Annotated in this window: 43 protein-coding genes; 28 read left to right on the top strand and 15 right to left on the bottom strand. The window is 65.8% G+C overall.

Annotated elements, in window-relative coordinates; all coding sequences use genetic code 11:
• The 6 genes from ACFWP0_RS28955 to ACFWP0_RS28980 all read left to right on the top strand — a co-directional run.
• Positions 1-623: Rhs element Vgr protein (locus ACFWP0_RS28955; protein WP_377848118.1), on the top strand; the 623-nt coding region annotated here is incomplete at its 5' end.
• Positions 620-1,570 carry a DUF4123 domain-containing protein gene (locus ACFWP0_RS28960; RefSeq protein ID WP_377848119.1) on the top strand — a complete coding sequence of 317 codons (951 nt, stop codon included), beginning with the start codon at positions 620-622 and terminating at the stop codon, positions 1,568-1,570. The genes ACFWP0_RS28955 and ACFWP0_RS28960, both read left to right, overlap by 4 nt.
• A complete protein-coding gene (locus ACFWP0_RS28965) occupies positions 1,567-4,392 on the top strand; it encodes a toxin VasX (protein ID WP_377848121.1) in 2,826 nt (941 codons plus the stop codon). Before ACFWP0_RS28960 ends, ACFWP0_RS28965 begins: the two co-directional genes overlap by 4 nt.
• Positions 4,389-5,333, top strand: a complete 945-nt coding sequence (locus ACFWP0_RS28970) for a DUF6708 domain-containing protein (RefSeq protein WP_377848122.1) — start codon at positions 4,389-4,391, stop codon at positions 5,331-5,333. Before ACFWP0_RS28965 ends, ACFWP0_RS28970 begins: the two co-directional genes overlap by 4 nt.
• A gap of 118 nt (positions 5,334-5,451) precedes the next feature.
• Positions 5,452-6,435 carry a DUF6708 domain-containing protein gene (locus ACFWP0_RS28975; protein ID WP_377848124.1) on the top strand — a complete coding sequence of 328 codons (984 nt, stop codon included), beginning with the start codon at positions 5,452-5,454 and terminating at the stop codon, positions 6,433-6,435.
• Between the two features lie 313 nt (positions 6,436-6,748).
• The gene (locus ACFWP0_RS28980; RefSeq protein ID WP_377848125.1) at positions 6,749-7,732 is read left to right on the top strand and encodes a DUF6708 domain-containing protein; all 984 of its coding nucleotides are present in this window, start codon (positions 6,749-6,751) and stop codon (positions 7,730-7,732) included.
• A gap of 157 nt (positions 7,733-7,889) precedes the next feature.
• Here the strand turns inward: ACFWP0_RS28980 and ACFWP0_RS28985 are convergent, their stop codons facing one another.
• The gene (locus tag ACFWP0_RS28985; RefSeq protein ID WP_377848127.1) at positions 7,890-8,345 is read right to left on the bottom strand and encodes a GFA family protein; all 456 of its coding nucleotides are present in this window, start codon (positions 8,343-8,345) and stop codon (positions 7,890-7,892) included.
• 245 nt (positions 8,346-8,590) lie between these two features.
• Here ACFWP0_RS28985 and ACFWP0_RS28990 point away from each other — a divergent pair, with 245 nt between their 5' ends.
• The 6 genes from ACFWP0_RS28990 to ACFWP0_RS29015 all read left to right on the top strand — a co-directional run bounded on the left by ACFWP0_RS28990 (position 8,591) and on the right by ACFWP0_RS29015 (position 13,263).
• Positions 8,591-9,472 (top strand): phosphoribosylaminoimidazolesuccinocarboxamide synthase, encoded by an 882-nt coding sequence (locus ACFWP0_RS28990; RefSeq protein WP_377848128.1) that lies wholly within the window; start codon positions 8,591-8,593, stop codon positions 9,470-9,472.
• Positions 9,473-9,635: 163 nt separating this feature from the next.
• Positions 9,636-9,794 carry a DUF5993 family protein gene (locus tag ACFWP0_RS28995; protein WP_377848130.1) on the top strand — a complete coding sequence of 53 codons (159 nt, stop codon included), beginning with the start codon at positions 9,636-9,638 and terminating at the stop codon, positions 9,792-9,794.
• A 9-nt stretch (positions 9,795-9,803) separates the two neighbouring features.
• Positions 9,804-10,376, top strand: a complete 573-nt coding sequence (locus tag ACFWP0_RS29000; RefSeq protein ID WP_377848131.1) for a disulfide bond formation protein B — start codon at positions 9,804-9,806, stop codon at positions 10,374-10,376.
• 105 nt (positions 10,377-10,481) lie between these two features.
• Positions 10,482-11,003 carry a 5-(carboxyamino)imidazole ribonucleotide mutase gene (gene purE, locus ACFWP0_RS29005; RefSeq protein ID WP_006222798.1) on the top strand — a complete coding sequence of 174 codons (522 nt, stop codon included), beginning with the start codon at positions 10,482-10,484 and terminating at the stop codon, positions 11,001-11,003.
• A gap of 5 nt (positions 11,004-11,008) precedes the next feature.
• Positions 11,009-12,199 (top strand): 5-(carboxyamino)imidazole ribonucleotide synthase, encoded by a 1,191-nt coding sequence (locus ACFWP0_RS29010; protein ID WP_377848133.1) that lies wholly within the window; start codon positions 11,009-11,011, stop codon positions 12,197-12,199.
• 14 nt (positions 12,200-12,213) lie between these two features.
• The gene (locus ACFWP0_RS29015) at positions 12,214-13,263 is read left to right on the top strand and encodes an L-threonylcarbamoyladenylate synthase (RefSeq protein WP_377848134.1); all 1,050 of its coding nucleotides are present in this window, start codon (positions 12,214-12,216) and stop codon (positions 13,261-13,263) included.
• Between the two features lie 9 nt (positions 13,264-13,272).
• Here the strand turns inward: ACFWP0_RS29015 and ACFWP0_RS29020 are convergent, their stop codons facing one another.
• The 4 genes from ACFWP0_RS29020 to ACFWP0_RS29035 are packed head-to-tail and all read right to left on the bottom strand — an operon-like array spanning position 13,273 to position 16,498.
• On the bottom strand, positions 13,273-14,100 hold the full coding sequence (locus tag ACFWP0_RS29020; RefSeq protein WP_377848136.1) for an IclR family transcriptional regulator C-terminal domain-containing protein: 828 nt from the start codon (positions 14,098-14,100) through the stop codon (positions 13,273-13,275).
• Positions 14,100-14,741, bottom strand: coding sequence for a 3-oxoacid CoA-transferase subunit B (locus ACFWP0_RS29025; protein ID WP_377848137.1), 642 nt, complete (start codon positions 14,739-14,741; stop codon positions 14,100-14,102). The genes ACFWP0_RS29020 and ACFWP0_RS29025 overlap by 1 nt, the downstream gene beginning before the upstream one ends.
• 10 nt (positions 14,742-14,751) lie before the next feature.
• Positions 14,752-15,432: a 3-oxoacid CoA-transferase subunit A gene (locus tag ACFWP0_RS29030; protein WP_377848138.1), complete on the bottom strand. Its 681-nt coding sequence runs from the start codon at positions 15,430-15,432 to the stop codon at positions 14,752-14,754.
• Between the two features lie 46 nt (positions 15,433-15,478).
• A complete protein-coding gene (locus ACFWP0_RS29035; protein WP_377848140.1) occupies positions 15,479-16,498 on the bottom strand; it encodes a Bug family tripartite tricarboxylate transporter substrate binding protein in 1,020 nt (339 codons plus the stop codon).
• A gap of 381 nt (positions 16,499-16,879) precedes the next feature.
• Here ACFWP0_RS29035 and ACFWP0_RS29040 point away from each other — a divergent pair, with 381 nt between their 5' ends.
• The 7 genes from ACFWP0_RS29040 to ACFWP0_RS29070 all read left to right on the top strand — a co-directional run bounded on the left by ACFWP0_RS29040 (position 16,880) and on the right by ACFWP0_RS29070 (position 24,142).
• Positions 16,880-17,902: an amino acid ABC transporter substrate-binding protein gene (locus tag ACFWP0_RS29040; protein WP_377848141.1), complete on the top strand. Its 1,023-nt coding sequence runs from the start codon at positions 16,880-16,882 to the stop codon at positions 17,900-17,902.
• Between the two features lie 138 nt (positions 17,903-18,040).
• A complete protein-coding gene (locus ACFWP0_RS29045; protein ID WP_377848142.1) occupies positions 18,041-18,904 on the top strand; it encodes an IclR family transcriptional regulator in 864 nt (287 codons plus the stop codon).
• A gap of 290 nt (positions 18,905-19,194) precedes the next feature.
• Positions 19,195-20,103, top strand: a complete 909-nt coding sequence (locus ACFWP0_RS29050) for an arginase family protein (RefSeq protein ID WP_377848183.1) — start codon at positions 19,195-19,197, stop codon at positions 20,101-20,103.
• A 41-nt stretch (positions 20,104-20,144) separates the two neighbouring features.
• Positions 20,145-20,933: an ABC transporter substrate-binding protein gene (locus ACFWP0_RS29055; RefSeq protein WP_377848144.1), complete on the top strand. Its 789-nt coding sequence runs from the start codon at positions 20,145-20,147 to the stop codon at positions 20,931-20,933.
• Positions 20,934-20,963: 30 nt separating this feature from the next.
• Complete coding sequence (locus ACFWP0_RS29060) at positions 20,964-21,656, top strand: amino acid ABC transporter permease (protein ID WP_377848145.1); 693 nt, start codon at positions 20,964-20,966, stop codon at positions 21,654-21,656.
• A 4-nt stretch (positions 21,657-21,660) separates the two neighbouring features.
• Complete coding sequence (locus ACFWP0_RS29065; RefSeq protein WP_377848147.1) at positions 21,661-22,413, top strand: amino acid ABC transporter ATP-binding protein; 753 nt, start codon at positions 21,661-21,663, stop codon at positions 22,411-22,413.
• Between the two features lie 169 nt (positions 22,414-22,582).
• On the top strand, positions 22,583-24,142 hold the full coding sequence (locus tag ACFWP0_RS29070) for an acetolactate synthase large subunit (protein WP_377848148.1): 1,560 nt from the start codon (positions 22,583-22,585) through the stop codon (positions 24,140-24,142).
• On the opposite strand, the gene ACFWP0_RS29075 is transcribed toward ACFWP0_RS29070, so the two are convergent.
• The 8 genes from ACFWP0_RS29075 to ACFWP0_RS29110 all read right to left on the bottom strand — a co-directional run bounded on the left by ACFWP0_RS29075 (position 24,139) and on the right by ACFWP0_RS29110 (position 31,698).
• The gene (locus ACFWP0_RS29075) at positions 24,139-24,849 is read right to left on the bottom strand and encodes an ABC transporter ATP-binding protein (RefSeq protein ID WP_377848150.1); all 711 of its coding nucleotides are present in this window, start codon (positions 24,847-24,849) and stop codon (positions 24,139-24,141) included. The two genes, ACFWP0_RS29070 and ACFWP0_RS29075, sit on opposite strands and share 4 nt — an antisense overlap.
• Positions 24,849-25,610, bottom strand: coding sequence for an ABC transporter ATP-binding protein (locus ACFWP0_RS29080; protein ID WP_377848151.1), 762 nt, complete (start codon positions 25,608-25,610; stop codon positions 24,849-24,851). Before ACFWP0_RS29080 ends, ACFWP0_RS29075 begins: the two co-directional genes overlap by 1 nt.
• Positions 25,603-26,667 carry a branched-chain amino acid ABC transporter permease gene (locus ACFWP0_RS29085; RefSeq protein WP_377848153.1) on the bottom strand — a complete coding sequence of 355 codons (1,065 nt, stop codon included), beginning with the start codon at positions 26,665-26,667 and terminating at the stop codon, positions 25,603-25,605. Before ACFWP0_RS29085 ends, ACFWP0_RS29080 begins: the two co-directional genes overlap by 8 nt.
• A gap of 2 nt (positions 26,668-26,669) precedes the next feature.
• Positions 26,670-27,551 carry a branched-chain amino acid ABC transporter permease gene (locus tag ACFWP0_RS29090; RefSeq protein ID WP_377848154.1) on the bottom strand — a complete coding sequence of 294 codons (882 nt, stop codon included), beginning with the start codon at positions 27,549-27,551 and terminating at the stop codon, positions 26,670-26,672.
• Between the two features lie 26 nt (positions 27,552-27,577).
• Entirely contained in the window at positions 27,578-28,738 is a 1,161-nt protein-coding gene (locus tag ACFWP0_RS29095; protein ID WP_377848156.1) for an ABC transporter substrate-binding protein, read from the bottom strand.
• 31 nt (positions 28,739-28,769) lie between these two features.
• On the bottom strand, positions 28,770-29,594 hold the full coding sequence (locus ACFWP0_RS29100; RefSeq protein WP_377848157.1) for an alpha/beta fold hydrolase: 825 nt from the start codon (positions 29,592-29,594) through the stop codon (positions 28,770-28,772).
• Complete coding sequence (locus ACFWP0_RS29105; protein ID WP_377848159.1) at positions 29,591-31,150, bottom strand: benzoate-CoA ligase family protein; 1,560 nt, start codon at positions 31,148-31,150, stop codon at positions 29,591-29,593. The genes ACFWP0_RS29100 and ACFWP0_RS29105 overlap by 4 nt, the downstream gene beginning before the upstream one ends.
• Positions 31,151-31,224: 74 nt before the next feature.
• Entirely contained in the window at positions 31,225-31,698 is a 474-nt protein-coding gene (locus tag ACFWP0_RS29110) for a DUF4863 family protein (RefSeq protein ID WP_377848160.1), read from the bottom strand.
• A 178-nt stretch (positions 31,699-31,876) separates the two neighbouring features.
• On the opposite strand from ACFWP0_RS29110, the gene ACFWP0_RS29115 reads away from it, so the two are divergent.
• From ACFWP0_RS29115 to ACFWP0_RS29135, 5 genes are all read left to right on the top strand, one after another.
• Positions 31,877-32,785: a helix-turn-helix transcriptional regulator gene (locus ACFWP0_RS29115; RefSeq protein WP_377848162.1), complete on the top strand. Its 909-nt coding sequence runs from the start codon at positions 31,877-31,879 to the stop codon at positions 32,783-32,785.
• A 191-nt stretch (positions 32,786-32,976) separates the two neighbouring features.
• Complete coding sequence (gene boxC / locus ACFWP0_RS29120) at positions 32,977-34,635, top strand: 2,3-epoxybenzoyl-CoA dihydrolase (protein WP_377848163.1); 1,659 nt, start codon at positions 32,977-32,979, stop codon at positions 34,633-34,635.
• A 37-nt stretch (positions 34,636-34,672) separates the two neighbouring features.
• Entirely contained in the window at positions 34,673-36,100 is a 1,428-nt protein-coding gene (boxB, locus tag ACFWP0_RS29125; RefSeq protein WP_377848165.1) for a benzoyl-CoA 2,3-epoxidase subunit BoxB, read from the top strand.
• A gap of 54 nt (positions 36,101-36,154) precedes the next feature.
• Complete coding sequence (gene boxA / locus ACFWP0_RS29130; RefSeq protein WP_377848167.1) at positions 36,155-37,390, top strand: benzoyl-CoA 2,3-epoxidase subunit BoxA; 1,236 nt, start codon at positions 36,155-36,157, stop codon at positions 37,388-37,390.
• 74 nt (positions 37,391-37,464) lie between these two features.
• Positions 37,465-37,908, top strand: coding sequence for a MaoC family dehydratase (locus ACFWP0_RS29135; protein ID WP_377848169.1), 444 nt, complete (start codon positions 37,465-37,467; stop codon positions 37,906-37,908).
• Positions 37,909-37,974: 66 nt separating this feature from the next.
• Here the strand turns inward: ACFWP0_RS29135 and ACFWP0_RS29140 are convergent, their stop codons facing one another.
• Both ACFWP0_RS29140 and ACFWP0_RS29145 read right to left on the bottom strand, forming a co-directional pair.
• Positions 37,975-39,168: an acyl-CoA dehydrogenase gene (locus ACFWP0_RS29140; RefSeq protein WP_377848171.1), complete on the bottom strand. Its 1,194-nt coding sequence runs from the start codon at positions 39,166-39,168 to the stop codon at positions 37,975-37,977.
• A 130-nt stretch (positions 39,169-39,298) separates the two neighbouring features.
• Positions 39,299-40,981 (bottom strand): thiamine pyrophosphate-binding protein, encoded by a 1,683-nt coding sequence (locus tag ACFWP0_RS29145; protein ID WP_377848173.1) that lies wholly within the window; start codon positions 40,979-40,981, stop codon positions 39,299-39,301.
• A 167-nt stretch (positions 40,982-41,148) separates the two neighbouring features.
• Between ACFWP0_RS29145 and ACFWP0_RS29150 the strand changes: the two genes are divergently transcribed.
• The 4 genes from ACFWP0_RS29150 to ACFWP0_RS29165 all read left to right on the top strand — a co-directional run bounded on the left by ACFWP0_RS29150 (position 41,149) and on the right by ACFWP0_RS29165 (position 44,311).
• Positions 41,149-42,054: a LysR substrate-binding domain-containing protein gene (locus ACFWP0_RS29150; protein WP_377848175.1), complete on the top strand. Its 906-nt coding sequence runs from the start codon at positions 41,149-41,151 to the stop codon at positions 42,052-42,054.
• A gap of 16 nt (positions 42,055-42,070) precedes the next feature.
• Positions 42,071-43,054 (top strand): site-specific tyrosine recombinase XerD, encoded by a 984-nt coding sequence (gene xerD, locus ACFWP0_RS29155; protein ID WP_377848177.1) that lies wholly within the window; start codon positions 42,071-42,073, stop codon positions 43,052-43,054.
• A 50-nt stretch (positions 43,055-43,104) separates the two neighbouring features.
• Positions 43,105-43,593 (top strand): Cys-tRNA(Pro) deacylase, encoded by a 489-nt coding sequence (gene ybaK / locus ACFWP0_RS29160; protein WP_377848179.1) that lies wholly within the window; start codon positions 43,105-43,107, stop codon positions 43,591-43,593.
• Positions 43,594-43,732: 139 nt separating this feature from the next.
• Entirely contained in the window at positions 43,733-44,311 is a 579-nt protein-coding gene (locus ACFWP0_RS29165) for a DJ-1/PfpI family protein (RefSeq protein ID WP_377848181.1), read from the top strand.
• The last annotated feature ends 47 nt before the right edge of the window (positions 44,312-44,358 follow it).

Here is a 44,358-nt window from a genome sequence, read left to right on the forward strand (position 1 = left end):
ATGCGCAGAAAGACCAGAACATCCATGTCAACCACAACGAGACCACGTTTGTGGGCAACGACCGCAGCGAGCAGGTCCAGCACGACGAGACAATTGCCATCGGACACGACCGCAAGGAGACGGTGGGTAACGACGAGCAGGTCAACATTGGCCATGACCGCCGCCACACGATCGCCCAGGACGATTTCCTGACGATAGCGCGCAACCACACCATTCATACGGCCAAGGATCGTACCGAAGACGTCGGCAACAACCGGCGCGACAAGACTACCGCCAATCATTGGATCGAAATTGGCGGCTATGTGGAACAGACGGTGCAGGGCCACCATCGCCTGGAGGCCGGGCAGACGATAGAGCGCAAGACGCAGCGCTATGCGTTGCAGGCCGCGGACATGGTTGCTCTCAAGGGGCCGGGCGGCTCGATCACCATTGACGGTTCAGGTATTACCTTGGAAGGAATAGCCATCAAGATCAAGGGGCCCCTGAGCCAACAAGGCGGCGGGGCGAGCGCAATCTCGATGAATGGCTCCCCCCACCCCGACCAGGCATTGGACCGATTGTGCGCCATGCGCCCCGACGGCATATGCCCGCGCAAGCCATGCCCCTGCGGCAAGGGAGAATGACGATGCTCGCCAGTTCCACATTCCCCTATCCCGATTGTTCCAGGCGCGTGGTGGAGGAGATTGCAGCGCCGGAATGGCCCGCGTTGCAACAAGGTCCTCGTCCATGGCTCTGGTTGAATGGGGCTCACAACGAGAATCTGGAAGCCGAGGTAAGGGCCATTACACGACGCTTTGATCATCAGTGGGTCTGGCGCGGCACGGACCTGGAATACCAGCATCCTGGATACCGTCGAGGGCCGATGCTCGTGCAGCTGGATGACGCATTGCTTGAGCAATTTCTCTTTGGCTGGGGGCCGCAAGCGGGTGTGATTCTGCGGGTCGGGGACCACGGACCTGAATTGCTCGGTCACCTCCAGAGATTGCATCAATTGATCGCCGCCGATGGATTGCCCGTGAGCTTTAGTCTCGGCGCGGCGCGCCACCTCGAAGAGCTTTGCGAAGCGCTGCCGGCCATTCGCCTCGCTGAGTTGCTTGGGCCGATTCAGGCTCTGGTGTGGCGTGGTCCGGAAGATCAGGGCGCGCAATGGCTACAGGCGAGAAACGCTCATGCGCCAGCGCCGTCTTTGGCGCCAGATCGATATTTCACACTGACGGCCAGCGAGGAAAGCGCGCTCGATCACGCGAGCAAGGCTTGGTTCATGCGCGACAGCGTGCGCCATTTTTCGCGCCGCGATCCCAGGTGGGGCGGACCCGCCAATCAGCTGGAACTATCTCGGCAACTGACCACTTTTGCCGAAGAAGCAGAAAGAATCGCGGTCGGCCTGGAACGCGATGTGCGCCATTACATGGCGCTGCGGCTGGCCTATCCGCAAGCGCCCTTCATGATGGACGCCGTGCTGCGCATGCACCTGTCCCAGCATCAGGTCGCGGGACTGCAGCGCATGTACGCGCTTGAGGACCGTCTGCGCCAGACCGTCGATGCCAATGCCCCAGGATCGGCAACATGACCGTTACTGCCGCACAATGCCCCAAAGCCTTGCAACCCCCGCACCCCAGCGCCAAACAGGTGGGAAAGGCCATTTCACCACCACCGTGCGAGCATGGCGTGCCGCTCTACCCGCTGCGCTACGGCATTGCCGATAAACGCTACAAAGACGCGGTCTATCCCACGCTGACGACGAAGGGATATCCCGATCTGATCGGTGGAAAGGCCTATGGCCTGCGTGTGTTGAGACCCGGCACCTATGTCTACCTCTGTTATTTCCAGAGTGGGCGAATGTGGACCAAGCACTACCAGGTCACGCCAGATATTCGCTTCGCCAGTATCTGGTGGACTCAGGAGGATTATGATGATTTGGCGCCTGGCAGGCTGTCGAGGCCGGACACGGTCGGGGCAAGGCCTCATCTCCTGGCGCCTGCGGATGCCAAGGACGGCCCCGTCTATCTGTTCGTGAGCGACACGGTTCTCACGCACGCCACGCTCTGGAGGATCGAGACGAACGCGGACGGGTTGCGCGACAAGCTTGCGACGCAGGTCACGCCGACTGGCGGCATTGCACAGCCACATGCATTCAGTGGCGTTCTGCTGACACACGCGACGCCGGAGCTATTGCTGCCTACGCTCAATGGGGTGCCGACCTATTACGCATGGAGCGAGATATCCCCGGAGAAGACCTACCCGGATGTTACTCGCGTGATCGGTGACCTATATGTCGCCTTGCTCCCGCGCAAGGACATCGTACCGCTGGCGGTCGTGCTGCAAGACCCGCTAGGCGTGGTCAGCGAACTCAACTATCTTTGCTCGGCGGAGGTCAAGAAGCGCGATGACTATCAGGCGCAGAGCAAGCACAAACTGCATAGTGCCGGACTGATTGACGGCTATTTCAAACATGCAGAGGCGTCCAGCAGGACACCTGAAGCGCGCACGGCATTGGCAAGGCAGCAAGCGCTGGTGGATCTCAAGGGGGCTCGCGCATTCAAGCCCGCCTACGAGGAAAAGGTGCAGACCTTCCAGTCGATGATCCAGAAAGCCGGGGCCGATGTGGTGTCCTGGCTTCGATTGGTGAACGCGACGGGATTGTTCGGCCGGGCGCTGAGCCTTTTCGATCTGGACTGCGCGCGAAACGCCGGCGACTACGAGATGGCCGTGCTCCACTGCTTCGGCGCCGCCGTCCACACTGACGACGGGCTCAAGGAACTGGCCAGGCATATCGAGGCGAGTCCCGGTGTCAGCCCGATATGGCGCGCGCTCGGTGGCGGCGGCAAGCCTTTGATGATGCGGCTGGAACGGCCGCTCACGATCGCCAAAGGCATGTTCGATGCGGTGGACAAGGTTCTTGACGAACGCCCCGGGACCATCGTCACCGATCTGCTGTCCAGGCTGCTGTGGCCCCATCTTGCCAGCGCACCCGTGCAGATAGCGGAGGTCCAGGTCAGACGCCTGCGCCATGTCGCCGAGCAGCGCTTTGGGATCGTGATCGGGCGACGCATGGTTACGTCGCAACAATACTTGTCCTATAGCCTGGAGTTGCAGGGATACCTGGCGTTCGGGCCTGAGGTCTACGCGCGCTGGCCTCGCGGGGTTCCGCCATTGCCAGAAAGCTCCCGCGGCTATCCCACGGGCACACCACCGTCTGCAAATGCCGAAATTTGGGAATGGGAAACCATCGGCACGACTACCGTGACTGGTCAACCGAAGCCTATGGACCCCAAAGGCAATCCTCTGTTGCGCAACCTGAAGCGGATGCAGGGGCCCGCCGGGGCGGTGTTTACGGGTATTGGTGCTGGGCTGGCGATATGGGGGATGCGCAATGCCACAGGAGAATTAAGAAAGGATACTTATAGCGTTTCTAATTGGACAGCTTTCCTTGGCGCGGGCGCTGCGCTTGTGGGTGCTTCGATAGAAGCGACAACCCTAGTTGTCTCGACTGTCGTGGCTCGTCGAGGTAAAGAAGCGCTGGCGTATAGCGTTAAGGTCTTCGGAGTGAAATGGGGAGCCACGGTGGCAGGGGCCACCGCCGCTGGGTTGCTGGTAGTTGCTGATCTGGTCCGCGCGGCAAACGCCAGCAGCGACGCCAACCCGGAGCAAGCGCGCATGTATCTGTACTCGGCGCTGTCCGGTGGCTTGCTGGCCGTTGCCACTGGCGCGGGCGGCTCGGCGACGCTTGCCACGCTCGCAGGCGGCGGCGAAGCGGTCGCTGTGCTCGGTTTAACGCCTGCGGGATGGGCGGTAATAGCTGTGCTGGCGACGGGTGCCCTGTTCTATTTCACGGTTCAATCGGACGAGGCGCAGCACAATCCGGTTGAGATTTGGCTCAGACATACAGCCTGGGGTGCGACGGCACCGCGCTATACATTGGCTCAGGAACTGCAGGCTTGGCATAGTCTTCAATACAGCCCACGCATTAGTCCTAAATGGGAGTCAGCGGGCGGCATCGCCGGCACCCTGCGCCTGCGCTGCACGATGCCGGCGATGGCCGCGCAGGATGACTTCCAATCAGATCTGCGCGTCACGCTGCGCGGCAAACCCCTGGATAGGATTGACGCCGCCAGCGCGCTGAGTACACCAGGGACCAGCGTCAACGTTGATACGCAGTATGTCATCGGTCCGTTGACCGATGGGTATGGAATCGAGCGAAGCTGGCGCATCGGCATGCATAAGGATGCACAAGTCGAGTTGAAGTACTTCTATCAACCTGACCCACAACGGCTACCGGAGATTGGACTGGAGCAACCAGGCGCGCCAGCTGCGCTGGTTTTCACTTCATCAAGCTTGTTCTCCGACTCTATTGGCCCTGAAAAACTTGTGCCCGTAAGGTCTCCAAAATGAAGAACGTTTCTGATCTGGCCCAGCGATTGCCACGCAGCTTTTTGATCGGCGCAACTCGATTTTCTCATGACCAGCCCGATCTCAAGTCCATACAGCCAGACAACGTCTTGGTGGATTTAGGGGTGCGTCGTCTGAGCGACCATTGTCTCGAGCTTGAATCGTACGGCAATAATGTTCGCAATGTGTATGCGAGTGGCATTGGCATATCCATAGTAATGGCTATCGGCATTTCCTTGCTAATGGCCCTGATAGCAATTGTCTTAACGCCGAATAACCCTCCGGGGCGAACCGGTTGGGTATTGATTTTTACCGTGCCGTGGATCGGTGTTGCCATTGCGTCCATAGCTTACCTATGCACCCGAAACATCTTTGGCCGCTTCCGCGGCGGTTTCATCCGTATCAACCGCCGCACACGCAAGCTCTATTTTGTCACGCCCCGCGACGAACATATGATGAGTCTGGACTGGGATGACTTGGAAGCCATGGCGGGCTATATCCCCATCGTGAGCCAAGCCGGTTACACCAGTCGCCATCCCTTGTATCTGATCGGCGTCGATTGGGATCAGACTCCTCCAAAAGAGATCTGTGTTTCTTGCGGCAACCTGGGCTGGCGCGACAACGGCGAGTCGGCCAGGCAGCTTTGGGACTACCTGCAGATCTTCATGGGCGAAGGTCCAGAGGCACTTCCCAAGCCACCTCCGGTGCCACCGCGTCTTTCGCGCGGGCAGACCTTCCTGCGCGTCTATCGAGACTGGGCGGCCAAGTTTCGTCGCGAGCTCTCCACCCCAAAAGGAAAGCGATGGTCGCCATTGCTCGTGCCCGCCAAGCTCCTCTGGCTGGTATGCATGACCTTTCCCGACAGCCTGGCCGAGGTCATCGAGTACGACGTGCCTTACACCGCTTTCCCCAAGGAAATCGACGAACTCTGCGGTTTCGCCTGACCCACAACGGCTACCGGAGATTGGACTGGAGCAACCAGGTGCGCTGGTTTTCACTTCCTCAAGCTTGTTCTCCGACTCTATTGACCCTGCAAAACTTGCGCCTGTAAGGCCCTTCGAAATGAAGAATACTACCGATCTGCTCAAGCGACTGCCACGTAATCTTCTGATTGGCGCGACACGGTTTTCTCGGGAGCATCCCGATCGCAGCGCGATGCCAACGGAGACTTCGCTTGTTGGTCAAGCGTTAGGCGTGCGTCGAATGAACGACCAGTGTGTGGAATTGGAGCCTTATGGAAATCTGGTACGTAATGTGTACGCCAGTGGAATCGGCATATCTATGGTGATGGCAACCGGTATTTCCATCGCCGGATTAAGTATCGTTTCCGAGCCAATGTCCTGGCGACTCGTTTTGTATCCCTTGGTGGCATCGGCTGTAGCAGTCGCAATTGCTGTTCTAATGTACCTGTGCACGCGAAACCTCTTTGGCCGCTTCCGTGGCGGTTTCATCCGTATCAACCGCCGCACACGCAAGCTCTATTTCGTCACGCCCCGCGACGAGCATTTGATGAGTCTGGACTGGGATGACTTGGAAGCCATGGCGGGCTATATCCCCATCGTGAGCCAGGCCGGTTACACCAGTCGCCATCCTTTGTATCTGATCGGCGTCGATTGGGATCAGACTCCTCCAAAAGAGATCTGTGTTTCTTGCGGCAACCTGGGCTGGCGCGACAACGGCGAGTCGGCCAGGCAGCTTTGGGACTACCTGCAGATCTTCATGGCCGAAGGTCCAGAGGCACTTCCCAAGCCACCTCCGGTGCCACCGCGTCTTTCGCGCGGGCAGACCTTCCTGCGCGTCTATCGAGACTGGGCGGCCAAGTTTCGTCGCGACCTCTCCACCCCAAAAGGAAAGCGATGGTCGCCATTGCTCGTGCCCGCCAAGCTCCTCTGGCTGGTATGCATGACCTTTCCCGACAGCCTGGCCGAGGTCATCGAATACGACGTGCCTTACACCGCTTTCCCCGAGGAAATCGACGAACTCTGCGGTTTCGTGGAGAAGCGCACGCCGGTCATGCGGCTGAATGGCGAGCGCCTCGATCAGTGACGCTTTTCAGCCCTCAGGCTTTTCCTCGTATTGAAAGTTCCTGGCCGCGACGGCGTGTTGGTTGAAGCCTTGATACGTAGTGTGCAATCGGTCCAATGACCGATGATGGGTATGGAATCAAGCGAGGCTGGCGCATCGGCATGCATAAGGATGCACAAGTCGAATTGAAGTACTTCTATCAACCTGACCCACAACGGCTACCGGAGATTGGACTGGAACAACCAGGCGCGCCAGCTGCGCTGGTTTTCACTTCATCAAGCTTGTTCTCCGACTCTATTGACCCTGTAAAACTTGCGCCCGTGAGGTCTCCGAAATGAAGAATATTACCGATCTGGTCAAGCGACTACCAAGCAATCTTCTGATTGGCGCGACACGGTTTTCTCGTGAGCAGCCTGATCGCAGGTTGGTACCAACTGAGAGTTGGTTTGTCGGCCAAGCGTTAGGCGTGCGTCGAGTGAATGATCGGTGCGTGGAGTTGGAACCCTATGGAAATCTGGTGCGCAATGTGTACGCCAGTAGCGTTGGGGTGCTATTCGTGATGGGGGCAGGAATTTCTGCAGCAGCTTGGGCTGTCATACCGTCGGCACTTCCTCTAGATCTCTGGTTAATCCTGTTGCTCTTCCCATGGCTTATGGCCGCATTCGGTGGCGTAATGTACCTATGCACGCGAAACCTCTTTGGCCGCTTCCGCGGCGGTTTCATCCGTATCAACCGCCGCACACGCAAGCTCTATTTCGTCCCGCCCCGCGACGAGCATTTGATGAGTCTGGACTGGGATGACTTGGAAGCCATGGCGGGCTATATCCCCATCGTGAGCCAGGCCGGTTACACCAGTCGCCATCCTTTGTATCTGATCGGCGTCGATTGGGATCAGACTCCTCCAAAAGAGATCTGTGTTTCTTGCGGCAACCTGGGCTGGCGCGACAACGGCGAGTCGGCCAGGCAGCTTTGGGACTACCTGCAGATCTTCATGGGCGAAGGTCCAGAGGCACTTCCCAAGCCACCTCCGGTGCCACCGCGTCTTTCGCGCGGGCAGACCTTCCTGCGCGTCTATCGAGACTGGGCGGCCAAGTTTCGTCGCGACCTCTCCACCCCAAAAGGAAAGCGATGGTCGCCATTGCTCGTGCCCGCCAAGCTCCTCTGGCTGGTATGCATGACATTTCCCGACAGCCTGGCCGAGGTCATCGAATACGACGTGCCTTACACCGCCTTCCCCAAGGAAATCGACGAACTCTGCGGTTTCGTGGAGAAGCGCACGCCGGTCATGCGGCTGAATGGCGAGCGCCTCGATCAGTGACGCTTTTCAGCCCTCAGACTTTTCCTCGTAGAAGGTTCCTGACTCAAGGATTCAGCCGCGCAAAGCCGTTTGCGCGCCAACGGCAAAACGACGCCACATCCCGGCGATATTTCCACACGCCCCAGCGCATGCTCAGCGAGGGCTGCCCCTTGCCGCGCTACTGCGCCGGCCCGTTCTTCGGAAAGTGCGGCACCGTGCGATCCACGTGATGCCACGAAGGGGCGGAATCCGTCCACAGGCTGGCCTGGGCGTGGAAGGCTTCCGGGTCGTCGAGGGAGCCGGCGCGCACCACCTCGTAGCCCATGCCTTCCGAGTTGCCGAACAGCGGCGTGCCACAGGCGGCGCAGAAGCTGCGCATGACCGTGTGGCCGGACTCTCCCTTGTAGCGGTGCTCCTTGGCCTGCCCGCGCAGCAGCGTGACGGCGCCGGCCGGAAAGATCAGGGCGTGGGCCGGGGCGCCGCCGCTGGAATACTGGCAGTCCCGGCAATGACAGGTGGCGGCCGTGAGCGGCTCGTCGGTGACGGCGTAGCGCACGGCGCCGCACTGGCATCCGCCGGTCATGTGCACCTGGGCGTCGGCGTGGGGCGTGCGTTTGGGGGAAGCATCCTGCATACGACTCTGTCTCCGGCAGTGGTCAGCGCCGTGACGCCTGGGGCGGCCGGCGCGAATAGTGTGTTGGGAAAGAGAGCCTAACCCGGCCCCCGGCCACCGGCAAGGCGAACTTATTTGCAGTAATCTATGCGCTTTGCAGGGTCCGCGCCCCGGTGCCGCCCTCGCACAGTGTCCGATTTCGTTCTACTTCCCGCCCTGGCGTTTGCCCGCGGCGGGAATGTTCATTTTTGCCATAGGCCATTCCCGTGACTTCTGCTTTGCATGAATCCAGCATCAAGTCCTTGCCGCTGCTGGGCCGCGGTAAGGTGCGCGATATGTACGCGGTCGGCGACGACAAGTTGCTGATCGTCGCGTCGGATCGCATCTCCGCCTTCGATGTGATCCTTGACGACCCCATTCCCGGCAAGGGACAGGTGCTGACCGAGCTGACCGAATTCTGGTTGCAGAAGCTGGGCCACATCCTGCCGAACCACTCCACGGGCGTGAAGCCTGAAGACGTGGTGGCGCCGGACGAAGTCGACCAGGTGCGCGGCCGCGCGGTCGTGGTCAAGCGCCTGAAGCCGATCCTGGTGGAAGCGGTTGCCCGCGGCTACCTGATCGGCTCCGGCTGGAAGGACTACCAGGCCACCGGCGCCGTCTGCGGCATCAAGCTGCCCGCCGGCCTGCAACAGGCCAGCCAGCTGCCCGAACCCATCTTCACGCCCGCCGCGAAGGCCGAATTCGGCATGCACGACGAGAACGTGGACTTCGCGCACGTGGTCAAGGAAGTCGGCCAGGAAATGGCCGAGCGCATCCGCGACGTCACGCTCAAGCTGTACGCCGAGGCCGCCAGGTTCGCCGCCACCAAGGGCATCATCATCGCCGACACCAAGTTCGAATTCGGCCTGGACGATGACGGCACGCTGCACCTGATGGACGAAGTGCTGACGCCCGACTCGTCGCGCTTCTGGCCCGCCGACGGCTACCGCGTGGGCATCAGCCCCCCGTCGTTCGACAAGCAGTTCGTGCGCGACTGGCTGGAAACCCAGACCTGGGACAAGACGCCGCCCGCGCCGCGCCTGCCGCAGGACGTGCTGGAAAAGACGGCCGCCAAGTACCGCGAAGCCCTGGATCGCCTGATCGCCTGATCGCCGGCCTTCCAAGAAAAACCCGCTCTGCCGAGCGGGTTTTTTTTGCCCCAGGACTGGTCCGAGAAGCAAAAAGTCAGGGCTTTCGATAGTAATTATTTCGGATTGTTACGCTATACTCGTCGGCTGCTTTATTCGGGACGTAAGTCGAGAGGAGCTCCGCATGGTAATGATGTTGCCTTTCCTGACCGGAATGGTCGCAGTGTGGTTCGGGATGCTGGGAAGACGCCGCCCCTGCGTGACGTTCTGGCTGCTCACCCTCGCGATATTCGCCGCCTGGTGCCAATATCACATGACCAGCCCGCTGGCGCTGTCGTTGTAAAGCGCGGCGATGATCTTCTCCCGCAACCCCGCGCGCGGCTCCCGCATCCTGAACGGCCTGGCCCTGCTGGGCGTCAGCGCCATCCTCTGCATGGCCTTCGCCTGGCAGTTCGTTTATGACGAGCTGCCGTGCCCCCTGTGCCTGCTGCAGCGCGTCGCGCTCATCCTGGCCGGGGTGGGCTTTTTGCTGAACATGCGGCTGGGGCCGTCTCCGATGCACTATGCGATGAGCATCGCGGCCTCGTTGGGCGGCATGGTGGCCTCGGGCCGGCAGGTGCTGCTGCATATCGCGCCGGGCGATCCGGGCTACGGCACGCCATTCCTGGGCCTGCATTTCTATACCTGGGCGTTCATCGCTTTTTCGGCCATCATCGTGTTTTGCGTGCTGATGCTGTCCGCCGACCGCAAATGGGGCGACAGCATGCTGAAAAAGCCCGTGTCGGCGCTGGGCATGATGGTCATGGCCCTGTTTTTCATCACCGCGCTGGCCAACGTCGGCAGCACCACGCTGGAATGCGGTTTCGGGCCCTGCCCGGACAATCCCGAGAGCTATCTTTTGCTGGGAACCGCGGCCGCGCCGTAGGGGGACGCCCGCGCCGGGTAAAATACCGGGTTTCGCGGCCTGGTTCCGCGGTCCTTTGACATTCCGCGGCCCTTGCGCCGCGGTCTCAACTCTTTGACACCGGTTATGACAGCCAAGACTTCCGCAGCGGCAGAGGCCACCCCCGTGGTGGGCGTGATTATGGGTTCTTCCAGCGATTGGGAGGTCATGAAGCACGCGGTGACCATGCTGGAGGACTTCGGCGTGGCCTATGAGGCCCGCGTGATCTCCGCGCACCGCATGCCGCAGGACATGGCCGAATACGGCGCCGCGGCGCACGAGCGCGGCCTGCGCGGCATCATCGCCGGCGCAGGCGGCGCGGCCCACCTGCCGGGCATGATGGCGGCCCTGACCGAAGTGCCGGTGTTCGGCGTCCCGGTCCCGTCCAAGTACCTGCGCGGCGAAGACTCGCTGCTGTCCATCGTGCAGATGCCCAAAGGCGTGCCGGTGGCGACGTTTGCCATCGGCGAGGCGGGCGCGGCCAATGCGGCCCTGCACGTGATCGCCACCCTGGCGGGCACCGATGCCGGCTTGCACAAGAAGCTGGTGGCGTTCCGCGCCCGCCAGACGCAAGCCGCGCGCGACATGAAGGTTCCGCCCGAGGCCTGATCCGAATGACTCAATCTACTGCTTTCACGATTGCCCCCGGCGGCTGGCTGGGTTTGCTGGGCGGCGGCCAACTGGGCCGCATGTTCTGCCACGCGGCGCAAAGCCTGGGCTACAAGGTCGCGGTGCTGGACCCGGCCGCGGAATGCCCGGCGGGCATGGTCGCGGACATGCATATCCAGGCCGCCTATGACGACGAGGCCGGGCTCGCCCGCCTGGCCCAGACCTGTCAGGCCGTCACGACCGAATTCGAGAACGTGCCCGCGGACAGCCTGCGCGCCCTGGCGGCCCGCTGCCGCGTCAGCCCCGCGGCCGATGCCGTCGCCATCGTGCAGGACCGCATCGCCGAAAAGACCTTCATCGCCTCGCAAGGCATTCCGGTCGCGCCGCATGCCGCCATCCGCAGCGAGGCCGACCTGCGCGCCGCGCCGGACGCCTTGTTTCCCGGCATCCTGAAAGTCGCCCGCCTGGGCTACGACGGCAAGGGCCAGGCCCGCATCGGCACGCGCGAAGAAGCGCTGGCCGCTTTCGCCGAATTCGGCGGCGTGGCTTGCGTGCTGGAAGCGCTGATGCCGCTGGACTATGAAATCTCGGTGGTCATCGCGCGCGGCTTCGACGGCGCGACCGTGGTGTTCCCCGTGGCGCGCAACGTGCATCGCGACGGCATCCTGGCGGTGTCCACCGCCGCGCCCGTCCTGCAGGACGCGGCCCACGCCGAACGGCAGGCCCGCGCGACCGAGGCGGCGCAAGCCATTGCGCAAGGCCTGGGCTACCACGGCGTGCTGTGCGTGGAGTTCTTCGTGCTTCAGGACGGCGGCCTGATCGTCAACGAGATCGCGCCGCGCCCGCACAACAGCGGCCACTACACGATGGACGCCTGCGTCACCAGCCAGTTCGAGCAGCAGGCGCGCGCCATGGCCGGCCTGCCCCTGGGCAGCTCGGACCTGCTGGCGCCCGCCGTCATGCTGAACATCCTGGGCGACATCTGGTATGCGTCCGATGCCGCCGCCACCCAGCGCGAACCCGACTGGGCCGCCGCGCTGGCCGTGCCCACGGCCAAGCTGCATCTGTACGGCAAGCGCGAGGCGCGCCGCAGCCGCAAGATGGGCCACGTCACGATCGTGGCGGCCACCCTGCAGCAGGCCCGCGACGACGCTGCCCGCGTGGCGGCGGCGCTGGGCATGCAAGCGCCTGAATAAGCCGCGACGATCCGATGTCCTTGCCCCCGCCTGATTCCGCCAGCGCCGCGGAGATCGCCCTCGCCGCGCAGCGCATGCTGGACGGCGAACTGGCCGCCTTTCCCACCGAGACCGTCTACGGCCTGGGCGCGGACGCGGAAAACCCGCAAGCGGTGGCCAAGATCTACGCGGCCAAGGGCCGGCCTTCGAACCATCCCGTCATCGTGCACATCGCGCCGCAAGGCGACGTGTCGTACTGGGCGGCGCAGGTGCCGCCAGAGGCGCGCCTGCTGATCGACGCGTTCTGGCCCGGCCCCCTGACCCTGATCCTGAAGCGCGCGCCGCACATCGTCGACACGGTGAGCGGCGGGCAGGACAGCATCGGCATCCGCTGCCCCTCCCATCCGGTGGCGCAGGCGCTGCTGGCGGCGTTTGCGGCAGGCAAGCCGAACGGGCAGGGCGGGGTAGCCGCCCCGTCGGCCAACAAGTTCGGCCAGGTGTCCCCCACGCGCGCCGAGCATGTCCGCAGCGAGTTTCCCGAGGAAGTCGCGGCCGGCATGCCGGTGCTGGAAGGCGGCGCCTCGGAAGTCGGCATCGAGTCCACGATTCTTGACCTGTCGCGCCTGGACCGCGGCGCCGGCCCCGTGCTGCTGCGCCCCGGCCACATCAGCGCCGCGCAGATCGAAGCCGTGCTGGGCGTGCAGGTGTTCGCGCCCGACGCCGCCGCGCCGCGCGCCTCGGGCACGCTGAAGGCGCACTACGCGCCGCGCACGCCGCTCGAGCTGGCCTGCGGCGAGCGCCTGCAAGACGTCGTGCAGGGACGCAACCTGCCCGAAGGCAAGGTGGTGGTGGTCGCTTACGGCGAACGGCCCGCGGCGACCGATGCCCGCGTGCAATGGCAGCCGGTGCCGGCGGATCCGGCGCGCTATGCGCAGGCCCTGTACGGACTGCTGCGCGACCTGGACGGGCAGGGCTACGCGCGCATCATCGTGCAGGCGCCGCCCGCCACCGACGACTGGCACGCGGTCAACGACCGCATCGGCCGCGCCGCCGCGGCCTTCACGCTGGACACGACGGACTTGTAGCCTGGCCGCTCATGCGGCCAGGAATTCCCCGATTCTTTCCACGGCCTGCCGCAAGGGCGGCAGGAATTCGTCCGTCAGGCGGTTCAAGGGCACGCGCGCGGCCTTCACGCTGACATTCACCGCGCCGCAAGCCTTGCCACTGGCCGAGCGCACGGGCACCGAGATGGCGCGCACATTCAATTCAAGTTCCTGGTCGACCACCGCATAGTCCTGCTCGCGGATGCGCGCCAGCTCCGCGCGCAGCCTGGCCTCGCTGGTCAGGGTGAACTCGGTGTAGGGCTGCAACTCGGTCGCGGCGAAGTAGCGCGCCAGCGCCGGCTCGGGCAATTGCGCCAGCAGCACGCGGCCGATGGACGTGCAGTACGCAGGCAGCCTGCTGCCCAGGCCCATCGAGGTGGCCAGCAGGCGGTTCACTTCCGAGCGCGCCAGATACAGCATTTCGTGGCCTTCCATGATGGCCAGCGCGCAGGTCTCGTTGACCGTGGCGCTCAGCTCTTCGAGCACCGGCTGCGCCAGCGAGACCAGGGGCGTGGAAGAGAAATACGCATAGCCCAGCCCCAGGATGCGGGGCGTCAGCACATAGAGCCGGCCGTTCTGCTCGGCGATGCCCAGCAGGATCAGCGTATGCAGGCAGCGCTGCACGACCGCGCGGGGCAGGCCGGCGCGCCGGCTCAGTTCAGCCGCGGTCTGCGGATGGCGGCGCGTGCCGAAGGCGCGGATCACGTGCAGGCCGCGCGCCAGCGTCAGCATGTAGTCCGGATCGCCGCGCAACTGGTCGGGATGGTCTTCCGCCGCGAGCGGCGCGGCATAGCCGGGAGGGGGAAGGTTGGGCGGCATCAGCCTGCGCGCAAGGGCGCGCCGGTGCGCGACTGCAGTTCGTTCAGGGTCATGCCGTCGATCATATCCCGAACCACCAGGCCGTCCGGCGTGACGTCGATGACGGCCAGGTCGGTGTAGATGCGGTCCACCACGCCAGCGCCCGTGAGCGGATAGGCGCAGCGCTCGACGATCTTGGGAGCCCCGTTCTTGCTGTTGTGCTCCATCATGATGAACACGCTGCGCGCGCCCACCGCCAGGTCCATTGCGCCGCCCACGGCCGGCGCTTCGCCGGGCTTGTTGAGCGACCAGTTGGCCAGGTCGCCGTTGGCCGCGACCTGCATGCCGCCCATGACGCAGATGTCCAGGTGGCCGCCGCGCATCATCGCGAACGAATCCGCGTGGTGGAAGTACGAGCCGCCCTCTAGCAAGGTCACGGGCTGTTTGCCGGCGTTGATCAGGTCCAGGTTGATGTCGGCTTCCGCCGGGGGCGGGCCCATGCCCAGGATGCCGTTTTCGCTGTGCAGCACGATCTCGCGGCCGGCGGGCAGGTGCGCCGCCACCAGCACCGGCATGCCGATGCCCAGGTTCACGTAGCTGCCGTCGGGGATGTCCAGGGCCAGGCGGCGCGCCATGGCCTCGCGGGTCAGGGGATGGAACATGCGGGCTCCTTTAGCTGGAGAAGGCGGCGTTGGCCACCTCGGTGACGCGCTTGACGAAGATGCCGGGGGTGACCACGGCTTCGGGCGGCAGTTCGCCCAGCGCGACCTTGACGCGCACCTGCACGATGGCGGTCTTGGCCGCCATGCACATGATGGGGCCGAAGTTGCGCGCGCTCTTGTGGTACGTGAGGTTGCCCCAGCGGTCGGCCTGGTCCGCCTTGACCAGCGCGAAGTCGCCGTGCAAGGGCTTTTCGAACACATGGCCGCGCCCGTCGATGACCCGCGTCTCCTTGCCCTGCGCGAGTTCGGTGCCGTAGGCGGTGGGCGTGAAGAAGCCGCCCAGGCCGGCGCCGGCCGCGCGCAGCCGCTCGGCGATCGTGCCCTGCGGCACGCATTCCAGTTCGATGCCGCCCTGACGGTAGAGATCGTCGAAGACCCAGGAATGCGAGGCCTTGGGAAATGAGCAGATGACCTTGCGCACCCGTCCGGCCTTGATGAGCGCGGCCAGGCCGGTCTCGTGGTTGCCCGCGTTGTTGCTGACGACGGTCAGCTCGCGCGCGCCTTGCCCGATGAGCGCATGGATCAGTTCGGTGGGCATGCCAGCGCCGCCGAATCCGCTGATCAGCACCGTGGCGCCATCGTGGATGTCCGCGACGGCGGCCTCGGGGGTGGCGATGAATTTGTCGATCATGAAGGACTCCGTTCGGTCCGGGCGCGGCGGGCGCGCCCGACCGCGTTCAGTTCACGGTGATGCGCGCCTGCTTGATGATCTCGGCATAGCGCGCCGAATCCGTCTTCATCAGCTCCGCGAACTGAGCCGGGGTGCCGCCGACGGGCAGGAAGCCCGCATCCACGAATTTCTGCTTCACGTCGGGTTCCTTGACGATCTCGCTGATCTCGCGCGCCATGCGTTCGATGATCGGCTTGGGCGTATTGGCAGGCGCCATCAGGCCGGCCCAGGAGCCGGTGACGAAGCCGGGCAGGCCGGCTTCCTCCATGGTGGGAATCCCGGGTTCGGTCGGCCAGCGTTCCTTGCCCGTGAACGCCAGCGCCTTCAGCCGATTCTGCTTCACGTACTGCATCGGCACCAGGATGGGGTCGAACACCATGGACACCCGGTTGCCCAGCAAGTCGGTAAGGATGGGCGCGCTGCCCTTGTAGGCCACGTGCGTCATCGTGATCTTGCTTTGCAGCGCGAAGTCGGCGCCGGTCAGGTGCGCGCTGGAGCCGTTGCCGCTGGAGGCATAGGTGAGCTTGTCGGGGTTCTTGCGCGCGTAGGCGACAAGGTCCGCCACGGTCTTGACGGGCAGGTCTTCGGCCACGAAGAGGAACAGCGGCAGGTCCGCCATCTGCACCACGGGCGTCAGGTCGGCCGGCGTGTAGTTCAGCTTGTACAGATGGAAGTTGATGATGTAGGCAGGCAGCATCGACAGGAAGGTGTAGCCGTCGGGCTCGGCCTTGGCGGCGATGGCCGAGCCGACGCTGCTGTTGGCCCCGGGGCGGTTCTCCACGATGATCGTTTGCTTTAAGCGCGGCCCGAGCTTTTCCATGACGATGCGCGTGACGATGTCGGTGGAGCCGCCCGGCGTGTACGGCACGATGATCTTGATGGGCTTGCTGGGCCAGTCGTCCGCCGCATGGGCGGGTGCTGCGGCCAGTCCCGTTGCCGCCACGGCGGCGGCCAACAGGGTCTTGAGGGCGTGGCGGCGATCAGCTGCTGCGTTGCGACGGGGCTGCGACTTGCTTGCTTGTGCCATGGACTTGTCTCCTCCATGAATCGGCCGAAACTCGATGCGCGTCCGGTTTTTTCTGTGACGCGATCGGCTTTTTTTAAGGGGTTGCGGCTTTGCTGCCTATCGCACAAAAAGCGGACCTGGGCGAACAAAGACGCAAAAAAAGTATGGCACGCAAGCGCAGGCGGGGCCGCCCGCCAGGGCCGCGATAAAGTTCGGTCACCGGACAGCGGAAAAACCAGGGCGACGCGCCATGGTCTGCGGGTTTCCACTAGGCGGCGGCGCGTTGTTCACGCTGTGGACATCGCTTAATCTGGCGGCCGGCCCAGTAAAGCAGGGCCTGGTTTCAGCCGCAGCCGGGCACAAGCCAGCGCGGACATCTATCTCAGGATCAGGAGAGGCAAAATGAAGCGGACTATCATGGTTGCGGCCGGCGCGCTCGCGCTGGCTTGCGCGTCTCAGGCGGCGATGGCCGGCCCTACGCTGGATGCGGTGAAGAAGAAGGGGTTCGTGCAGTGCGGCCTGACCGACGGCGTGTCCGGCTTCTCCGCGACCAACAGCAAGGGCGAATGGGAAGGCATGGATGTGGACATCTGCCGCGCGGTAGCCGCGGCCGTGTTCGGTGACCCGACCAAATTCAAGGGCACCGCGCTGTCCACGCAGCAACGCTTCACGGCCCTGCAATCGGGCGAGGTCGACGTGCTGTTGCGCACCGTGACCCTGACCCAGACGCGCGACACTTCGCTGGGCCTGGCGGCCGTCGCGGCCAGCTTCTATGACGGCCAGGGCATCCTGGTGAACAAGAAGCTGGGCGTCAAGAGCGCCAAGGAGCTCAACGGCGCCACGGTCTGCGTGCAGCCGGGCACCACCACCGAACTGAACCTGGCCGACTGGTTCCGCGCGAACAACATCGAGTTCAAGCCGGTCGTGATCGACAAGGTGACGGAGGTCGTGCGCGCCTTCGAATCCGGCCGCTGCGACGCCTTCACCGACGACTCCTCGCAACTGGCCGCCGTGCGCGCGACCCAGGTCGCCAATCCCAACGACTACGAGATCCTGCCGGAGCGCTTCTCCAAGGAGCCGCTGGGCCCCATGGTGCGCCAGGGCGACGAGAACTGGCTGGGCATCGTGCGCTGGACCTTGTTCGCGCTGCTGGAAGCCGAGGAATACGGCATCACGCAGAAGAACGTGGACGAAATGCTCAAGAGCAAGAACCCCAACGTCCTGCGCATCCTGGGCGTGACGCCCGGCGCCGGCAAGAACATGGGCGTGGACGAGAAGTGGGCCTACAACGCCATCAAGGCGGTGGGCAACTACAGCGAAATCTTCGAGCGCAACGTGGGCAAGGGCAGCAAGCTGGGCCTGCAGCGCGGCACGAACGCGCTGTGGAGTCAGGGCGGCGCCATGTATCCGTGGCCGATCCGCTGATGCGGGCAGGGTAGCGCAAGGCGGTCCGCGGCGCGGACCGCTTTTTCTTTTTTCCGTTCGTTTTTGGCAATCGCCCAGCGATATGGATGAACCGTTCTGCGGTACGCTATGCGTTTTCCCAACAAACGCCCAGGCGCCATGACCCAGACTCGAAATCCCGAGGATTCCCCGTTGTTCATCGCCGCGCTGGCGCGCGGCGTTTCCGTATTGCGGGCGTTCAGCGAAGGGCAGCCCGCCATGACGCTGCCGGAACTGGCTGAGGCGTCGGGCTTGAGCAAAAGCTCGGTCCAGCGCTTTGCCCATACGCTGTGGACGCTGGGCTATCTGCGCAAGGACCCGGCCAGCAAGAAATTCTCGCTGGCGCCATGGTCGCTGGAACTGGGCATGAAATACGTGCAGACCAGCCCGCTGGTGCTGGGCGGCAACCCCTTCCTGCATACGCTGAACCGCAACAGCCAGGAAACCTGCAGCCTGGCGGAGCCGGACGGACTGGATATGGTCTATGTGGCGCGCTTTGCCACCCACAAGGAAATGTTCGTGAATATGCCGGTGGGCATGCGCCTGCCCTTGTACTGCACGGCCGCCGGCCGGGCCGTGCTGGCCAGGCTGGATCCCGCCGTGGCGCGCAGCCTGCTGGACCGCTGCGACCGCAAGTCCTACACGGGGGAGACGATCACCGATATGGACGCCTTGCTGGCGGAACTGGATTTCGCGCGCCGCCACGGCTATGCGCGTTCCAACGGCGAGTTCTATCCCGGCGACATCACGGTCAGCGCCGCGGTGCTGGACGCCGGTGGCACCCCGCTGGGGGCGGTGAACGTGTCCGTGCCCTCCAGCCGCTGGTCCTTCGAACAGGCGCAAGCGGTGTTCGGCCCGCAGGTCGTGGAGACCGCGCACGCCATCAGCGCGTCGCGCACGCTGGGCCGCTCGCATCCCTTCTACGAAATGGAGCCGCCGGGCGGCGCCTTGCGCGGCGCGATGCCGCCCGGCGACGACGCCTGATTCATTGCGCCTGCTGCATCCTGGTGCGCGGCGCGCGCACCGCGCCGGCGCGCTTCCGCTCCTATTTCATACTTAATTAGTCAGGTATTTAATTCGCCTCTAAGGGGAACTCCCTAATTGGCCGCATGGCTTCTTGCTTGCTAATCTATTTATGACACGATCGTATCGCACAGCGATTTGATCAAATCTAAATAGAAGTCTCGTTCGCAACCGTGCGAACGGGACGCCCGCCCAGGAGCCGCGTTGTGCCGCAGTCAGCTGAAGTCTGTTTCCATCCCGTTGCGGGTTTCATGGGCCTGCCGCCAGTCCGCGACGCAGGGGCCGGCAAAGCCCGCGCCTGCGTGGTGGGCATCCCGTTCGATTGCGGCACGCATCCATTTCGCGTGGGGTCGCGCCAGGGGCCGGACGCCATACGCGAGCAATCGAAATTGCTGCGCCCCGTCGACATCTTCCGCCGCAACGGCATCGACAATCCGCCCGAGTTCCTGCGGGCGGTCGACGTGGGCAACGTCGCCTGCCATCCCGGCGATCCCGACGCGTCCTACCCGCTGATCGAGGCCGGCATCGGCGCGATTCTGGATACGGGCGCCATCCCGATCTCCATGGGGGGCGACGGCGCGGTGACCTTGCCGCAACTGCGCGCCGTGGCGCGCCGCCACCCGGATTTCGTGGTGCTGCATTTTGATTCGCACACCGACACCTATCCCATCCCTGGCTACAACACCGCCACGACCTTCACGCGCGCCGCCGAAGAAGGGCTGCTGGACGTCGCTTCCAGCTTCCATGTGGGAACGCGGGGCAGCTCCTTCATGCCCGGGGTGCTGGAATTCGGACGGGAGGTCGGCTACACGATCATGCCCTACGACGATTTCGACCGGGACCAGCAGGCCGCGCTGGCGGACATCAAGCAGCGCATCGGCCAGCGCCCGGTCTACCTGTGCTTCGACATGGACATCTTCGATCCGTCCTGCGCGCCGGGCGTATGCACCCCGGAATGGGGCGGGCTGTCGGCCAAGGAAGGGCTGGCGCTGCTGCGCCAGCTGGCCGGCCTGAATTTCGTGGCGTTCGACGTCAACACCGTGTCGCCGCCGCAAGACGTGCAGGGGGCGACGGCCTTCCTGGCCGCCACCGTCGTGCAGGAATTCTGCGCGCTGGCGGCGGTAGCGGTGCAGCAGTACCCGCAAGGGCGTCCGGCCTGAGCCGCCGCGTCCGGGTCATTCATTCATCCAAGGGGAAAACGATGAAACTCAAATCCATCCTGCTGGGCATGGCCGCGGCCAGCCTGCTGATCCAATCCGCCGCGCAAGCGCGCACGCTGGACGAGGTGCGCGCCGACAAGAGCCTGGCCATCGTCACCACCGCGTCCGCGCCGCCGCACGGCTTCAAGAACCCGAAGTCCAACCAGCTCGAAGGCATCATGGTGGACGTGGCGGCCGGCGTGGCCAAGCACCTGAAGGTGTCCGACAAGCTGTCCGACGTGCCGTTCTCGGGCCTGATTCCCACGCTGACTTCCGGGCGCGCCGATGTCATGTCCGCGCCGCTCTTCATCACCGAGGAGCGCGCGAAGGCCATCGACTTCTCCGCGCCGGTCTACGAGTGGGGCGAGGGAGTGGTGGTCAGCGACAAGGCATCGCGCAAGTACGCCAGGTTCGAAGACATGCAGGGGCAGCGCGTGGGCGTGCTGGTCGATTCGGTCCAGTTCAACATGATCAAGGACATGCCCGGCACCAAGGTCACGACCTACCAGGACTACTCCACCTTGCTGGCGGACGTGCGGGCCGGCCGCATCGACCTGGGCATCGTGGATCCGCCCAGCATCATCTATCAGATCAAGACCAAGAACATTCCGGGCGTGAAGCTGGACACCGGCTACCAGCCGCAGCGCAAGTGGCAGGTGGGCATGGCCGTGCAAAAGGGCAACGCCGCGCTGCTGGAAGCCGTCAACAACGCATTGGCCGAAATGAAGAATAGCGGCGAAATGGCCGCCATCGGCCAGAAGTGGGGCGTGTCGGACCTGATCAGCAAGTAAAGCCGCACCGGCATGGATAAGGAGCACGATTTGGATCTCGCTACCCTGCGCATGTACCTGGCGCCCTTGGCCGAGGGCACCGTCTGGACCCTGGCGCTGTTTTTCTGTTCGGCATTCCTGGCGGTGGCGCTGGGCCTGGTCGTCTGCCTGTGCCGCCTGTCGTCGTCGCGGCTGCTGAGCCGCGGCGCGCGCTTCTACATCGAGGTGATACGGGGCACGCCGCTGCTCCTGCAACTGTTCTACATCTATTACGGCCTGCCTGAGATGGGCGTGGTGATCAACGGCTTTGTCGCCGGCGTGCTGGGCCTGACCCTGAACTTCGGCGCCTACCTGGCCGAGCTGTTCAGGAGCGGCATCCAGTCGGTGGACACCGGCCAGTACGAGGCCGCGCGCGCCCTGGGCCTGGGCAAGGTCCAGCGGCTGCGCCGCATCGTGCTGCCGCAGGCGCTGCGCACGGTGTTTCCGGCGCTGGGCAATTACGCGCTGGTGCTGATCAAGGAAACGTCGCTGGTCGCCGTCATCAGCGTGTACGAGCTGATGCGGGCGGGCGAGATGCTGGCGGGCGCCACCTTCCAGGCGCTGACCGTCTACACCATGGTGGGCGTCATCTACTTTGCCATGTGCAGCGTGCTGTCCTACGCGTTCCGACGTTCCGAAAAGCGCCTGACCGTGCCGGGCTACTGGAGCGGCGCCGGCGAAAACCACGATATTTCCAAGGCCTGAAGCGATGGACGCATTGAACGACTCCGCCCCGATCATCACCATGCAGGGCGTATGCAAGTGGTATGGCGAATTCCAGGTGCTGGACGACCTGGCGCTGGAGGTGTCGCCGGGGGAAAAACTGATCCTCTGCGGCCCCTCCGGCTCGGGCAAGTCCACGACGATACGCTTGCTGAACCGGCTGGAGGAACACCAGAAGGGCCGCATCGTGGTCGACGGCATCGAGCTCAACGAAGACGTGAAGAACATCGAGCGCATCCGCGCCGAGGTGGGCATGGTGTTCCAGCATTTCAACCTGTTCCCGCACCTGACCGTGATGGAGAACTGCACGCTGGCGCCCATGCTGGTCAAGGGCGTGCCGGCGGATGAAGCCCGGTCGCGCGCGATGGACTACCTGGAACGCGTGCGGATCCCGCAGCACGCGGACAAGTATCCCGGCCAGCTGTCCGGCGGCCAGAAGCAGCGCGTGGCGATCGCGCGCGCCTTGTGCATGCAGCCCAAGATCATGCTGTTCGACGAGCCCACCTCCGCGCTGGACCCCGAGATGGTCAAGGAAGTGCTGGACACCATGGTCGCGCTGGCCCGGGACGGCATGACCATGGTCTGCGTGACGCACGAAATGGGCTTTGCGCGGGAGGTCGGCGACCGCGTCGTGTTCATGGACCAGGGGGCCATAGTCGAGGCCGACACGCCGGACAACTTCTTTTCCGCGCCGCGTTCGGAGCGCGCGCAGGCATTCCTGGGGCAGATCCTGGGCTGAACCGCCCGCGGCGGTTATGCTAATTCCGGCTGGCGGAACACCGAGGGGAATGGTTCCATGCGCGCAAGCTGAAATGGCTCTATGCCGTTTCCGCTACGCTCCCTATCATGTCCGTCAGGCGGGCGCGACCACGCCCCGCACTGCCATTGATAACGACTAGGGAAACACGATGAACGGCGCTGACAGTCTTTGCGATACCTTGCTGGCCAATGATGTGGACGTTTGCTTTGCCAACCCGGGCACATCGGAAATGCACTTTGTGGCGGCATTGGATCGCAAGCCCAAGATGCGCTGCGTGCTGGGCTTGTTTGAAGGCGTGGTGACGGGCGCGGCCGATGGCTATGCGCGCATGGCCGACAAGCCGGCGGCCACCCTGCTGCATCTGGGCCCCGGCCTGGGCAACGGCCTGGCCAATCTGCACAACGCCAAGCGCGCGCGCACGCCCATGGTCAACATCGTGGGCGACCACGCCACCTATCACGTCCAGTACGACGCCCCGCTCACGAGCGATGTCGAAGGCGTCGCGCGCCCCATGTCGCACTGGGTCAAGCGCACGATGACGGCCGCCGCCCTGTCCGCGGACGCCGCCGAAGCCATCGGCGTGGCGCGCCGCGCGCCGGGCAACATCGCCACCCTCATTCTGCCGGCCGACACCGCGTGGACCGACTTGCCGGACAACTCGCCCGCGCCCGTGCTGGTCAAGGCGGAGGCCCTGGCCCAGACCTCCGCCGACGCGGTCCGCGCGGCCGCCGCCGCCATCCGTTCCGGCGAAGCGACGGTGCTGATGCTGGGCGGCGCCGCCCTGCGCGAACGCGCGCTGAACGCCGCCGGCCGCATCGCGCGCGCCACCGGCGTGCGCCTGATCTCCGAAACCTCGAATCGCCGCATCGAGCGCGGCGGCTCGCGCACGCCCGTCGACCGCCTGCCGTACCCGATCGACCTGGCGGTGGCCAAGCTGAAAGATGTGAAGCATCTGGTGCTGGCGGGCGCCAAGTCGCCGGTCGGTTTCTTCGCCTACCCGGGCAAGCCCAGCCTGCTGGCGCCCACGGACAGCAACCAGGTGGTGCTGGCCTCGGCCGAGCAGGATCTGGCGCACGCGCTGGAATGGCTGGCCGACGAGCTGGGCATCGCCGCCGACGCCCCGCGCCTGGCCGCGCCGGCCGCCGCCTATGAAGTGCCGCAGACGGGCAAGCTGACGGGCGCCGCCGTGAACATCCTGGTTGCGCACACGCTGCCCGAACAGGCCATCGTGTGCGACGAATCCATCACCCAGGGACGCGAATTTCCGATCTACAGCGCCAGCAGCGCGCCGCACGACTGGCTCATGCTGACGGGCGGCGCCATCGGCATCGGCATGCCGATGGCGACGGGCGCCGCGGTGGCCTGCCCGGACCGCAAGGTCGTCACCCTGCAGGCCGACGGCAGCGGCATGTACACCTTGCAGGCGCTCTGGACCCAGGCGCGCGAGAACCTGAACTGCCTGACCGTCATCCTGGCCAACCGCTCCTACGCCACGCTGCACGGCGAGATGAAGAACGTGGGCGTGAAGGAACCGGGCCGCAACGCGCGCCGCATGCTGGACCTGGAAGAACCCTATCTGGACTGGACGCACCTGGCCCGCGGCATGGGCGTGGAAGCGGTCAGCGTGGATACGGTGGAGGGCTTTGCGCGCGCGCTGGCCGAAGGCTTGAAGCGCCGCGGCCCCTTCCTGATCGAAGCGGTGATCTAAACCCCCAGATAGCGCGTCAGCTGCCCGGGTTGCCGGGCCAGCGACGCGCTGTCGCCATCCTGCACGATCAGTCCTTTTTCCATGACCAGGCAGCGGTCCGTGTGGTCCAGCACCGCGCGGTAATTGCGGTCCACGATCAGCGTGGACATGCCGGTGGCGCGGATCTGGCGGATGATCTTCCAGATTTCCGCCACGATCAGGGGCGCCAGGCCTTCGGTGGCCTCGTCCAGGATCAGGAGGTCGGGATTGGTCATCAGGGCCCGGCCGATGGCCAGCATCTGTTGCTCGCCGCCCGACAACTGCTGCCCGCCATGCCCCAGGCGCTCCCGCAGGCGCGGAAACGTGTCCAGCACGCGCGCATAGGTCCAGTCCTGGCCGCCGCGCCTTCCCGGACGCGCCGCCACCTGCAGGTTCTCGCGCACGTTCAGGTTGGGGAAGATGCCGCGGCCCTCCGGCACGTAGGCCACGCCCATCCGCGCGATGGCGTGCGGCTGGGCGCGCGTGCAATCGCTGCCCCGCACCCGCACGCTGCCTTGCGCGCTTTTCACGTGGCCCATCAGGCTGCGGATCAGCGTCGTCTTGCCCATGCCGTTGCGGCCCACCAGGCCCACGGATTCGCCCGGGGCGATGTGCATGTCCACGCCGCGCAGCACGTGGCTCGCGCCGTAGTAGACGTGCAGGCCGCCCGCTTCGATCAGCGCATTCATCAGCCGGCTCCTTGTTCGTCTTCGCCCAGGTAGGCCGTGCGCACGTCGGGATTCGCGCGGATCGCCGCCGGCGTGCCGCTGGCGATGGCCGTGCCGTTGACCATGACGGTGATGGTCTCGGCAATGCGGAACACGGCGTCCATGTCGTGCTCCACCAGCAGGATGGCGTGGCCGGCCTTCAGCGTCTGCAGCAGGTCCAGGATGCGGTCCGTTTCCTCGGGGCCCATGCCGGCCAGCGGTTCGTCCAGCAGCAGCACCTGCGGCTCGCCCGCCAGGCACATGGCGATCTCCAGCTGGCGCTTGCGGCCATGCGGCAGCAAGCCGGCCGCGCGCGCGGCGTCGCCGGCCAGGCCCGTGCGGTCCAGCGCGTGCCGGGCCAGTTCGGCGCTGCGCCGGCAGCCGGACGCGGCGCGCCACCAATGCCAGAAGCGCTGCCGTCCCGCCTGCGCGGCCAGCCGGCAGTTTTCGAACACGCTCAGTTCGGGAAAGAGGGTGGACCGCTGGTAGCTGCGGCCCAGTCCGGCGCGCGCGCGTTCGGGCTGGCGCCATGCGGTGATGTCGCGCCCGCCCAGCATGACCTGGCCGCTGGTGGGGGCCAGCTCGCCCGACAGGATGTTGATCAGCGTGGACTTGCCCGCGCCGTTGGTGCCGATGACGGCATGCACCTGGCCGCGCTGCAAGCCCAGCGATACGCCATCGACCGCCGTCAGGCCGCCGAAGCGCCGGGTGACCGCGTGGGCGGCCAGCAAGAGATCAGACATGGGGTTCTCCCTGGATGGGCAGGCGGGCAGGGGCGGCGGCGTCCTTGCGGGCGGGCGCGCCGGCTTCGGCCTGCTTTGCGGCGGCGCCCGCCGCGCGCGCCTCGCGGCGCTCGCGCCATTGCGCGGGCAGTCCCGCCAGGCCGTTGGGCAGCAGGGCGACGAGCGCGATGATGGCGATGCCCAGCGGCAGATGCCAGTGGCGCGCATAGTCGCCGAACAATTCCTGCGACTGGAACAGTTCCTGCAGCAGCACCAGCGCCACGGTGCCCAGCACCGCGCCGCCCAGGCTGCCCATGCCGCCCAGGATCACCATCAGCAGCACCAGGCCCGACTGCTCCCAGGCCAGCAGCTCCGGCGTGACGAAGCCGTCCTTCAGCGCGAACAGAAAGCCCGCCAGGCTGGCCAGCGTGGCGCCGACGACGTAGGCGGCAAGCTTGTACGGATAGGTCGAGTAGCCGGCCGCCCGCATGCGCTGTTCATTGATGCGGATGCCGGTGAGCGCCGCGCCGAACGGCGAGCGCCGCAGCAGCGCCAGGAATCCCCAGGTCAGCGCCAGGCAGGCCAGCACGAAGAAATAGAATGTCGCGGCGTTGCCCAGGTCGAACGGCGTCCAGCCGCCCAGGGACAGCTCCGGCCTGAAATACAGGTAGATGCCGTCGCTGCCGCCGCCGATCTTGGTGTCGTGGAACACGTAGTAGGCCATCTGCGAGAACGCCAGCGTGACCATGATGAAATACACGCCCCGCGTGCGCAGCGCCAGCGCGCCGGTCACGGCGGCATAGGCGGCGGCGGCCAGCAGGGCGGCGGGCAGCAGCCACCACAGGCTGGCCGCCTCCGACTCGGGCGACAGCAGCGCCGCCACATAGGCGCCGATGCCGAAGAAGGCGGCATGCCCCAGGCTGACCAGCCCCGCGCCGCCCACCAGCAGCTGCAGGCTGAGCGCGAAGATCGCGTAGATCATGATCTTGACGGCCAGGCCGGTGTAGTAGTCGCTGCCGCTCCAGGAAAAGGCGGCCAGCGCCAGCAGCGCCGCGATGGGCAAGAGTCTATTCAGCATTGCTAACCCTGTTTGAACAGCCCTTCGGGCTTGCAAAGCAGAATGAAGGCCATCAGCAGGTACACCAGCACGCCCGCCGCGGAAGGGAACAGCACTTGCCCGAAGGTTTCCGCAAAGCCCACCAGCATCGCGGCCAGGAACGCGCCGCGGATCGACCCGATGCCGCCGATCACCACCACCACGAAGCAGATGATGAGCACGCCGTTGCCCATGCCGGGATAGACGGACGACACGGGCGCGGCGATGCTGCCGGCCAGGGCCGCCAGCGCCACGCCCGCCGCGAACACCAGGCGGTAGAGCTTGTTGATGTCGATGCCCAGCGATCCGATCATCTCGCGGTTGCTGGCGCCCGCGCGCAGCATCATGCCCAGCCGCGTGCGCGAGATGACCCAGTACAGCAGCAGGGCGACGGCGATGCCCACCGCCGAGATGAACAGCCGGTAGACCGGATACGTCATGACGCCGCCCAGCGGGATGCTGCCCTGCAGCCAGGAGGGCAAGGGCACGCCATGCACGTCATTGCCCACCAGGATGCTGCGCAGCTCCTCGAACACCAGGATCAGGCCATAGGTCATCAGCACCTGCTGCAGGTGGTTGCGCTTGTACAGGTAGCTGAAGAACGCGGCCTCCAGCAGGTAGCCCAGCGCGCCGGCCGCAAGCACGCACACGGCCAGCGTGGCCAGGAACCCGCCGCCCAGCCAGCGCTCGACCAGCGGGCCCAGCGCGAACGCCATGTAAGCGCCGATCATGTAGAAGCTGCCATGGGCAAGATTGATGATGCCCATGATGCCGAAGATCAGCGTGAGTCCGCTGGCCACCAGGAACAGCAGCAAGCCGTACTGGAAGGCGTTCAGGCTCTGGATGAGCAGGATGCCGATGTCCATGGGGCCTCTCCGTGGCGGACGCGGTTCTAGAGCTTGCAGCCGCGGGCGGGATCGGCCAGCTTCTGCACGGCCACCTCGACGACCTTGTTCTCCAGGCCATCGACGCGGCGCAGGTAGATGTCCTGCACCGGGTTGCCCGCCGCCGACAGCGTGAACGGGCCGCGCGGGCTGTCCACCGTGGCGCCGCGCATCGCGCGCCGGAAGTCTTCCTTCTTGGCGAAATCGCCCTTTACGGCGGCCAGGCCGGACTGCATCAGCTGCGCGGCGTCATAGCCCTGCACGGCGTATACGTCCGGCTGCGCCTTGTAGGCCTTGGAGTAGTCGGCGCGGAAGGCGTTGTCGCGCGGGGTGTTCAGGCCGTCGGCGTAGTGCAGCGTGGTCAGGAGGCCCTGCGCCGATGCGCCCTGCGCCTGCAGGGTGCCGTCGGTCAGGAAGCCGGAGCCGTACAGCGGAATCGTCTTGTCCAGGCCGGCCGCATGGTAGTCCTGCACGAACTTCACGGCGCCGCCGCCGGCAAAGAAGGTGAACACCATGTCGGGCTTGAGCGCGGCGATCTCGGTCAGGAGCGATTGGAACTCCACGTTGGGAAACGGCAGGCTCAGTTCGCGCACGACCTTGCCGCCGGCCTTCTCGAAGCCCTCCTTGAAGCCGCCGATGGCCTCGTCGCCCGCCGCGTACTTCCAGGTGATGGTGACGGCCGTCTTGTGCCCCTTGGCCCGCGCCACCGGGCCCATCGCGTACGCGGGCTGCCAATTGGTGAACGAGGTGCGGAAGATGCCGGGGCCGCACAGCGGGCCGGTGATTGCGTTGGCGCCCGCGTTGGTCACGATCAGCGTTGTGTCGGCGTCCTTGGCGGCCTTGGCCAGCGCCATCGCCACGCCCGAATGCACCGTGCCGATCAGCACGTCGACCTGGTCGCGCTTTATCAGGCGGTTGGCGTTCTCGGCCGCCTTGGCCGGGTTGGACTCGTCGTCCACCTTGAAGTATTCGATTTCACGCCCGCCCAGCTTGCCCCCCTGTTCGGCGACATACAGCTTGAAGCCATTCTCGATGGCGACGCCAAGCGCCGCGAAGGTGCCGCTGTAAGGCAGCATGAAGCCGACTTTGAGCTTGTCGGCCGCCTGTGCGCCGCCGGCGGCGAGCATCAGGGCTGCGGCCAGCGCAGCCCGGGTCAGGGTGTGGTTCATGGTTTGTCTCCGTGCTTGTTATGGGCCTGGGTCAGCCGGGTTTGTCCAGCGCGCCGACAAAATCGGCGACGGCCTGGATGACGGTGTCGGGCTGGTCCTTGTGCGGCGAATGCCCGCAGTCTGGAATCTCCAGCAATTCGGCCTGGGGCGCGCGGCGGCGGATGCCGCGTATCTGCTCCAGGGTGCCGTACTCATCGTCCACCCCCTGGATGGCGAGCACGGGGCAGGCGATCCGGGACAGGTGGTCTTCAATGTTCCAGCGGCGGAATTCCGGATCGAGCCAGATGTCGTTCCAGCCCCAGAAGGCGGAGTCCGGGTCCGCGTGATGGCGGCCCAGCCTGGCGCGCAGGTCCGATTCCAGATAGGCCCGGCGCGCCAGCTCGATGTTCGACACGGAGACGTCTTCGACGAAGATGTGCGGCGCGGCCACCGCGATGCCGGCCACCGCGCCAGGGTGCATGGCGGCATAGAGCAACGCGATCGAGCCGCCGTCGCTATGGCCGAACAGCACCGGCTTGTCCGCCTTCGCGTCCACCCCCAGCGCCGCGAACAGCGCGGGCAGCGCCTCGCGCGCCTCATGGTGCATGAAATCCACGGGCCATTTTTCCTGCGGCGGCCGCGCCGTCGACTGTCCATACCCGTAACGGGAATACACCAGCCCCCGGCAGCCGGCCGCGTCGCACACGCGCCGCGGCCAGTCTTTCCACATGGACACCGAGCCCAGCCCTTCGTGCAGGAAGACCAGCAGCGGGGCCTGCCGGCGCCGGGGTTCGATCCACTGGCATTCCAGGCGCATGTCGCGCCCGCGCGCGCGGATGTCGGCAAAGACCGTTTCGGCCACGGCGGTTGCGGTCATAGCGTCGTCTCTTCGAGCTGCCGGAGCCGGAACCGCTGTATCTTGCCCGTCGCGGTCTTGGGCAGCTCATCCATGAAATTGATCTGGCGGGGGTACTTGAACGGCGCCAGGTGCTGCTTCACGTAGCGCTGCAAGGCGGCCCCGGTCTGGGCGTCGGGCTCGAAGCCCGGGCGCAGCACCACATAGGCCTTGGTCTTGACCAGCCCGTCGTGGTCCGGCGCGCCGATCACGGCCGCCTCCAGCACGGCTTCGTGCTGGATCAGGATGTTCTCCACCTCTACCGGGGAAACGTACTGGCCGCTGACCTTGATCATGTCGTCGCTGCGGCCGGCGTAGGTGTAGTAGCCGTCCTGGTCGCATACGTACTTGTCGCCGCTCTTGAGCCAGTCGCCCAGGAAGCACTGGCGCGTCTTGTCGCGGTTGTTCCAGTACATCAGCGCGGCGCTGGGGCCCTTGATGTAGAGGTCGCCGATGGCGCCGGGGGCGACGGGCGCGCCGTTGTCGTCGCGCAGCTGCACTTCGTAGCCGGGCACGGGCTTGCCCGTGGTGCCGTAGCGCAGCTGCCCGGACTGGTTGGATATGAAGATGTGCAGCATCTCGGTCGAGCCGATGCCGTCCAGGATTTCACAGCCGAAGTGGCGCGTGAAGCGTTCGCCGATGTCGCGCGGCAGGGCTTCGCCGGCCGACGTGCAGACCCGCATCGACACCTGTTCGCGCGGCGGCAGCTCGGCGGAGGCCAGCATGCTGGCGTACAGCGTGGGCACGCCGTAGAACACCGTGGGGCGATGGCGGGTCAGGCGCTGGAAGACGGCTTGCGGGGTGGGGCGTTCGGCCATCAGGATGACGGTGGCGCCCACCGACAGCGGGAAGGTCAGGCCGTTGCCCAGGCCATAGGCAAAGAACAGCTTCGCGGCGGAGAACACCACGTCGGTTTCCTGGATGCCCAGCACGGGCTTGGCATAGAGCTCGGCCGTGTGCCAGAGGTTGCCGTGGGTGTGCACAACGCCCTTGGGCTTGCCGGTGGAGCCGGATGAATACAGCCAGAAGGCGATCTCGTCGGACAGGGTGCGCGCCGCGGGCGCGAGCGGCGATCCGGCCAGCAGCGATTCGAATTCGTGCGCGCCGTCGGGCAGGGCGGCGGCGGGCTGCGACACGACCAGGTGCTCGATGTCGCCCGGCGCCTGCGCCATCGCCGCCTGCAAGACGGGCAGCAAGGCGCCGGACGCGAAGACGGCGCGCACGCGGCTGTGCGCAATGATGTACGCGTAGTCGTCCGGGGTGAGCAGGGTGTTCACGGCCACCGGGACCACGCCGGCATGCAGGGCGCCCAGGAACGCCACCGGCCAGTCGGCCGTGTCCTGCATCAGCAGCAGGATGCGTTCCTCGCGCCGCAGGCCCAGCCGGCGCAGGGCGCCGGCCATGCGGGCCACCCGCTCCGCCAGTTCGCCGTAGGTGATCTGGCGGGTGTCGTCGATATAGGCGGGCTTGGCCGCGCGGGGCGCGTTCAGCGCCGCCAGATGGCTGGCGAAGTTGAGTTCGGCGGGACAGGTGTTCACGGTTGTCTCCTGAAGTCCTGGTGGGCGGTTGCCCTGCCTGTGTTTGTTGTTTGGCGGCAGGGGCGGGCGTCGGGCTAGCCGGAACGCGTGAATTCGATGGCGCCGCCGGGCAGCAGGTACAGCACCAGGGCGCGGCCCTGCGTGACGGTCGGGCTGTGCGCGCTGCCGGGGCCGTAGACCAGCCAGCCGGCGCCGTGGCCGTCAAAGCGGGCGTCGCCGGTCAGCGGCATGATCATGTCGATCTCGCCATTGGGATGCGTGTGGTGGGGGCCGGCCAGGTCGTCCATGTCGACGACGTCGACCGAACAGCCTTCCAGGTCGGGCGCCGGCTTGATGACGCGGCCGTAGCGGATGCCGCCGCCCTCGCGGCTGCACATCCAGCCGTCCGCCACTCCCTGCCTGCACGCCGCGAAGATGCTCTGGAACAGTTCGCTTTGCGGACCGGCGTCGCGGTTAAGCCGCGCCTGCAGCACGGCATCCAAAGGCTGGCCGGCCGTCAGGCGCGTGACGTCGCGCATCAGGGCATGGAATTGGTCTGGCGTGCTCACCTGGCGACTCCTTTACACTGTCGGCGCTTCAGAATCGATATGAAATCGACTGCTGTTTTTTTGCACCTGAACGGCTTTGAACTCGATGAATGGAAAAATAGTGCTTCCTTTGATTTGGGTCAAGCACTATAGTGCATAAAAGAGCGGTAATCAGGGTATTTGCGGAGTCAGGCCAAACATGAATCAAGCGCTAGACGCGGCGCCAACCGAACCCCGGCGGGAAGTCTTCCTGGTGGCATTGGGCGAGCGCGTGCGCCGCCTGCGGGCCATACGCGGCATGACGCGCAAGGGGCTGTCCCAGGTCACCGGCGTGTCCGAGCGCCATCTGGCCAACCTTGAGCATGGGGTGGGCAACGCGTCGATCCTCGTGCTGCTGCAGATCGCCAAGGCATTCAACTGCGCGCTGGCCGAACTCGTCGGCGACGTGACCACCGAATCGCCCGATTGGCTGCTGATCCGGGAACTGCTCAGCGGCCGCACGGAATCCGACCTGCAGCGCGCCCGCGAAGCCCTGAGCCAGTTGTTCGGGGTGGGGGCGGGGGCGCAACGGCCCAACCGCACCCAGCGCGTGGCGCTCATCGGGCTGCGCGGCGCGGGCAAATCCACGTTGGGCCAGATGCTGGCCGACGACCTGGGCTATCCCTTCGTGGAGCTGAACCGCGAGATCGAGCGCGTGGCCGGCTGCGGCATCCTGGAAATCCATAATCTCTACGGCCCGAACGCCTATCGCCGCTATGAGCGGCGGGCGCTGGAAGAGGCCGTGCAGATCTACCCGGAAATGGTGCTGGCCACGCCGGGCGGACTGGTGTCCGAACCGGCCACGATGAACCTGTTGCTGACCCACTGCTATACGGTATGGCTGCGCGCCACGCCGGAAGAGCACATGGGCCGCGTCATGGCGCAAGGCGACTTCCGGCCCATGTCGGGCAACAACGAAGCCATGGCCGACCTGAAGCGCATTCTTGCCGGCCGCGAGGCCTTCTACGCCAAGGCCGACCTGACCTGGGTCACCAGCAACCTGGAAGTGCAGGAGAGCTTCGCCGGCCTGCGCACGCAGGTGCGCAAGGCTTGCGGCCTGCCGCTGTAGGCGCCTCGTCCTTCCCGCCATTGCAAGGCCGCCCATCGGGCGGCCTTTTTTGCGCCTGGCGGGTGCAGGCAAGAAACTGCACTTTTATGCCTATCTTGCTTGACGCTGATTTTTTTCTGCACTAATCTGCACAATAATTCATGTGATGCAGTATTTTTCCTGTCCCGACAGGGCGTACGAGGAGACACACTATGAGCAGCACCGTTAGCCGGGTTGATTTCCGGACCGAGCCCGGGCAGTACCGCCACTGGCGCCTGACGTTCGACGGCCCGGTCGCCACGCTGGCCATGGACGTCGCCGAAGACGGCGGCCTGCGTCCCGGCTACAAGCTGAAGCTGAACTCCTACGACCTGGGCGTGGACATCGAGCTGCACGACGCCCTGCAACGCATCCGGTTCGAGCATCCCGAAGTGCGCAGCGTGGTCGTCACCAGCATGAAGGACCGCATCTTCTGTTCCGGCGCCAATATCTTCATGCTGGGGCTGTCCAGCCACGCCTGGAAGGTGAACTTCTGCAAGTTCACCAACGAAACCCGCAACGGCATCGAAGACTCCAGCCGCCATGGCGGCCTGAAGTTCATCGCCGCGCTGAACGGCGCCTGCGCGGGCGGCGGCTACGAGCTGGCCCTGGCTTGCGACGAGATCCTGCTGATCGACGACCGGTCTTCGGCCGTGGCGCTGCCCGAAGTGCCGCTGCTGGGCGTGCTGCCCGGCACGGGCGGCCTGACCCGCGTGACGGACAAGCGGCGCGTGCGCCACGACCACGCGGACATCTTCTGCACCCTGGTCGAAGGCGTGCGCGGCCAGCGGGCCAAGGACTGGCGGCTGGTCGACGACCTGGTCAAGCCCGCCCGGTTCGAGGCCGCGGTGCGCGAGCGGGCGCTGGCGCTGGCGCAAGGCAGCGACCGTCCCGCGGGCGAACAGGGGGTTGCCCTGACGCCCGTGGCGCGCACCGAAAGCGCCGACAGCCTGTCCTACCCGTTCGTGGACATCCGGCTCGACCGCGAAAAGCGCCAGGCCACCTGGATCGTGCGCGCGCCGCAGGCGCCGGTCGAGTCGGAGCTGGCGGACATCCTGGCCGCGGGCGCGGGCTGGTGGCCCTTGCAGATGGCGCGCGAACTGGACGACGCCATCCTGACCATGCGCACGAATGAGCTCGACATCGGCACCTGGATCCTGAAGACCGAGGGCGACCCCGAGGCCGTGCTGGCCGCCGACGCCGCGCTGCAGCGGCATGCCGGCCACTGGTTCGTGCGCGAGACCGCCGGCATGCTGCGCCGCACGCTGGCCCGCCTGGACGTCACCTCGCGCAGCCTGTTCGCGCTGATCGAGCCGGGCTCGTGCTTTGTGGGCACCTTGCTGGAACTGGCGCTGGCTGCCGACCGCAGCTACATGCTGGACAACGAGGACGACGCCGCGCCCGCGCGCATCGTGGTGGGCGAGCGCAACTTCGGCGCGTATCCGCTGGTCAACGGCCAAAGCCGTCTGCAGCGCCGCTTCTATGAAGAGGTCCAACCCCTGGAAGCGGTGCGCGCGCGCGGGGGCATGCCTCTGTCAGCGGCCGACGCGCTGGAGCTGGGACTGGTCACCTATGCGCCTGACGCCATCGATTGGGACGACGAGGTGCGTATGGTCCTGGAAGAGCGCCGCGCGCTGTCGCCGGACGCGCTGACCGGGCTGGAAGCCAACCTGCGTTTCGGTGGCCAGGAAACCATGGAGACGCGCATCTTCGGCCGGCTCACCGCCTGGCAGAACTGGATCTTCAACCGTCCCAACGCGGCGGGCGACAAGGGCGCGCTCAAGCTGTACGGCAAGGGCGAGCAGGCGGCATTCGACTGGAACCGGGTCTGACGGCCCGCCTCCATCCCCAAGGAACAGGAGCGAGACAATGTCTGGAATCAACTACACCGACAAGATACCCAACAACGTCAATCTGTCCGGCGACCGCGCCCTGCAGCGCGCGCTGGAGCATTGGCAGCCCAACTACCTGCAATGGTGGCAGGACATGGGCCCCGACGGCTCGCACGGCTTTGACGTGTACCTGCGCACCGCGGTCAGCGTGGAGCCCGACGGCTGGGCCAACTTCAACCACGTCCGCATGCCCGACTACCGCTGGGGCATCTTCCTGGCCCCGCAGGACGGCCAGCGCAAGATCCACTTCGGCGAGAACATGGGCCGCGACGTATGGCAGGACGCGCCCGGCGAACACCGCGCCAACCTGCGCCGCATCATCGTCACGCAAGGCGACACGGAGCCTGCGTCCATCGAGCAGCAGCGCCATCTGGGCCTGACCGCGCCGTCCCAGTACGACCTGCGCAACCTGTTCCAGATCAACGTGGAAGAAGGCCGGCACCTGTGGGCCATGGTCTATCTGCTGCACCGCTACTTCGGCCGCGACGGCCGCGAGGAGGCCGACGCGCTGCTGCAGCGCAGCTCCGGCGATTCGGACAACCCGCGCATCCTGGGCGCCTTCAACGAGAAGACGCCCGACTGGTTGGCGTTCTACATGTTCACCTATTTCACCGACCGCGACGGCAAGTTCCAGCTCTGCGCCCTGGCCGAGTCCAGCTTCGATCCGCTGGCGCGCACCACCAAGTTCATGCTGACCGAAGAGGCGCACCACATGTTCGTGGGCGAATCCGGCATCTCGCGCACCATCCAGCGCACCTGCGAAGTGATGAACCAGCTGAAGACCGACGACCCGGAAAGCGTGCGCGCGGCGGGCGTGATCGACCTGCCCACCATCCAGCGCTACCTGAACTTCCACTACAGCGTCACCATCGACCTGTTCGGCGCGGACCAGTCGTCCAACGCGGCCATCTTCTATGGATCGGGCCTGAAGGGGCGCTACGAAGAAAGCAAGCGCACCGACGACCACCAGTTGAAGAACGACACCTATCGCGTGCTGACCGTGAACAACGGCAAGCTGAACGAGATCGAGGTGCCGATGCTCAACGCGCTGAACGAAGTGCTGCGCGACGATTTCATCCGCGATTCCGTGGCCGGCATCGGCCGCTGGAACAAGGTCATCGAAAAGAGCGGCATTCCCTATCGACTGCAGGTGCCGCACAAGGCGTTCAACCGCCAGATCGGCACGCTGGCCGGCATCCGCATGTCGCCCGAAGGCGAGATCCTGTCCGAATCGCAATGGCAGGCCAACCAGCACAAGTGGCTGCCCACGCCGGAAGACCGCGCCTTCGTCGCGTCGCTGATGGGACGGGTGACCGAGCCCGGCAAGTTCGCCAACTGGATCGCACCGCCCGTCATGGGCATCAACCGCCAGCCGGTGAATTTCGACTACGTCCGTTTCAACTGAAGGCGGAAAGGGCGGCGCGCGCTTGCGGGCCGCCCGCGCATTGGGAAGACCGCGATGAACGCCCCGTTACCCGTAGAAGTCCTGAAGCAGCATCTGATCGACCCCGAGATCTGCATCCGCTGCAACACCTGCGAAGAGACCTGTCCGGTCGACGCGATCACCCACGATTCCAACAACTACGTGGTGGATCCCGAGGTCTGCAACGGCTGCATGGCCTGCGTGCCGCCGTGTCCCACGGGCTCCATCGACAACTGGCGGCTGATGATGCGAAGCGAGGCGTACTCGGTGCAGGAGCAGTTGGGCTGGGAAGAGCTGCCGCAGGAAAAGGCCTTGCCGGAAGCCGCCGCCTCCGAACCCGTGGCGGCGGTTCCCGAGGCCGCCCCGGCATCCACGCCCGCGGCGTTCGCCGTACCCGGCGCTTCCGTGCCCCCATGGTCCGCCGCGCACCCCTACGTGAACCTGTACACGCACAAGACGCCCATGACGGCAACAGTAGTGGGCAACTACCGCGTGACGGGCGCGGATACGGAAAGCGACATCCATCACATCGTGCTGGACTTTGGCGAGCTGCCCTTCCCGGTGCTCGAAGGCCAGTCCATCGGCATCCTGCCGCCCGGGGTGGACGCGCAGGGCCGGCCGCAACACGCGCGCCAATACTCGCTGGCCAGTCCGCGCGACGGCGAACGGGCGGGCTACAACAACCTGTCGCTGACGGTCAAGCGCGTTACCCAGGACCACGGCGGCGCGGCCGCGCACGGAGTGTGCTCGAACTACCTGTGCGACCTGGCCAAGAACGACACGGTGCAGGTGATCGGCCCCTTCGGCCATACCTTCCTGATGCCCAACCATCCGCGCGCCAACCTGATCATGATCTGCACCGGAACGGGTTCCGCGCCGATGCGCGCCATGACCGAACGCTGCCGGCGGCGCATCGGCACGGGCGAGGTCGGCAAGCTCATGCTGTTCTTTGGCGCCCGCACCGAACGCGAGCTGCCGTACTTCGGCCCCTTGATGAAACTGCCGCGCGACTTCATCGACATCAACCTGGCGCTCTCGCGCGAGGCCGGCCAGCCCAAGCGCTATGTGCAGGACCTGATCCGCGAACGCGCCGTCCAGGTGCGCGAATTGCTGTCCGACCGCAACACCTGCATCTACGTGTGCGGCTTGAAGGGGATGGAAGTCGGCGTGCTGGACGCCTTGCGCGAGGTGGTGGTGCAGGCGGGCGAGGATTGGTCTATCCTGCATGATGTGCTGCGCCGCGAAGGCCGGCTGCACTTCGAGACGTACTGAGTCCTACAACACATGCGTGACGATCGGCGCGCCTGGGCGCGCCGATTTCGTTTGCAAAAGGGGGAAAGTCAAACATGAAGTTCGCCGAATTCAAGGACGGCATGCTGATCAAGGCCGGCCCGATCACCGTGACGGAAGCGGAGATCCTGGAGTTTGCCCGGAAGTTCGATCCCCAATGGTTTCACACCGACCCGCAGCGCGCCGCCGAAGGGCGTTGGGGCGGACTGATCGCCAGCGGCTGGCACACCTGCGCGCTGGCCATGCGCATGGCGGTGGACGCCGCCCTGCATGACTCCGAATCCTTCGGTTCGCCGGGGCTGGGCGAAGTGCGCTGGCGCACCCCGGTGCGGCCCGGCGACACCCTGCGCCTGGAAGCGCGCGTGCAAGGGGCGCGCACCTCGTCGTCGCGTCCGGACCTGGGCATCATCACCTGGGCCTGGACGGTCCTGAACCAGCACGACGAAGGCGTGCTGGAACTGGATGCGACCAGCTTGTTCGACCTGTCGGGGAACAACTAGGCGCGTCGCCCGCCCATGAAAAAGCCGCCCGACCGGGCGGCTTTTCCGTCTAGGCGGGGCAGGCGATCAATAGAACGCCTGGATGCCCGTCTGCGCGCGGCCCAGGATCAGGGCGTGCACGTCGTGGGTGCCTTCGTAGGTGTTGACCACTTCCAGGTTCACCAGGTGGCGGGCCACGCCGAACTCGTCGGAGATGCCGTTGCCGCCCAGCATGTCGCGGGCCAGGCGGGCGATGTCCAGCGCCTTGCCGCAAGAGTTGCGCTTCATGATCGAGGTGATCTCGACGGCGGCGGTGCCTTCGTCCTTCATGCGGCCCAGGCGCAGGCAGCCCGCGAGCGCCAGCGTGATCTCGGTTTGCATGTCGGCCAGCTTCTTCTGGATCAGCTGGTTGGCGGCCAGGGGGCGGCCGAACTGCTTGCGGTCCAGCGTGTACTGGCGGGCGGTGTGCCAGCAGGCTTCAGCGGCGCCGATGGCGCCCCAGGCGATGCCGTAGCGGGCGGAGTTCAGGCAGGTGAACGGACCCTTCAGGCCGGACACGCCGGGCATCATCTGGTCGGCGGACACTTCCACTTCGTCCATGACGATTTCGCCGGTGATCGACGCGCGCAGGCCGACCTTGCCGTGGATGGCGGGAGCCGACAGGCCCTTCATGCCCTTGTCCAGGATGAAGCCGCGGATCTTGCCGTCGAAGTCGCCGCCGACGCACTTGGCCCACACCACGAACACGTCCGCGATGGGCGAGTTGGTGATCCACATCTTGTTGCCGGAAATCTTGTAGCCGTCGGACGTCTTGACGGCGCGGGTTTCCATGCCGCCGGGGTCGGAGCCGTGGTTGGGTTCGGTCAGGCCGAAGCAGCCGATCCACTCGCCGCGGGCCAGCTTGGGCAGGTACTTCTGCTTTTGCGCTTCGCTGCCGAATTCGTTGATCGGCACCATCACCAGCGACGACTGCACGCTCATCATCGAGCGGTAGCCGGAGTCGATGCGTTCGACTTCGCGGGCGATCAGGCCGTAGCTGACGTAGTTCATGCCCGCGCCGCCGTATTCGGCGGGGATGGTGGCGCCCAACAGGCCGAGCTCGCCCATTTCGGAGAAGATTTCCGGGTCGGTCTTCTCGTTGCGGAAGGCGTTCAGGACGCGCGGAGCCAGCTTGTCTTGCGAGTAGGCATAGGCGGCGTCGCGCACCATGCGTTCTTCGTCGGTCAGTTGCTGGTCCAGCAACAGGGGGTCTTGCCAGTGAAAAGAGGGGTTCGAGGACATGCTGGGTCTCCGTTATGGGTTTCCGTAGCCGGAATCTAGAAAGTTTAAACCTAAAGTAATTGGGGCGGCAAGTTGGGGTTTGCACGGCGGGCCACCTGGGCCGGCGCCGGCTTTGCCGCCCGTTCGCGTATCAGTGCTGGGCCTTCAGTGCCGCGTCGCGGATCTTTTCCAGGGTCGTCGACGGGGTGATGGTTTCCGGGTCGATGAAGCAGTGCAGGATCGCCGGTTTGCCGCTGGCCAGCGCCCGCTCGAAGGCCGGACCGAACTGCTCGGTGGTCTCGACGCGTTCGCCGTGGCCGCCAAAGGCGCGCGCATAGTCGGCGAAGTCCGGGTTCTTGAGTTCGGTCGCGGAGACGCGGCCGGGGTAGTGCTTTTCCTGGTGCATGCGGATCGTGCCGTACATGCCGTTGTCCACCAGCACCACGATGATCGGCAGGTCGTACTGCACGGCGGTGGCGAATTCCTGGCCGTGCATCAGGAAGCAGCCGTCGCCCGCGAAGCAGACGACGGTCTTGTCGGGCCAGACGCGCTTGGCGCCCACGGCCGCCGGCAGGCCGTAGCCCATCGAGCCCGAGGTGGGCGCAAGCTGCGTGCCAAAGCGGGTGAAACGGTGGAAGCGGTGCAGCCAGGTGGCGTAGTTGCCCGCGCCGTTGGTCATGATCGCGTCGGCCGGCAGCGTCTTTTCCAGATAGGCCATGACCTGGCCCAGCTGCAGCGCGCCCGGCGTGGCGATGGCTTCGGGGTCGCTCCATTTCAGGTAGGACTCGCGCATGGCCCGGGTGCCTTCGGCCCAGACGGGCTTGGCCGGCGCCTTCAGGCCGGCCAGCGATTCGGCGAAGGCGGCGGGCGAGGTATTGATGGCGAGGGTGGGGCGGTACACGCGCCCCAGCTCGGCGGTGTCGGGATGCACATGGACCAGCTTTTGCTTGGGCACCGGGATGTCCAGCAGCGTGTAGGCCTGGCTGGGGTTCTCCGACATGCGGCCGCCGACCAGCAGGATCAGGTCCGCGTCGGCCACGCGCTTGAGGAGCGCGGGATTGATGCCCAGGCCCACGTCGCCGATGAAGCAGGGGTGGTCGGCCGGAAATAGCATCTGGCGTCGGAACGACACCGCGGTGGGCAGGGCATGCAGCTGCGCGAAATCGGCGAATTGCTGCACGGCGCGGGCATCCCAGCGCGTGCCGCCCAGGATGGCGACCGGGTTCTTGGCGTCGGCCAGCAGCTTTTCCAGGTCGGCCAGCTGGCCGGCCGTGGGGGCGGATTCGATCAGTTCGTAGCGCGGGGCGTCGGCCACCTTGGCGGCTTCGACCAGCATGTCCTCGGGCAGGGCGATCACGACGGGGCCGGGACGGCCGGAGGTGGCGATGTGGAAGGCGCGCGAGATCAGTTCGGGAATGCGTTCGACCTGGTCGATCTCGGTGACCCACTTGGCCTGTGTGCCGAACACGGCGCGGTAGTCCATTTCCTGGAAGGCTTCGCGTTCGCGCATGCCGCGTTCGATCTGGCCGACAAACAGGATCATGGGGGTGGAGTCCTGTTTGGAGATGTGCACGCCGGCCAGCGCGTTGGACGCGCCCGGGCCGCGGGTCACCATGCAGATGCCGGGTTCGCCGGTCAGCTTGCCGTGGGCATCGGCCATCATGGCCGCGCCGCCTTCCTGGCGGCACACCGTGACCTTGATGTCGGCGTCATGCAGGCCGTCCAGCACCGCCAGGTAGCTTTCGCCGGGGACGCAGAACACATGTTTGACGCCCTGGGCGACCAGCTGGTCGACCAGAATGTGACCGCCAAGGCGGGAATCTTGCTGGGGCATGGTGGTGTCGTGGTGAGCCGAGAATAAGACTCCCGAGCATATGTTCCCTGAGCGCACAACGCAATTGATAAAATTGCACAATCTATTGATCCCCTGGCACGTAGTGCCTGTTGCGCCGCCGCTTGCGGCGCGCCCGGCCCGGGCCGGTTCCTGGCGGTATCCGCACCATGAGAAACGGCATTCCCAATCTGACCGCCCTGCAGGCGTTCGAAGCATCGGCCCGGTTGGGCAGTTTTTCCCGCGCGGCCGAGGAACTGTCCCTGACGCACAGCGCGGTCTACCGGCAGGTCGCCAGCCTGGAGGCGCGGCTGGGGGTGCAGCTCTTTACCCGCGTGCGGCGGCGCATCGTGCTGACCGACCACGGGGCGGAATATGCGGGACGCATCCGCCACCACCTGGACCAGATCGAAAAAGACACCTTCGGGCTGGTGAGCCGCACCGGCATGGGCCGCAGCATCCATATCGCCGTGGTGCCCACGCTGGCCACGACCTGGCTCATCCCGCGCCTGGCGGATTTCCAGCGCGAGCACGGCGACATCACCGTGAGCCTGTCGGTGCGCACGCTGCCCTTCCAGTTCAAGGACCAACCATTCGACGGGGCGCTCTATCACGGGGACGGCTTATGGCCGGGCACCCAGGGCGTGCTGCTGTTCCCCGAGCGGGAGCTGGTGCCGGTCTGCGCGCCGGAACTGGCGGCCCGCGTAATGGAACCGGGCGCGAGCGCCCTGTCCGGCATGACCCATCTGCACCTGGCGTCCCGGCCGGACGCCTGGCGGCAGTGGTATGGCGCCAATAACCACCTGTACGGCCCCAAGGCGGCGGGCGGGCCGCGCTACGAGCTCTTCACCATGGTGATGGCGGCGGTGCAGGCCGGACTGGGGGTGGGGCTGATGCCGCGCTTCCTGGCGCAGCCCGCGCTGGACCAGGGCGCGCTGGCCATGCCGGTGCCGCAATCGCTGACGGTCAGCCAGGGGTATTACTTCGGCTATCCGCAGCGCAGCGACCGTTCCGAGGCGCTCAAGCTGTTCGAGACCTGGCTGAAGTCGGCCGCCGCGGGCGTGGGCGAACGCTGAGCCGTAAAATCCCGCCATGTCCACACCCCGCCAGCCGCTCGCATCCCAAGCCGATATCGACGCCTTCATCGACGCCGTCTGGCTGGAGGACGGCCTGGCGGCCAACACGCTGGCGGCCTACCGCCGCGACCTGACCGGCTTTGCCCGCTGGCTGGAGGACCCCGAGGCCTACGCCCGGGAAATGGCCGACCGCCACGGCGAGGCCGCCGGCGCCCACGCGCTGCCCGTTGGGCCCGCCAAACCCTTGTGCGACGCGCAAAAGGCCGACATCGAAGCCTGGTTCGCCTTCCGCCACGAGGAAACGCGCGCGACCACCGCCAACCGCCGCCTGGCCGCGCTGCGCCGGTTCTACGCCTGGGCCCTGCGCGAACACCGTTCCGAGCGCGACCCTTGCCTGACGCTGATCGCCGCCAAGCAGCCGCCGCGCATGCCCAAGACCTTGTCCGAGCAGCAGGTGGACGCCTTGCTGCGCGCGCCCGACCTGGGCCAGGCCCGCGGGCTGCGGGATCGCGCCATGCTGGAGACGCTGTACGCCACGGGCCTGCGCGTGTCCGAGCTGGTCGGCGTGCACGCCCTGGACGTGAGCCTGAACGAGGGCGTGGTGAGGGTGGTGCAGGGCAAGGGCGGCAAGGACAGGCTGGTGCCGCTGGGCGCGGAAGCAGCGCACTGGATAGACCAGTATCTGAAGACCGCCCGTCCCGAACTGGCGGCGGGGCGCGTCAGCGATGCGCTCTTTATCACCGGCCGCGCCGAAGCGATGTCGCGGCAGGCGTTCTGGCAACTGGTGAAGAAGTACGCCTTGCTGGCCGAGGTGCATGCGCCCTTGTCGCCCCACGTGTTGCGGCATGCGTTCGCGACGCACCTGCTGAACCATGGCGCGGACCTGCGCGTGGTGCAGATGCTGCTGGGCCATGCGGACATCTCCACCACGCAGATCTATACGCACGTGGCGCGCGAGCGCCTGAAGGCGCTGCACGCGGCCCACCATCCGCGCGGCTAGCCGCCACGGCATTCTCTTTTTACACATTCCCTTTTGAATCCGGCATTCCCATGAGCAAAGCCCGCCACGTTTCCGAAACGCCCGCTACCCAGTTCCTCAAGCAGAACAAGGTGGCCTACACGGAGCACACCTACGACTACGTGGACCACGGCGGCGCGGGCGAGGCCGCGCGCCAGCTGGGCCTGGATCCGCACGCGGTGGTCAAGACGCTGGTGATGGAAGACGAGTCGGCCAAGCCGCTGATCGTCGTCATGCATGGCGACCGCGAGGTCTCCACCAAGAACCTGGCGCGCCAGGCCGGCCTGAAGAAGGTGGAGCCCTGCAAGCCCGAGGTCGCGCAGCGCCATTCCGGCTACCAGGTGGGCGGCACCTCTCCCTTCGGCACACGCAAGAAGATGCCCGTGTGGGTCGAGGCCGAGGTGCTGGAGTACCCGGTGGTCTACATCAACGGCGGGCGGCGCGGCTACCTGGTGGGGATAGATCCCAAGGTGCTGGTCAGCGTGCTGGGCGCCAGGCCGGTATCCGTGGCGCTGGAGTAGGGCCGGCCCGGCATCCGTGGTATCCCGCTACCACCTCGCGCCCCGCTGGCGCAGGCACAATGGACCGAGAACATCAAGAACCGGGCCCCGGACTGTCGGGCGCGCAACCGGCCGCCACCCTCATCCCAAGGAGACAATCATGAGCAAGAGACTGTTGATGCTGGTCGGCGATTACGCCGAAGACTACGAGACCATGGTGCCGTTCCAGACGCTGCTGACGGTGGGGCACACGGTGCACGCGGTCTGCCCGGACAAGAAGGCCGGCGACACCGTCGCGACGGCCATCCATGATTTCGAGGGCGCGCAGACCTACACCGAAAAGCGCGGCCACAACTTCGCGCTGAACTACGACTTTGATCGCGTCGAGCCCTCGTCCTACGACGGCCTGGTGATACCCGGCGGACGCGCGCCGGAGTACCTGCGGCTGAACGAAAAGGTGCTGGATATCGTGCGCGCCTTCGACCAGGCCAGCAAGCCGATCGCAGCCGTATGCCACGGCGCGCAGCTGCTGGCCGCGGCGGGCATCCTGAAGGGCCGCACGTGCTCGGCCTACCCCGCGTGCGCGCCGGAAGTCCGGCTGGCGGGCGGCACCTACGCCGAGATCGGCATCGACCAGGCCTACACCGACGGCAATCTGGTGACGGCGCCGGCCTGGCCCGCGCATCCCGCGTGGATGGCGCAGTTCCTGGCGGTGCTGGGCACGAAGATCTCGCTCTGACCGCAACGGCTTGAACGAGCAAGGCGCCTGGAGCGGCGGCAAGTGCC

This window comes from Achromobacter sp. NPDC058515 (assembly GCF_042721735.1).
Classification (GTDB): Bacteria; Pseudomonadota; Gammaproteobacteria; order Burkholderiales; family Burkholderiaceae_B; genus Achromobacter.

Excerpts from the sequence above, each read along its gene's own strand:
- ACFWP0_RS28960 (WP_377848119.1), top strand. The coding sequence starts at position 620 with ATGACGATGCTCGCCAGTTCCACATTCCCCTATCCCGATTGTTCCAGG.
- ACFWP0_RS28965 (WP_377848121.1), top strand. The coding sequence starts at position 1,567 with ATGACCGTTACTGCCGCACAATGCCCCAAAGCCTTGCAACCCCCGCAC.
- ACFWP0_RS28970 (WP_377848122.1), top strand. The coding sequence starts at position 4,389 with ATGAAGAACGTTTCTGATCTGGCCCAGCGATTGCCACGCAGCTTTTTG.
- ACFWP0_RS28975 (WP_377848124.1), top strand. The coding sequence starts at position 5,452 with ATGAAGAATACTACCGATCTGCTCAAGCGACTGCCACGTAATCTTCTG.
- ACFWP0_RS28980 (WP_377848125.1), top strand. The coding sequence starts at position 6,749 with ATGAAGAATATTACCGATCTGGTCAAGCGACTACCAAGCAATCTTCTG.
- ACFWP0_RS28985 (WP_377848127.1), bottom strand. The coding sequence starts at position 8,345 with ATGCAGGATGCTTCCCCCAAACGCACGCCCCACGCCGACGCCCAGGTG.
- ACFWP0_RS28995 (WP_377848130.1), top strand. The coding sequence starts at position 9,636 with ATGGTAATGATGTTGCCTTTCCTGACCGGAATGGTCGCAGTGTGGTTC.
- ACFWP0_RS29000 (WP_377848131.1), top strand. The coding sequence starts at position 9,804 with ATGATCTTCTCCCGCAACCCCGCGCGCGGCTCCCGCATCCTGAACGGC.
- purE (WP_006222798.1), top strand. The coding sequence starts at position 10,482 with ATGACAGCCAAGACTTCCGCAGCGGCAGAGGCCACCCCCGTGGTGGGC.
- ACFWP0_RS29010 (WP_377848133.1), top strand. The coding sequence starts at position 11,009 with ATGACTCAATCTACTGCTTTCACGATTGCCCCCGGCGGCTGGCTGGGT.
- ACFWP0_RS29015 (WP_377848134.1), top strand. The coding sequence starts at position 12,214 with ATGTCCTTGCCCCCGCCTGATTCCGCCAGCGCCGCGGAGATCGCCCTC.
- ACFWP0_RS29020 (WP_377848136.1), bottom strand. The coding sequence starts at position 14,100 with ATGCCGCCCAACCTTCCCCCTCCCGGCTATGCCGCGCCGCTCGCGGCG.
- ACFWP0_RS29025 (WP_377848137.1), bottom strand. The coding sequence starts at position 14,741 with ATGTTCCATCCCCTGACCCGCGAGGCCATGGCGCGCCGCCTGGCCCTG.
- ACFWP0_RS29030 (WP_377848138.1), bottom strand. The coding sequence starts at position 15,432 with ATGATCGACAAATTCATCGCCACCCCCGAGGCCGCCGTCGCGGACATC.
- ACFWP0_RS29035 (WP_377848140.1), bottom strand. The coding sequence starts at position 16,498 with ATGGCACAAGCAAGCAAGTCGCAGCCCCGTCGCAACGCAGCAGCTGAT.
- ACFWP0_RS29040 (WP_377848141.1), top strand. The coding sequence starts at position 16,880 with ATGAAGCGGACTATCATGGTTGCGGCCGGCGCGCTCGCGCTGGCTTGC.
- ACFWP0_RS29045 (WP_377848142.1), top strand. The coding sequence starts at position 18,041 with ATGACCCAGACTCGAAATCCCGAGGATTCCCCGTTGTTCATCGCCGCG.
- ACFWP0_RS29050 (WP_377848183.1), top strand. The coding sequence starts at position 19,195 with ATGGGCCTGCCGCCAGTCCGCGACGCAGGGGCCGGCAAAGCCCGCGCC.
- ACFWP0_RS29055 (WP_377848144.1), top strand. The coding sequence starts at position 20,145 with ATGAAACTCAAATCCATCCTGCTGGGCATGGCCGCGGCCAGCCTGCTG.
- ACFWP0_RS29065 (WP_377848147.1), top strand. The coding sequence starts at position 21,661 with ATGGACGCATTGAACGACTCCGCCCCGATCATCACCATGCAGGGCGTA.
- ACFWP0_RS29070 (WP_377848148.1), top strand. The coding sequence starts at position 22,583 with ATGAACGGCGCTGACAGTCTTTGCGATACCTTGCTGGCCAATGATGTG.
- ACFWP0_RS29075 (WP_377848150.1), bottom strand. The coding sequence starts at position 24,849 with ATGAATGCGCTGATCGAAGCGGGCGGCCTGCACGTCTACTACGGCGCG.
- ACFWP0_RS29080 (WP_377848151.1), bottom strand. The coding sequence starts at position 25,610 with ATGTCTGATCTCTTGCTGGCCGCCCACGCGGTCACCCGGCGCTTCGGC.
- ACFWP0_RS29085 (WP_377848153.1), bottom strand. The coding sequence starts at position 26,667 with ATGCTGAATAGACTCTTGCCCATCGCGGCGCTGCTGGCGCTGGCCGCC.
- ACFWP0_RS29090 (WP_377848154.1), bottom strand. The coding sequence starts at position 27,551 with ATGGACATCGGCATCCTGCTCATCCAGAGCCTGAACGCCTTCCAGTAC.
- ACFWP0_RS29095 (WP_377848156.1), bottom strand. The coding sequence starts at position 28,738 with ATGAACCACACCCTGACCCGGGCTGCGCTGGCCGCAGCCCTGATGCTC.
- ACFWP0_RS29100 (WP_377848157.1), bottom strand. The coding sequence starts at position 29,594 with ATGACCGCAACCGCCGTGGCCGAAACGGTCTTTGCCGACATCCGCGCG.
- ACFWP0_RS29115 (WP_377848162.1), top strand. The coding sequence starts at position 31,877 with ATGAATCAAGCGCTAGACGCGGCGCCAACCGAACCCCGGCGGGAAGTC.
- boxC (WP_377848163.1), top strand. The coding sequence starts at position 32,977 with ATGAGCAGCACCGTTAGCCGGGTTGATTTCCGGACCGAGCCCGGGCAG.
- boxB (WP_377848165.1), top strand. The coding sequence starts at position 34,673 with ATGTCTGGAATCAACTACACCGACAAGATACCCAACAACGTCAATCTG.
- boxA (WP_377848167.1), top strand. The coding sequence starts at position 36,155 with ATGAACGCCCCGTTACCCGTAGAAGTCCTGAAGCAGCATCTGATCGAC.
- ACFWP0_RS29135 (WP_377848169.1), top strand. The coding sequence starts at position 37,465 with ATGAAGTTCGCCGAATTCAAGGACGGCATGCTGATCAAGGCCGGCCCG.
- ACFWP0_RS29140 (WP_377848171.1), bottom strand. The coding sequence starts at position 39,168 with ATGTCCTCGAACCCCTCTTTTCACTGGCAAGACCCCCTGTTGCTGGAC.
- ACFWP0_RS29145 (WP_377848173.1), bottom strand. The coding sequence starts at position 40,981 with ATGCCCCAGCAAGATTCCCGCCTTGGCGGTCACATTCTGGTCGACCAG.
- ACFWP0_RS29150 (WP_377848175.1), top strand. The coding sequence starts at position 41,149 with ATGAGAAACGGCATTCCCAATCTGACCGCCCTGCAGGCGTTCGAAGCA.
- xerD (WP_377848177.1), top strand. The coding sequence starts at position 42,071 with ATGTCCACACCCCGCCAGCCGCTCGCATCCCAAGCCGATATCGACGCC.
- ybaK (WP_377848179.1), top strand. The coding sequence starts at position 43,105 with ATGAGCAAAGCCCGCCACGTTTCCGAAACGCCCGCTACCCAGTTCCTC.
- ACFWP0_RS29165 (WP_377848181.1), top strand. The coding sequence starts at position 43,733 with ATGAGCAAGAGACTGTTGATGCTGGTCGGCGATTACGCCGAAGACTAC.